Source organism: Aeromonas taiwanensis (assembly GCF_000820165.1).
Lineage (GTDB): Bacteria > Pseudomonadota > Gammaproteobacteria > Enterobacterales > Aeromonadaceae > Aeromonas > Aeromonas taiwanensis.
On record NZ_CDDD01000058.1, the window covers coordinates 1 to 55,798 of the forward strand.

Below are 55,798 nucleotides of genomic sequence, written 5' to 3' on the forward strand. Positions count from 1 at the left end.
TCGCCTTCCAGCGCTTTCAGCGCGGAACCACGAACCACCGGCAGGTCATCACCCGGGAAGTCGTACTCGGACAGCAGTTCGCGAACTTCCATCTCGACCAGTTCCAGCAGCTCTTCGTCATCGACCATGTCGCATTTGTTCATGAACACGATGATGTACGGAACGCCTACCTGACGACCCAGCAGGATGTGCTCACGAGTCTGCGGCATCGGGCCGTCAGTCGCTGCTACTACCAGGATTGCGCCGTCCATCTGGGCAGCACCGGTGATCATGTTTTTAACGTAGTCGGCGTGACCCGGGCAATCTACGTGAGCGTAGTGACGGGTAGCGGTGTCGTATTCTACGTGGGAGGTGTTGATGGTGATACCACGCTCACGCTCTTCCGGTGCCTTGTCGATCTGGTCGAAGGCGAAAGCTTTACCACCGAAGTGCTTGGCCAGCACGTTGGTGATGGCGGCGGTCAGGGTGGTTTTACCGTGGTCAACGTGGCCGATGGTACCCACGTTAACGTGCGGTTTATTACGCTCAAATTTTTCTTTAGACATGATCGTCCCTCTAAACTAACGCTGAGTACGCGGTGGCAAGCTAACCACAGAACAGTTTATATGATGGATTTGAATCAGGGGGAGTAGAGAGGCGGTGCTGACAGGCTGGTTCGATTGCCGAACTCACCCTAGGGTGTGGCTTTCAGAATTACCTGAGCCATATCAGCATCTTGGAGCGGGCAGCGGGAATCGAACCCGCATCATCAGCTTGGAAGGCTGAGGTAATAGCCATTATACGATGCCCGCATTTCTCTAACCCAAAGAACTCAAACCGCAGAGAAATATGGTGGAGGGAGAAGGATTCGAACCTTCGAAGGCAGAGCCGTCAGATTTACAGTCTGATCCCTTTGGCCGCTCGGGAACCCCTCCAGTTGCACAAATGCCACAACGGTAATTCTGCTTGCACCCGTTGTTTTTGTCGCTTTTGCTGGGCAAATAGGCGACAGACATCCAAGCGTCGCGCATTTTATGGTAAGGATTTTGGGGATGCAACCATTGCGCCTTGCAAAATGTGCATTTATGCCGGGAACTATGCAAAAAAACGCTCCTTCTCGGTCACGGCCAGACAGGTCCCTTGTCGCTCCCGACCCCTTGGTGTATGGTCGCCCTGCCCAAGAAACAGTGATGACACCATGACGACAGAGCATAACCCCTATTTGCAATTCACCCGCGAACAATGGGCGTTATTGCGCGATGCGGTCCCCCTGACCCTGACCGAGCACGATCTGCAGACCCTGCGCGGGATCAACGAGAAGGTGTCATTGCAGGAGGTGGAAGAGATTTATCTGCCCCTCTCCCGCCTGCTCAATCTCTACGTCAAGGCCAAGCAGCGCCGCAGCCGGGTGCTGGAACAGTTTCTGGGCCAGTCCCGCGGCAAGGGCACCTACATCATCAGCATCGCCGGCAGCGTGGCGGGCGGCAAAAGCACCACGGCGCGGATCCTGCAGGCTCTGCTGGAACGTTGGCCGGAACACCCCAAGGTCGAACTCATCACCACGGATGGCTTTCTCTATTCCAAGAAGGAGCTGGAGGCCCGCGGCCTGATGCGTCGAAAGGGCTTCCCGGAATCCTATGACATCCGTCATCTGGTGGAGTTTGTGGCCAATGTCCGGGCCGGCCACGAGAGGGTCGAGGCCCCCGTCTACTCCCACCTCATCTACGACATCCTGCCCGACGAGAAGAAGGTGGTGGAGCAGCCGGACATCCTGATCCTGGAAGGGCTCAACGTGCTGCAAAGCGGCATGGATTATCCCCAGGATCCCCATCGCGTCTTTGTGTCGGATTTTGTCGACTTCTCCATCTACGTGGATGCCGAGGCAGACCTGCTCAAGAGCTGGTACATAGAGCGCTTCCTCAAGTTTCGCAGCGGCGCCTTCTCCGATCCCAACTCTTATTTCCATCATTATGCCCAGCTCAGCGATGGCGAGGCGGTGGCCGTCGCCTCCGGGATCTGGCAAGAGATCAACTACGTCAATCTGGTCGAAAACATACTGCCAACCCGGGAGCGTGCAAACCTGATCCTGACCAAGGGCAACCAGCACGCCATCGAGCAGATCAAGCTGCGCAAGTAGCCGCAACGCTCGATACAAAAGAAGAGGGGGCCCGCAGGCCCCCTCTTCATGTCCGCAATCCCGAGCGGACAATGCGCGCTCAGTCGCCCCGGCGCAGGGAGATCTCCCCCCCCAGGTAGTACTTGATCCCCTCCTCCGTCTCCAGACGCAGGGCGCCGCGATCGTCGATCCCCCGGGCCGTTCCGCGAATAACCTGATCCCCCATCAGCAGCTTCACCGGCTGACCGGCAAAGTGATCGAGCCGGTTCCACGCCTCGACAAAACTCGTCAGCCCCGTCTGTTCGAAGGTCTGCATGGCCTGCTGCAGATGCAGCAGCACGGAGGCGGCCAGCTGGTTGCGATCCACCAATTCGGGCTGGATGTGGCGAAGCTCGGACCAGGCCTGGTCGATCTTCTCCCCCTGCTGTCGTGGCATGGCCAGGTTCAGGCCGACCCCTATCACCAGATGGCAGCTGGCCCCGGCACTGCCGCTCATCTCCACCAGGATGCCAGCCAGCTTGCGGCCCTGATAGTAGAGATCGTTGGGCCACTTCAGCTCCACTCCGGGGTAGCCGAGGGATTCCAGCGCCTCCACCACGGCGACCCCGACCGCCAGGCTCAGTCCCATGGCGGCCGCCATGCCCTGTTCCAGCCGCCAGTACATGCTCAGGATCAGCTGGCAACCGAAGGGGGAGACCCAGGGCTTGCCACGGCGCCCCCGTCCGGCGGTCTGGCATTCTGCCAGACAGCTCTCGCCGGTGCTCAGCTGGTTGACACGCTCCAGCAGATACTGGTTCGTGGAGTCGATCACCGGGAAGCAATGCACCGGTGCCATGGGAGCCTGCGCCCGCAACTGAGCCTCGTCGTAGAGCGCCATGGGCACCGCCAGACGATAGCCCTTGCCGGTCAGGCTGAACAGATCCAGGCCCAGATCCTTGAGCGCGGCCATGTGCTTGCTCACCGCCGCCCGGCTGATGCCGAGCTGCTCGCCCAGCTGTTCGCCGGAGTGAAACTGGCCGTCGCTCAGCAGGCCGATCAGGGTCTGTCTGATGGGTGTCAGGGTCATGAGAGCACCTCGTCCAGCCAGGTCTCGCCTTGTGTTCCCATGAAGCGCACCTCGTGTTCCAGCGCCACGCCGAACTTCTGTTCCACGGTGTCGCGGACATGGGCCGCCAGGGCGATCAGTTCCATGGCGCTGGCACCACCGAGGTTAACCAGCACCAGTGCCTGCTCCTGATGGACGGCGGCGCGGCCGATGGCAAAGCCCTTGAGCCCGCACTGATCGATGAGCCACCCCGCCGCCAGCTTGGCCAGCCCTTCACCCGCCGGATAGAGCGGCATCTGGGGGTATTTCAGCTTGAGGGACTCCGCCAGTGCGGCGGGCACCACGGGGTTCTTGAAGAAGCTGCCCGCGTTGCCGAGTATCGCCGGGTCTGGCAGCTTGGCCATGCGGGTGGCGCAGACGGTATCAAAGATGGCTTGCGCCGTCGGAGCCTCACCCAGTGCGGCCAGGGGACCATAACCGGCAACCGGTTGCCAGGCCTTGGGCAGGCGCAACCCGACCGCAGTGATGAAGTGGGAGTCCTGATAGTCGTGCTTGAAGATGCTGTCACGGTAGCCGAACTGGCAGTCGGCTGCGGCGATGCGCTCCAGCTCGCCGCTTTGCCAGTTGAATGCCTCCACGTAGGCGCAGACGCTGGCCAGCTCGACCCCGTAGGCCCCGATGTTCTGCACCGGGGCGGCACCGACGGTGCCGGGGATCAGCGCCAGGTTCTCCAATCCGTGCCATCCCTGCCGCAGGGCATGGCACACCAGCTCGTGCCAGTTCTCGCCCGCCGCCACATGCAGGAGCCAGTGCTCACCTTCGTCATGAGCCGCGATCCCCTTCATGCCGTTGTGCACCACCAGGCCGGCAAAGTCATCACAAAACAGGATGTTGCTCCCCCCTCCCAGCACCAGGCGCGGCAAGGCGCTCAGCTCGGCGCTGGCTCGCAGCTGCACGAGGTCATCGAGCTGGGTCACCTCTGCCAGCCAGAGGCAGTGAGCCTCGAGGCCCAGGGTGTTGAGGGTCGACAGGGGGGCATGGGGGGTGAGTTTCATCTGTGTGTCCCGACAAGATCAGGGGCGCAGTTTACCCCAGATCCTGCAGGACGAAAAATCCGGGTGCGGATCGGACTCAGACTTCTCGGACTCAATCCGCTGGAGTAGAGTAACTTCTTCGACCCCCTGAGGAGGCATGAATGAACAACCAATTCGCCGTCATCGGTCTCGGCCTGTTTGGCAGTGCGCTGTGTGAAGAGCTGCAGCGGCAGGATGCCGAAGTGCTGGCCATCGACATCGATGAGAGCAAGACCCGCCAGATCGCCACCCTGTGCAACCATGTCATCGTCGCCGATGCCACCGACGAGGCCACGGTCGCCGAACTCGGGCTGGCCAGCTTCGACATCGTCTTCGTCGCCATCGGCGACAACCTCGAGACCAGCATCCTCACCACCCTCGTGCTCAAAGAGGCCGGCGTGAAGAAGGTATGGGTCAAGGCGCGCGACAAGTTTCACGCCAAGATCCTGCAGAAGGTGGGTGCCGACAAGGTGATCAACCCCGAGTGGGACATGGGGCGCCGGGTAGCCCAGAGCATGCTGGACAACCGCCTGTTCGACTATCTGGAGCTGGGCCACGACATGGTGCTGACCGAGTTCGTGATCGGTCTGCAACAGAACGCCCGCACTCTGGCCGATATGCACCTGCTGCAGCAGAGCGACTTCCAGCTGCTGGCCATCAAACGCGGTGAGGTGTTGCACAACGTGCTGACCGGCAAGATGGAGCTGCAGCTCGGTGACATCCTGATCCTGGCCGGCAACAAGCACGCCATCGATCACTGGCTCGACACCCTATGATCAACTGGCGCAGCAACTACACCTTCACCCTCTATCGGGAGGACAACTCCCGCTGGAGTGAAGCCAGGCTGATCCTCGGCAGCTTCCTCATCATTCTGCTGGTCGGCACCCTGTTTCTGGTTCAACCCTCCAGCCACAAGGGCGAGGTCACCTTCATCAACGCCCTGTTTACCGCCACCTCGGCCATCAGCGTGACCGGTCTCGGGGTGGTGGATACAGGTACGGCCTTCACGCTGCAGGGACAGATCATCCTGCTCATCCTGATGGAGATAGGCGGGCTGGGCCAGATGACCATGACCCTGCTGCTCATCGCCATGTTCAGCAAACGGGTCGGCCTGCGCCAGCAGGTACTGGCCAAGGAGGCGCTGGGGCAGGAAGGATCGGTCAACATCGTCCAGCTGGTGAAGCGCATCGTCCTGTTTGCCCTGATTGCCCAGCTGATCGGCACCGCCATCATGGCCATTCGCTGGGTACCCGAAATGGGGTGGTCCCACGGCCTCTACGTCAGCTTTTTCCATGCGGTATCCGCCTTCAACAACGCCGGTTTCTCGCTGTTTGCCAACAATCTCATGGACTATAGAGATGACCCCATCATCAGCCTGACCATTCCGGCCCTGCTCATCCTCGGCGGCGTCGGCTTCACCGTCATCGTCGATCTGGTGCGTCACCGTCGCTGGCGCAAGCTGAAACTGCACAGCAAGCTGATGCTGGTGATGACCCCTGCACTGCTGCTGCTGGGCACCCTGATGTTCTGGCTGCTGGAGCACAACAATCCCGGCACCTTTGGCAACGCCGACCTGGGCGGTCAACTACTGGCCGCCTTCTTCCAGTCTGCGACCGCCCGTACCGCAGGATTCAATACCATAGACATCGGCCAGATGGTGCCGGCCTCACTGCTGTTCATGATGATGCTGATGTTCATCGGGGCCGGAGCGACATCGACGGGGGGCGGTATCAAGGTGACGACCTTCGCCGTGGTGCTGCTGGCGACCCGGGCCTTCCTGACCAAACGGCCCCATGTTACCGCCTATGGCCGCACCCTCTCCCCCCAGATAGTGACCCGCTCCCTGGCCATCATCATCGTCAGCACCATGGTGCTGATGCTGGCGATGTTCCTGCTGATGCTCACCGAGTCACACTCTTTCGACAAGATCATGTTCGAGACCGTCTCGGCCTTTGCCACCGTCGGCCTCTCGACCGGCATCACTGCCTCCCTGAGCGAACCGGGCAAGCTGATCCTGGTGCTGGTGATGATCTGCGGCCGTCTCGGCCCGCTGACCCTGGCCATCATGCTCTCCAGACCGAGCGAAACCCGGATCCGCTATCCGGAAGAGAGCGTCTACACGGGGTGAGCCCTTGCATGCAAGCGAATGAAGAGAGGGGCCCCTGGCCCCTCTCTTGCGTTCAACGCTTGTCAGCTCAAGCGGCCTTGCTCCCGCTCGAGCGCTTGCCCGTGCTCTTGCGGCCGCCCCCACCTGCGCTGGCGGGGGCCGCGCTCTTGCGTCGGGTGAAGCGTCGCTTGGCCGCCCCCGGCGCCGTCTTTGGCAGGGCATTGAAGCTGGCGCCGGAATCCTGCCTAGCCCCCTCCACCAGCCCGTGCAGCTGTTCGGTCAGGGGCCCCATGAATTGCTGGTAGCTGCCGTGGCGCTCGGCGATCTGGCCGAGGCTCTGCTCCCACAGCGCCGTCATGTCCGGCGTAGTGGCGCTGGCAGGCAACGCCTGAACCAGGGCTCGTCCGGTGGGGGTCGCCTTGATGCTCTTGCCCTGACGCACCAGGAAGCGACGCTTGAACAGCAGATCGATGATCCCGGCCCGGGTCGCCTCGGTGCCGAGGCCGTCGGTCTCCCGCAGGGTCTTGCGGATCTCGGGATCCTGCACGTAGCGGGCGATGCCGGTCATGGCCGCCAGCAAGGTGGCGTCGGTGAATGGCTTGGGCGGCTGGGTCATCTTCTCCAGCAACTCCCCCCGCTCGCAAAGCAGTTGCTCCCCCTTCTTCAGGGCGGGCAGAGTGCCGGCTTTCTCTTCATCGTCATCTTCCTCCACCCCGAGCAAGGCCTTCCAGCCCGCCTTGAGGATGCGGCGCGCCTTGGCCTGGAACAGGCCGCCGGCAAGGCGCAGCAGCACCTTGCTGTCGTTGTACTCGAACGGCGGATAGAACTGCAGCAGGTACTGGCGGGCGATGAGGCCATAGAGTTTGGCCTCGTCGGCCCCCAGGCTCCCCTCATTGCCGCGCTTCTCGGTGGGGATGATGGCGTGGTGGGCATCCACCTTGCCGTCGTTCCACGCCTTGCTGCGGATCCTGCCGTCCGCCTCGTTCACCGCCCTGGCCAGCGCCGGGGCCGTGGCGGCGATCGCCTCCCGCACCTGGGGTGCCCGGTTGAAGTGTTCGCTCGGCAGATGGCGACTGTCCGATCTGGGATAGGTGATGAGCTTGTGGCGCTCGTAGAGGCTCTGGCAGACATCCAGCACCCGCTTGGCATCCATGCCGAAACGCTTGGCCGCATCGATCTGCAGGCTGGAGAGGTTGTAGGGCAGCGGCGCCGCCTGCTTGCGGGCCTGCTCCTCCACCTCCTCTACCTGCGCGGACTGCCCCTGGATGCGCTCCACCACCTTGGCGGCCAGCGCCCGGTTGAGCACCCGCCCCTCCTCGTCCTGCCACGGCAAGCAAGCCTCGGAGGGCAGCCACTTAGCGCTGAAACGCTCGTTGTTGTCTGTCACCAAGTGGGCCAGCACCTCGTAGAAGGGCTTGGGGACGAAGGCCTCAATCTCGAGATCCCGTCGCACCACCAGCCCGAGCAAAGGGGTCTGCACCCGACCGACCGAGAGCAGCTCGCTGCAGCCCCCCTTGCGGCCCAGCAGGGTGTAGGCGCGGGTCATGTTGATGCCATAGAGCCAGTCGGCCCGGCTGCGGGCCAGGGCCGATACCGCCAGGGGCACGAACTCCTTGTTGTCCCTGAGCTTGTCGAGGGCACGGCGCACCGCCGGCGGGTTGAGGTCGCTGATGAGGCAGCGCTGCACCGGTTTGGTTTTGGGGTAGCCGAGGAAGTCGATCACCTCGTCCACCAGCAGCTGCCCCTCCCTGTCCGGGTCACCGGCGTTGACCACGCAGTCGGCCTGCTTGATGAGACGCTTGATGACGGCGAGCTGGGTCCTGGTCTTGGGCTTGGCCACCAGCTGCCACTGGCTCGGCACTATGGGGAGGTGATCCATCCGCCACTGTTTGAAGGCGGCGTCATAGGCATCTGGCTCTGCCTGCTCCAGCAGGTGGCCGATGCACCAGGTCACCACATCCCCCTGGGCCGTCTCGATGAACCCCTCCCCCTTCTTGTGGGGCTTGGGCAAGACGTCGGCGATGGCGCGGCCAAGGCTGGGTTTCTCGGCGATAAAGAGTCGCATGACAGACACACCTGAATACTGTATATGCGAACAGTATACATCTCTCGCCATACAAAGCCCAGGTCCGGGCTGACCAGCCGAACCTGCAGGCGGAGGATCCATCCTTTGCGGCGTCCCTCCCCTTGCGCAGGCAAAGATCGGCTTATATACGGAAAACTATAGAAATATAAAACTTTCGAACAAAAAAAGGTTTTCACTCGAAATTAAAGTCATGACCAAGGTCAACCCCGCGAATCCCAATACTACTACTATATTGGTATTACCCGATTCGAAGGACACTGTCGCCATGCTTGGAAAAATGCTGAGAAAGACTTGGTTCTGGCTCCTGCTGCTCGGAGCCCTGCTGGGGGTTGCCGCGCTGGGGGTCACCGTCACCGTGCTGCACAAGACCAGCTCCACCGAGTTCTGCGTCTCCTGCCACACCATGCAGACCCCGCTCGCCGAGTATCAGGGCAGCGTCCACTTCCAGAACGCGAAGGGCATCCGTGCGGAGTGCGCCGATTGCCACATCCCCAATGATCCCGCCTCCTACCTCTGGACCAAGATCCGCGCCGTGAAGGACATCTATCACGAGGCGATCGGCACCCTCGACACCCCTGAAAAATACGAGGCCCACAAGCTGCGCATGGCGCAGTCGGTGTGGGATCAGCTCAAGGCCAACGACTCCGCCACCTGTCGCAGCTGTCACAGCTACGCCGCCATGGACATCCTGGCCCAGCGCCCCAACGCCCGCACCGAGCACCCGGTCGCCATCAAGGAAGGCCAGACCTGTATCGACTGCCACCGCGGCGTCGCCCATATCATGCCCGACATGAGCGAGCTGGCCGCCGCCGGTGCCAGCGAACTGGCCGCTGCTGCCGCCCAGACGCCCGCCTCGGTCACCACCCGCTACGCCATCGCCACCACCCCGCTCTATCTGGATGCCAAGGCCACCACGGATGAAGGCACCCTGATGCCCTCCACCCAGGTTGCCATCCTGGCCAGCGACAACGGCCGCGCCCAGGTGCGCATCGACGGCTGGCAGCAGGATGGCGTGAGCGAGGTGTTCTACGCCGCCCCCGGCAAACGGATCCTGAGTGTGCTGGTCGGCGAGACCGCCAGAAAGGCCCTCGTGACCGGCCAGAGCGAGACCGACAGCGCCACCAACCTCACCTGGCATCAGGTCAGCCTGACCGCCTGGGTCGACCAGCGCCAGCTCATCGGCGACCAGGGCAAGCTGTGGCAATACGCCTCCACCCTGATGTCCAACAACTGCACCGGCTGCCACGGTCTCACCGCGCTCGACCACTTCAATGCCAACCAGTGGATCGGCGTCATCAAGGGGATGGAGTCCCGTACCTCCCTCACCCCGGAGCAGGCTCGCATGCTCACCCAATACGTGCAGAAACACGCCAGTGACATGAGCACTGCGCACTAAGGCCGGAACAGAGGATTTCCCCATGACTTTTTTCAATGACCAACAGACCACCCTCTCCCGCCGCAGCCTGCTCAAGGGCCTGGGGGCCTGCGCCGCCCTGCCCCTGCTCGGCACCCTGTTCCCGAAACACGCCCTGGCCCAGGCCATCAGCACGGCCCTCGAACAGTTCCCCACCCTGGTGCCCGCCCAGAAGGGCATACTGACCGGTGCCCACTGGGGAGCGTTCGAGGCCATCGTCGCCGATGGTCGCATGGTGCGCGTCCAGCCGGTGGCGGACGATCCGGCGCCGAACGATCTCATCGACATGGCGCCGTTCCAGGTGCACGCCAAAAATCGCATCAAGTTTCCCATGGTGCGCAAGAGCTGGCTGGAACACGGCCCGGGCGCCAAGCCCGAGCTGCGCGGTGCCGACCAGTGGGTACGGGTGAGCTGGGACAAGGCCATCGAACTGGTGGCTGGCGAGATCCAGCGGGTCCAGTCTGATTTCGGCCCCCAGGCCATCCACGCCGGATCCTACGGCTGGAAGAGCGTCGGCATGTTCCACAACAGCCGCACCCTGCTGCACCGCCTGATGAACCTGGCCGGCGGTTTCACAGGCTATGCGGGTGACTACTCCACCGGCGCCGCCCAGGTGATCATGTCCCACGTGATGGGCTCCATCGAGGTGTACGAGCAGCAGACCGCCTGGCCCAACGTGGTGGAGCACGCCGAACTGGTGGTGCTCTGGGGGGTCAACGCCCAGGTCACCCTGAAGAACAGCTGGAACATGCCGGATCACGAGGGACAGGCGGGCTTCAAGGCGCTGAAAGAGAAAGGCACCCGGGTCATCAGCATCGATCCCGTCTACAACGAGACCGCCAAGCAGGCCAATGCCGAGTGGATTGCCCCGAATGCCTACACAGACGTGGCCATGATGCTGGGGGTGGCCCACACCCTGTATAGCGAGAAAAAGCACGATCAGGCTTTCCTCGACCGCTACACCACGGGGTTCGACACCTTCCTCGCCTACCTGCTCGGCAAGGACGACGGCGAGCCCAAGAGCGCCGAGTGGGCGGCCGCCATCTGCGGCGTCGAGGCCAAGGTGATCCGCCAGCTCGCCCTCGACATGGCCTCCAGGCGCACCATGATCATGGCTGGCTGGGGCATGCAGCGGCAGCACCACGGCGAGCAACCGAACTGGATGCTGATCACCCTGGCCGCCATGCTGGGCCAGATCGGCCTGCCTGGCGGGGGCTACGGCTTCAGCTATCACTACTCCTCCGGTGGCAGCCCCACCGCCAAGGGGGGCATACTGGCCGGTATCTCCGCCGGCAACGCGCCGAAGAACAGCCCGGCCCCCATCCCGGTGGCTCGCATCGCCGACTGCCTGGCCAACCCGGGCAAGACCATCGACTTCAACGGCCGCAAGGTGACCTACCCGGACGTCAAGCTGGTGTACGTGGCGGGCGGCAACCCCTTCCACCACCACCAGGACACCAACAACCTGCTGCAGGCCTGGCGCAGGCCGCAGACCGTGATCGTCCACGAGCCCTACTGGACCGCCACCGCCAAGCACGCCGACATCGTGCTGCCGGTGACCACCAGCTACGAGCGCAACGATCTGGAGATGGGGGGCGACTACTCCCAGCGCTATGTGTTTCCGATGCACCAGTGCGTACCGCCCCAGTTTGAAGCCCGCAACGACTTCGACATCTTCAGCGCCGTGGCCGCCAAGCTGGGGCTGCAGGAGCAGTACACCGAGGGCAAGGACGAGATGCTGTGGCTCAAGCAGATGTACGACGGCATGGCCGCCCAGGCACGCGGTGCCCGGGTCGCGCTGCCGCCGTTCAGCATGTTCTGGGAGTCCAACAACTATGTGCGCTTCCCCATCCCGGAAGCGAACCGCCAGTGGATCCGCCACGCCGATTTTCGCGAGAACCCGCTGCTCAATCCACTCGGCACGCCGTCCGGCAAGATAGAGATCTTCTCCAAGACGGTGGCGAGCATGGGCTATGCCGATTGCGCCGGCCACCCCAGGTGGTATGAGCCCAGGGAGTGGAGCAAGAGCGATGTCGCGGCCACCTACCCCCTGTCCCTCAACACCTCCCACCCGACCCAGCGGCTGCACTCCCAGCTCGACAACACCCCGCTGCGGGACAAGTTCGCGGTGGCCGATCGGGAGGCCATCCTGATCCACCCGGCCGATGCCAAGGCGCGCGGCATCCAGGGTGGCGATCTGGTGCGCGCCTTCAACGAGCGCGGCCAGATCCTGGTGGGGGCCCTGATCTCCGAGGATATCCGCCCCGGGGTGGTGCGGATCTGCGAGGGGGCCTGGTTCGACCCGGCCAAGCCGGGGGAAGCGGGGAGCCTGTGCAAGAACGGCAACGTCAACTGCCTCACCTTCGACGAGGGCTCCTCTAGCCTGGCCCAGGGCAACTGCGGCCACATGGCCCAGCTGCAGATCGAGAAGTACAGCGGCCCCGTACCGGCCAACACCGCCCACGAGGTGCCAGCCAACGCCTGACGTTGGCTGGCAGGCCAGCAAAAACGGCGCCATCAAGGCGCCGTTTGCTTATTCAAATGACCTAGAAGGGCCTTAGAAGTCCCCTTCGACCCTGTGCTCTTCCGCACACTCGACCCAGGTTGTGGCCAGAGCGCAGACGAGGCGACTCAGAAGTCACCCTCAACCATGTACTCTTCCGCACACTCCACCAGCTGGGGCCAGAGATCTTCCGGCACCCAGGCCTCTGGGTCATCTTCGTCCCCGTCATACTGGGTCCAGAAGAAGGCCCGCAACCCGCTCGCGAAGTCGTCGCTGATCTCCGCCAGCTCGGAGAGCGGCCCCAGCCAGGCGATGCGACGCAGGCCGGAGGCGAGGTCGTTGATGGCGTCCATCAGGCTGCGGTCGTCCAGGCTCTGCTCCACCAGCAGGGTGAAGCGCTCGCGGGCGCTTTCGGTCTGGTCTTCGTCCAGCTCGCCCACATCGGCCAGCAGATCGACGAAATCCTCCAGCAGGAACTGGATCAGGGCGTCCCTGTCCTCGAACCACTGGATCTGGGCTCCCTTGGTCCCCAGCACGGAGGCATCGAACGAATCGTCGAGATGACACAGTGCCCACGGATCGTCACTCATTGCTACCCTTCCTCAACCTTGAAACAAAGTGCCTTATCTTATGCCGGGCGCCCCCCCCTTGCCAGCGCGGGCGAGACAGGGCGCCAGCGGTGCCTAGCTCTCGATCCTGGCCACCTTGGGCAGGGAGAGCGAAGCGGCCAGACCGCCGAGCTCCGCCCGCCCCATGATGAGGCTGCCGCGATAGGCTTCCGCCAGATCGGAGACGATGTTGAGGCCAAGGCCCGAGCCCGGCACCTTCTCGTCGAGGCGCACCCCCCGTAGCACCGCCTTGGCGATCTGATCCTCGCTCATGCCGGGACCGTCATCCTCGATGCGCAGGGTGATCCAGCCCCCCAGCTCGGCGCTGGAGATACGCAGCCGGCCGGCGGACCACTTGAAGGCGTTCTCCAGCAGGTTGCCCACCATCTCGTCGAAGTCCTGCTCCTCCACCCCGACCGCCAGATTGGCCGGCACCTGCAGATCCACCTCCCTGCCCGGATAGAGGCGGGAGAAGGCGCGGCAGATGTACTCCACCCTGGCCCGCACCGGGGTCGAGACGCCGAGGATCTTGGCGGCACCGGTCACCCTCGCCTTGCCGAGGTGATAGTCGATGTGGCGCTGGATCTGGTCGAGCTGCTCGCCGATGGCGGCCTGATCTTCAGGCGGCAGCTGGGCCACCTGATTGCGCATGATGCTGAGCGGCGTCTTGAGTGCATGGGCCAGGTTGCCGGTGTGGGAGCGGGCCCGCTGCAGCAGCTCGCCGTAGTGGTGCAGCAACCGGTTGATGTCCTCCACCAGCGGCTGGATCTCCAGCGGGTAGCGCAGCCTGAACCCCTCCTGATGACCCTGATGCACGCGACTCAGCTCGCGGCGAAGCAGGTGGAGCGGGCGCAGGCCGTAGACGATCTGGAACATGAAGCCGAGCACCAGACCGGTTGCCGCGAAGCCGAGGCCGAGGAACAGGCTGATCCTCGTCTTCTTCAGGGTCTGGGTCAAAGCGCTGCTGTCCTTGGCCATCACCAGAGTGAAGACCCTATCAGAGCCCGGCAGCAGCACGGTGCGGGTCATGATCAGCAGGGGCTCCTTGTTGGGCCCCTTGCCGACGAAGAGATCCGGATCGCCAAAGGCCGACTTCAGGCCATGGGCGCTCAGGTGAGCATCCCACAGGGAACGGGAGCGGCTTACCACCGTCTCTCCCAGCTCCAGCTGCCAGTAGTAGCCGGAATAGGGTTGACGATAACGGGGGTCGGCCATGGGTTCGGTCACGACAGGCATGCCATCCGGCTGGATCTCGAGGCGGGAGAGCAGATCGTAGAGCTGCAGGCGAAGGCCGTCAGCCTCCGCCTCCTGCCAGTAGTTGCGCATCATGGTCTGCAGGCTGAAACCGGTAGCGAACAGGAAGAGGCCGCACCAGACCAGGGCGATGGCTACCAGCCGTCCCCGCAGGGTTCGCACCAGCCTCATTCAGCCCACCATGACGTCTCGTACCTCAGCGTCATTCGTTGATCCGGTAACCGAGCCCGCGCACCGTCTCGATCAGATCGGCATGGGTCTTCTTGCGGATCCGGCCGATGAACACCTCCACCGTGTTGGAGTCGCGATCGAAATCCTGGGCATAGATGTGGTCGATGAGCTCGCTGCGGGACACCACCTTGCCCCTGTGCTGCATCAGGTAACCCAGCACCCGGAATTCGTGCGCGGTGAGCTTGATGGGGGTACCTTCGTACCAGACCTGGGAGGCCGCCATGTCGAGACGCACCCCGCCGATCTCGAGGATGGAGCTGGCGTTGCCCGCCGCCCGGCGCACCAGGGCCTGCACCCGGGCCACCAGCTCGGCGACCTGGAACGGCTTGGTGAGGTAGTCGTCGGCACCGGCGTTCAATCCCTCGATCTTCTCATGCAGCTGGCCGCGGGCGGTCAGCACCAGCACAGGGGTATCTATCCCCTTGCTGCGCCACTCCTTCAGCACGCTCAGGCCGTCGCGCCCCGGCAGGCCGAGGTCCAGGATGATGGCGTCATAGGGTTCGGTCTCGCCGAGAAAGCCCGCCTCGTTGCCGTCGTGGCAGAGGTCAGTCACGAAACCGGACAGGCGCAGCTGTTCAGCCAGCTGGTTCGCCAGGATCTTTTCATCTTCAACTATCAGAATTCGCATAAATGGATATCCAAAGCAGAATTGCGCCTCTCTCGGCAGCGGTTGGAGGCGAGGCACCAGGGTGGGCAGCAGGGATCACTCCTCGTCCGGAGGCGGGCGCGGCTCGAACAGGCGCTCCAGATGGTGTCCCTTGAGCCACACCATCTCCAGGTTGTCGGCCCGATATCCCACCTTGATGACGCTGTTTTCCTCGTCGATGAGCCTGAGCTCATACAGCCAGACCCCGTCTTCCTCCCCCAGATCGACGCGCAGCACGCGCACCGGCAGGCGGGACGCCACCTCCATCAGCTCATGAAAAGGCCGTATCCGCCCCTCGCTCACTGCCTGTTGCAGCAAGGCCTCGTTCGGCTGGGCCGCCTGCACCAGCATCGGCAGCAGCAATCCAAGCAGGGGCAGCGCGCTATTCATGGGTGATTCATCTCTCAAAACCTAACATAATGCCGTTTATAGTGTGCCTGCCATGAATCCGGAATGAATATGATCCCACGCAGTATCCTGCTGATCTTGTGTCTCTTTTCCACCGTTGGCTGGGCGGCCCAGAGCCGTCTCGACATGGCCGGACTGGTCAAGCTGTTGCTGGCTCAAGGGTATCACGACATTCGGGAAGTGGAGCTGGAAGACGACAAATTCGAGGTGGACACCCTGAATGCCGACAACCAGCGGGTTCAGCTGGAGGTCGACGCCTACAGCGGGGAGATCACCAAAAAAGAGGCCAGATAGGCCTCTTCTGCTATGGGCGCGACGGCTGCTACACGGCGCCCTGCGTCCCCTTCAGTGACTGGCGCTGGCGCCAGGGGCGCAGCAGCTTGTCCCGGCGCGGCCACAGCAGGGCACAGGCCAGCAGCAGATAGATGAGGGGCTCCTGCCAGCCGCTCTTGACCGACCACCAGTAGTGCACCGGCACCAACAGGGCCACCGCGTAGATCCAGTTGTGCAGTCTCTGCCAGGCCGGCCCCATGGCCCGCAACAGGGCCGGGAGCGAGGTGATGCTCAGGGCCAGCAATAGCAGCAGCGCCACCATCCCCACCACGATATAGCTGCGCTTTACCAGTTCCCCCCCGATGAGCCCCCAGTCGAACTGCAGATCCAGCCCCAGCCAGACCATAAAGTGCAGGCCGGCCCAGACTGCGCACCAGAGCCCGAGGGGGCGGCGCAGCTTGACGAGTTGGCCCTGTCGCCAGCGCTTGGCGAGCGGCGACACCAGCAGGGTCAGCAGCAGCAGGTGCAGGGCGCCCTTGCCGAGGTAGTGGGTCAGCCCCTGTACCGGATCCCCCCCCAGCAGACCCGCCGGCACCGCATAGCCGAGCCAGAGCAAAAAGCCCAGCGAGGCCAGATGTACCAGGGCCCGCAGCAGGGTGATGTGGCGCGCCGTCAGTCGCAATGTCATGTCAGCTCCTCCCGCCTCAATACCATCTGCGCAGATCCATCCCCTGATAGAGAGAGGCCACCTCGTCGCCGTAGCCATTGAACATCAGGGTCGGCTGACGCTTGGCCCCGAAGATGCCCCCCTCGCCGATGAAGCGCTCGCTGGCCTGGCTCCAGCGCGGGTGATCCACCTCGGGGTTCACGTTGGCATAGAAGCCATATTCGTTCGGTGCCAGCAGGTTCCAGGTGGTGGGGGGCATCTCCTCCACCAGGCGGATGGAGACGATGCTCTTGATGCTCTTGAAGCCGTACTTCCAGGGCACCACCAACCGGATGGGCGCCCCGTTCTGCGCCGGCAGCGCCTTGCCGTAGAGCCCCATCGCGAGGAAGGAGAGGGGGTGCATGGCCTCGTCGAGGCGCAGACCCTCCACATAGGGATAATCGATGCCGCCGCCGAGGGAGCGGGAGGCCTGCCCAGGCAGCTGCTCGGGATCATAGAGGGTCTCGAAGGCCACGAACTTGGCGCGACTGGTGGGCCCGGCCCGGCGAATAAGATCCGCCAGCGGTATGCCGCTCCAGGGCAGCACCATGGACCAGGCCTCCACGCAGCGCAACCGGTAGATCCGCTCCTCCAGCGTGGTCTTGTTGATGAGATCCCACACATCCAGGGTAAAGGGCTTGGCCACCTCCCCTCCCACCTTCAGAGTCCAGGGCTCGGGCTTGAGGTAGTGGGCGTTGCGAGCGGGATCCCCCTTGTCGGTGCCGAGCTCATAGAAGTTGTTGTGGGTGGTGGCCTTCTCCTCCGGGGTGAGGATCAGCCCCTCTGGCCGGGCGGCGGCGCGGATGTCGAGCGGCCTGGCCGGGGTGGCGGGCACGTTCGGTTTAGAGCCGAAGAGATCCAGCAGACTTGCCTTGACCGGGAAGGCCAGAGTTGCGACGGCACCCAATCCCAGTCCCTTGAGGATGAGGCGACGATCCTGATAGACGGCTTCCGGCGTGACATCCTGTTCGGTGGGGTGATGAGAAGTACGGCGCTTGATCAACATGAAAAACTCCCGGGACGATGAGGCTGACAACCATAAGACCCGCCCCGGCCGAGTTTTATTTCACACAACATTACATGAGTTGATAAAGGGGCAGTGCCTTGGCCATGGTACCGGCCAGGAAGAGCACTACGAACACCAGCAGAGGAACGATCACGTTTGGCACCATCAGACTCACTCCATGAGCAGGACAGGGCCTCTAACTATGGTTCAAGGATTGCGGCGTCTCCAATGAATTTTTTTCGCGAGCGCAAGCGTATTCCCGGGTTGAAAAGAGTGACCTGGATCACACACAATTCCGCCCCCGCTTGCCGCCTCTCTGCCGCAGAGTAGGCTGCCTCCTTTTCCGGATTCAACCACTGAGAGTCACGCCATGAGCCCATTGATCGCCATCGCCATCACGACCGGGATCCTCTCCGCCGTCTGGGGCGGACTGGCCGCCGCCCTCGGCCTCATCACCTGGGTCGGTTTCCTCGGCTGCACCAGCTACTTCGCCTCGAGCGGCGGTTACAAGGCGCTGCTGCAGACCCTGCTGTGCAACGCCACCGGCATGCTGTGGGCACTCTTGCTGATCCACGGGGAGTCCTGGTGGGGCGCAGGCATGGCCGGCTATCTGATGACGGGGGTGGTCGCGACCCTGATGTGCGTGCAGGCGAAACAGCAGTGGCTCTCCTACATTCCCGGCACCTTCGCCGGTTGCTGCGCCACCTTCGGGGCGGCCGGCGAGTGGCGCCTCATTCTGCCTTCCCTGGTGATCGGTGCCCTGTTCGGCTACCTGATGAAGGCAAGCGGCCTCTGGCTCTCCCATAAAACCCAGAAGGCCCAGCCCGAGGTCGGCGTCACCGACCCGGCCTGAGCCTGCCAAGGTGACCGGTTCGGTCTGAAACAAGAGGGGCGGTCCGTCATCGACGGGCCGCCCCTCTGTCATTTATCCCTTCGACTTGAAGTTTGCTGCCTCGATACCATGTCGATTCAATAGCTTGTAGAAGTCGGTGCGGTTTCTTCCCGCCATGTTGGCCGCCAGAGTCACGTTCCCCTCCGTGGTGCGCAGCAGACGGATCAGATACTCCTTCTCGAATTCGGCCCGCGCCTCGTTGAACGAGGGAATGCCGCCACCGCCGCCACTCAGAGCGGATTCCACCATGGCAGCCCCGATCACCGGGCTGCAGCAGAGACTGGCGAGCTGTTCCACCACCCCGTAGAGCTGGCGTACGTTGCCGGGCCAGGCCGCTGCCGCCAGCATGGCCAGCGCTTCCGGCGAGAAGCCGAGGGCGGCGCAGTTGTCGTGGCGACTGCGATAGTCGTCCAGCGCCTGGCGCGCCAGCAGCGGGATGTCCTCGCTGCGGGCACTGAGAGGAGGCAGGGTGATGTTGGCCACGTTGAGGCGGTAGAAGAGATCCTCCCGAAAGCGTCCCTCCTCCATGGCGGCGACCAGATCCTGATGACTGGAGCTGATGACCCGCACCTCGGGTGTGCCCTGGCCATATTCCGACAACACCTGCAGCAACTTGGCCTGCAGCGACTCCGACAGATCCCCGATTTCGTCGAGGAAGAGGGTGCCGCCCCTGGCCTCGGCAAACAGGCCGGACTGGCCGTCCTCACCGAACAGTTGCAGGTCCAGCGCTCCCCAGGGCAGGGCGGCGCAGTTGATGGTATGGAGCGGCTTGTCGCGGCGGTGGCTGGCCTGATGCAGCGCCTGGGTCATGACCCCCTTGCCGGCGCCGGAAGGCCCCAGGATCAGAACGGGCACGTCCATGGTGGCGATGCTGCTCGCCTGGATAAGCAGCTGCTCCATCTGCGGGTTACGGGTCTGGATGAGGGACTGCCACTCGTGCTGTTGCTTCGGTCGGGTCAGGCTCAGGGCGTGCTCTATAGTGACCAGCAACTCATCCTTGTCGATGGGCTTGGTGAGGAAGCTGAACACCCCGGAGCGGGTCGCCTGGATGGCGTCGGGAATGGTGCCGTGGGCGGTCATGATGATGACCGGCATGCCGAGCCACTGGGACTGGATCCGCTCGAAGAGCGCCAGTCCGTCCATGCCCCCCATCCGCAGATCGCTCAGCACCAGGTCGGCCCGCTGCTGCCGCAGCCTGTCCAGGGCCCCTTCGGCACTGTCTGCGGTATCCACCTCATAGCCCTGGCTGCGCAGGCGCATGCTCATCAGCTTGAGCAGACTGGCATCGTCGTCCACCAGCAGAATGCGGCTCATGCTCTCACTCCTTCTGCGTGAAGAGCCGGGGGGATGATCCCGGCACAGGACCGGCGTGTCATGGCTGGCCCCCTCCATTGAGCTTACGCTCGTTGAGCTGCTCGTCGATGGCGGAAAGCTGTTCTATCTGGCGGCGCAGACGCTGCACCTCCTGGCTCTGGTCATCGCGACGACTGTCGCGCACCAGCAGCTCCTCGCCGAGGGCTATCCAGCTGCGCAGGAAGGCCTGGGCATCCAGGCCGAGTTCGGGCAGGAGGGACTTGAGCTTGTCGAGTCCGGCCCGGCGGCTGGCCACCGACTCGGACGGATGGGTGTTGACCATGGCCAGGCTGACCCGGCTCTCGAGATCGGTGGCACCGGTCAGGCGCTGGCGCTCCTGCATCCGCTGCTGGGGATGACTGGCCAGCAGCCAGTCCGAGTACTGCAGGCGTACCTGCATCTCCTTGTTGGCAAACTCCATCCGCCTGGCGACCGCCTCCTGGGAGGGCTCGGTGAGGCTGCGGGATGGGAGCAGGGAGCAGCCCGCGAGCAGGCTCATCATCAACACGGGAACAACAAATCGTTTCATCTTGAATGTCACTTAGGATCCAAGGGGGAAAACAGGCATCCGCCCGTTCGTCTCAATAGTCAGTTGCAATGGGCTGCCCCGGTATGAAGGGCTGTCGTCGGCACGGCTGATCCCGTCATGCCGCACCTTGTTTCAAATCCAGTCGGAAGCAGACATCTGCCTGCTCATCCTCGATCAGCCTGAGCTCGCCACCCAGACTCATCGCCGACTCACGGGCGATGGAGAGGCCCATCCCGGACCCCTTCAACAATCCCTGCCGTACTATGCTGCCCTGCTCAAAAGGCTCGAAGATCCGCTCCCGCTCATCCAGCGGGATGACGGGCCCCTCGTTGGCCACCTCCAGCCAGCCCCCATTGTCGCTCTGGCCGGCCCGGATCCAGATCTGCCCCCCCTTGGCGCCGTAGCTGACCGCGTTGGAGAACAGGTTGTCGAGGATGAGCCGCAGGCGATAGGGCTCGGCCTGCAGACTGATGGGGTCGGGCGGCAAGTGTACACTGATTTGCTTGGATTCCAGCGCCAGCCGGTACTCTTCGGACAGATCGGACAGCAGAGGGGCCAGAGGCACCGCTGTCAGGCTGAACACCTCCTGCTGGCTCAGGCGATTGAAGTCGAGCAGGCGTTCGATCAGGGTCTGCAGCCGGCGGCTGTTCTCCTCCAGCATCTGGCAGATCTCCTGCTGATCCCCGTTGAGGGGCCCCACCAGCTGTTCGGAGAGCAGATCCGCTCCCTCCCGCAACACTGCGAGGGGGGTCTTCAACTCATGGGAGACGTGGCGCAGGAACTGGTACTTCTGCTGTTCCAGCTCCTTGAGCTTGTCGTGCAGCCAGCTAATCCGCTCCCCCAGCAGCACCAGTTCGGCCGGGCCGTCCACCGGCCGTGGATCCGGCTCGACCCCGGCCCCCAGACTCAGGATCCGCGACTCAATCTGACGTACGGGGTGGATGATGAGGTAGGTAAAGAGCAGCACCAGCAGCAGGCTGAGCCCCACCACGAAGCCGCTGACCCACCAGATCTCCTGCTTCAGCTCCGCGATGGCGGCCCGCATGCGGGAGACATGATCGTCAACCTGGCTTCGGGTGACGACCTCCAGCTGCTGGTTGAGCTCATTGAAACTGGTGAAGTTTGGGCTGGTCGCCTCCTGCCTGGCCTTGCCGAGATCCTGCAGGCCATCGAGCCAGGTGAGCGCGGCCTCGAGCTCGCCGTAGACCTCGGCATCCGGGATGGATTGCTGATGGATGCCGAGCAGCTCCCGATAGCGGGCCAGCTGCTGCTGATAGTTCGCCAGAATGCGCTCGTCTCCGAGCACGGCGTAGCGACGCAGGGTGCGCTCCAGGTCGATGGCCTGGGTGGTGAGCAGGGTCGCCCGGCGGGTATCCCGCACCGCGCGTTCCATCTCGTCGCTGGTCAACTGGCCCAGGTGGGAGAGCGCCTGGCTGTCGTGCCAGATCATGCCCCCCAGCGGCATCAGCACCAGCACGAAGCCCATCAATACCACCTGGAGCAGGGAGCGGGGGCGAACCTTGGTCATCTTCTGCTGTCTCGCGTCATCATGGGGGGCCAGCATATCCGCACTGCCCCAAAAAGCAAAACCGGCTTGGCAGCCGGTTTGATTGCTCTCAGGGTGGGGTCACGCCAGACCGACGGACGCCACACAGATGACCATTATCACGGTCAGGGCTCCCGCTGCGGCCAACAGTGCCCATTTCATCTCCACGCTCATGCAAACCTCCTTTCTGCCAATCAGAGTTGGATCACAACAGATAATGACATGTTAATTCATAGTAAATCCGATATCCGTGAGCCGCGTATATATTTCAGACGAGACCAACCCAAGGAAGGGCAAGCATGTTTTACCTCTGTAGCATTGGATCCAACCTCGACCCGGCCCAGCACGTGAGCCAGGCCGTGGGACAATTGCTGGCACGCTTCGGGCGCCTGCGCCTGAGCTCGGTGATCCAGACCAAGCCGGTGGGCATGCAGTCGCGCCACGACTTTCTCAACTGCCTGTTCGTCGTACAGAGCGAACTCTCCGCCACCCAGCTCAAGGCCGAGTTTGTCACCATGGAGCTGACCCATGGCCGGGATCGCAACCACCCCCTGTGCAAGGTGGCGGACAGGCCGCTCGACATCGACATCCTCACCTGCGACGAGCGGGACGACTTCGCCAGCGCCAGGGTGGATGCCTACCTGGGCGACCTGCTGGCCGAAATGTATCGGGGAGGGCACATCGATGCCGGCAAGGTGACGCTGAGCCTGCCTGGCAGCAAGGTGTTCGCGAAACAGGTCTTCGGCCACGCCCCCGTCGAGCTCAGCCAGCCCGAGACGCCCCCGCTCCCCGGCAATACCCAGCCGGAACTCCCCGCCAGGCAGACGACCATTCGGCACCACTGACAGTGCCATGCACTGAGGCGCCCGCAGGCGCCTCAGTCTTTTCCGGGGGCATGCCGTCTAGATGACGGCCAGGGACCGCCCCCCATCCACCCGGATGCTGGCCCCGGTCATGTAGTCATTGCTTATCAGCAGTTGCACCGCCTGCCAGATGGGCTCGAGCCCCCCTTCCCGCGCCAGCGGCGTCTTGGCCAGCACCTGTTCACGCCACTCATCACCGTGTTCGTCGAGAAACAGGATGGGCCCCGGCTCTATGGTGTTGACCCGCACCGCGGGCGCCAGCTCGCGGGCAAAGCTCATGGCGAGCGAATGGGCCCCCGCCTTGGTCGACACATAGGCGGCAAACCGGGGGGCCGGTGCGTGGATGTAGATGTCGGTGACGTGGATGATGCCGGCGTTGGCGTTTTGGGCCAGCCGGGGGGCCAGCGCCCGATTCAGCTGGAAGGGAGCCGCCATGTGCACCCGGTAGAACTGCTCGAACTGGGCCAGCTGGGCCGACTGCTCGTCCGCCTGCGGCTCGAAGGCCGAGGCATTGTGGATGACCAACGTCAGATCCTGATGGGGCGCCAGCGCCGCAATCAGCCCGTCCACCTCCCCTTCCCTGGCGAAGTCCGCCTTGACCAGCTCCACCCCCAGGGCCCGCAGATGGGCCAGCTCGGGGCGCTCGCTGCGATAGCTGCCCGTCACTTGCCAGCCCGCCGCGACCAGCTGTTCGCACAGGTAAAACCCCAGTCGACGGCCACACCCTGTCACCAATGCCCGCATACCCTCTCCTTGTAGTTGTGACCCCTCCCGATCCCGTGCCGGAACCGCGAAGGGGCCGCTCATTGAATTGCCTATCAATCTCTGCGGCCAAACCCATTGGCCCCTCGCCGGGCTGGCCGGGCATAGTGGCCCCATCGACCCCTTATGGAGCCCCATCATGCTACAAGTTCGCGATCACATGCAGCGTCTCAGCCACAGCCTCAGCCCGGAGCTCGGCCTGGCCGAGGCGCTGGACCGGCTCCATCAGGCCGACCTCGGCGGCCTGCCGGTACTGGACGACCGGCGGCACCTCATCGGATTCCTCTCCGAGCAGGACTGCATCCCCAGCCTGCTCACCGACAGCTATCACTGCGACACCCGCACCCGGGTCGAGGATCTGATGAGCCGGGCACCGCTGTTCGTTGCCCCGGACGACAGCATCCTGGATCTGGCCCGCCAGATGACCGGCGCCAAACCCAAGGTCTATCCGGTTCTGGAAGGGGGCAAGGTGATCGGTATCATCAACCGCCGGCAGGTGATGCGAGCCCTCAACACCCAGATGAAGCAGTGTCAGGCGACCTAGCCGGGAGGGCGGTCCGCCCTCATCATCGGACGGGCAGGCGTCACACCTTGCCCACCCTCCCCTCGACATCGCGACCGCCACGGTGTCAGACTCAGACCGAGACGATAGAGCCTGGGACCTACCCTGTCGAGGGCATCTCGTGCATTCCCATTTCAGGGTTTGCCATTCGGGGTCGTCTCTACTTAGATATCTGACGGTCACCACATCCCGTGCGCGTGACCTTCCGCGTGCTCAGGAGATGTGACTTGCGAAGCTTGCTCGTGCTCTGCCTGCTGTTGCCCTGCTGGCTGTCGGCCAGGGAGCTGGTCATTGGCGGTATCCTCGAACCGCCCCTGAAGTGGCTCGATGCGCGCGGCCAGCCCAGAGGCCTGGATGTGGATCTGGTCAGCACCATTTTTGGCACCCTCCATGTCCCCATCAAGATAGAGCTGGTCGACTCTGGGGCCAGGCTCACCCGCAATGCCGAGAACGGCCTCTATGACCTGTTGCTGACCCACTCCTACAAGCCGGAACGGGAACGCTACCTGCTCTACCCCCAGCAGGCCCACATCCGCCATAGCTGGCACTTCTTCGTGCGCAAGGACTCCGCGGGGCAGATCCACTACGACCTTCTGGCGGATCTCAAGCCCTGGCGCATCGGCGTCACCCGGGATTTCTCCTACACTCCGGAGCTCATGGCGGCCATGGTCGACCCTGCCTATCACTTCCAGGAGATCCCAATCAACCAGTTGCAGTTGCGCAAACTGATCGCCGGACGCATCGACGTCGTCCCCATGTCCCTGGTCACCGCCTTCGACCAGATCAGAGAGGAGGGGCTGGCGGGCAAGGTCGATTACCTGCCAAAACCCCTCAAGACCAGCCCCTACTTCAATGTCTGGACCCGTGCCAGGGCCGATGCCGACACCCCGGCCCTGATGGCGGCCTACGATGCCGAGCTGCTGCACATGAAGCAGGACGGCCGCCTCAAGGCCATCTACGACAAGTACGGCATTCCCTACCTCGAGCCCTGATCCGGCCCACACGACACGTCTCAGGGCTTCACGTCCCGCAGGATCGGGTTTTGCAGCGAGGTCAGTGTTTTGCGCGGGAGAGGGATCTCGCGACGCTCCTCCATACTCTGAGCCCCGGATGCCCTCCCGAGCACACCTCAGGGCTTCACGTCCCGCAGGATCGGGTTTTGCAGCGAGATCAGCGTCTCGGTGGACTGGATCTCGTCGATGGTCTGGATCTTGTGGATCAGCACCGTCTGCAACTCGTCGATGGAGCGGGTCATCACCTTCATGAAGATGCTGTAGTGGCCCGTGGTGTAGTAGGCCTCAACCACCTCCTCCAGCGCCTGCAGCTTGGCCAGGGCCGAGGGGTAGTCCTTGGCGCTCTTGAGATTGATGCCGATGAAGCAGCAGACGTCATAGCCGAGCTTCTTGGGGTTCACCTGCACCCGGGTACCCTCGATGATTCCCGCCTGCTTCATCTTTTCCACTCGCACGTGAATGGTCCCCGGGCTGACCGCCAGCTGCTTGGCCAACTCAGCATAGGGGATCCGCGCATTGTCCATCAGGGCGGTCAGGATGGCCTGATCGAGATTATCGATCCGATAATTTTCTGACACTTTTTTGCACTCCCTTTGATGATATCTCATTAATAAGGCGGTTATTTTGAAGAAAAAAATACATAAAGCCTATTTCTATTATCGAATATTGAATTTAGTTGGCAATCCGTTGAAGAATCATCGCATTCAACGGGTTCAAGACAGGTAATTCAGCATGAAACAGCACTACATTCGCAGCCAACAGCAGATCAGCTTCGTCAAAGAGATGTTCTCCCGCCAACTCGCATTGCAGCTCGGCCTGATGGAGGTACAAGCCCCCATTCTGAGTCGCGTCGGTGACGGCACCCAGGACAACCTCTCCGGCTGTGAGCATGCGGTGCAGGTCAAGGTGAAAACCCTGCCTGAACACAGCTACGAGGTCGTGCACTCCCTGGCCAAGTGGAAGCGCCAGACCCTGGGCCGCTTCGGCTTCGGCCCGGGCGAGGGCATCTACACCCACATGAAGGCGCTGCGTCCGGACGAAGACAGACTCAGCCCCATCCACTCCGTCTACGTGGATCAGTGGGACTGGGAGAAGGTGATGCCGAGCGAGCGCCGGGATCTGGCCTACCTGCAGGACACCGTGCGCGGCATCTGGACCGCCATCAAGGCCACCGAGCGCGCCGTCTGTGCCGAGCACGACCTGACCCCCTTCCTGCCGAGCGACATCCAGTTCCTGCACAGCGAAGAGCTGCTGACCCGCTACCCGGATCTCGACGCCAAGGGGCGTGAGCGCGCCATCGCCAAGGAGCTGGGGGCCGTCTTCCTCATCGGCATCGGCGGGGCCTTGTCCCACGGTGAGCGCCACGACGTGCGCGCTCCGGACTATGACGACTGGAGCAGCCACAGCGAGCTGGGTCTGGCGGGTCTGAACGGCGACATCCTGGTGTGGAACCCGGTGCTGGAAGACAGCTTCGAGATCTCCTCCATGGGGATCCGCGTCGACGCCGAGGCGCTGCGCCGCCAGCTCGCCATCACCGGTGACGAGGATCGCCTGCAGTACGACTGGCACCAGGATCTGCTGGCGGAGCGCATGCCCCAGACTATCGGCGGCGGCATCGGCCAATCCCGTCTGGCCATGCTGTTGCTGCAGAAGGAACATATCGGCCAGGTCCAGGTCGGTGTCTGGCCGGCCGAAATGAAAGCCGCCGTTCAGGGCATGCTGTAACGAATGGAGTGCGTCCGGCCGGGTGAGGCGGACGCCGCAAGAGTGTGGCGGTGCGGACTGAACGAGCGCAGTCCGGACAGGCTGTAAGCAGGGCACCATCCTCGATGGTCCTCCGCGCAACCGGGGCTTGCCCCTGCGACCCGCTCAACCCACGCCAGGTCGCATCGAATACATTCCTCCCGGCAATCCTCGGATTGCCGTTTTTTTATTTCCGCTTCATGGATATGACAACGCCAGCCCGAGGGCTGGCGTTGTAAACACGGACAAAGGAAAGGTTACTGGTTCATGGTCAGGCCGTTGCTGTCTGCCCCGAGCACCAGCTTCTTGCCCGGAAGGATGCGACCGGAGAGCAGCGCCTGGGCCAGCGGGTTCTCCACCTTGTGCTGGATAGCCCGCTTGAGGGGACGGGCCCCGTAGACGGGATCGAACCCGGCGTGGACCAGCTTGGTCAGCAGCTCCTCGGTCACCTCCACCTCGAAGCCCTGGGCCTCCAGGCGGCCCATCAGGCTCTTGAGCTGGATGCGGGCGATGGACTTGATGTGATCCTCGCCGAGGGGGTGGAACACCACTGTCTCGTCGATCCGGTTGATGAACTCGGGACGGAAGCTGCGAGTCAGCACCTCCATCAGCATGGCCTTCATCTCGTCGTAATCCTTCGCGCTGTGGTGCTCCTGGATGAGATCCGACCCCAGGTTGGAGGTCATGATCACCACGCTATTGCGGAAGTCCACGGTGCGGCCCTGGCCGTCGGTCAGGCGGCCGTCATCCAGCACCTGCAGCAGGATGTTGAACACATCCGGGTGAGCCTTCTCCACCTCGTCCAGCAGGATCACCGAGTAGGGGCGACGGCGCACCGCCTCGGTGAGATAGCCCCCCTCCTCGTACCCCACGTATCCGGGAGGCGCCCCCACCAGACGGGCCACGCTGTGTTTCTCCATGAACTCGGACATGTCGATCCGCACCATGGCGTCCTGGGTATCGAACAGGAACTCGGCCAGCGCCTTGCACAGCTCGGTCTTGCCCACCCCGGTGGGACCGAGGAAGAGGAAGGAGCCGATGGGACGGTTCGGGTCCGAGAGGCCTGCGCGAGAGCGGCGGATGGCGTTGGAGACGGCGTCCACCGCCTCCTCCTGACCGATCACCCGGCTGTGCAGCTGATCTTCCATCCGCAGCAGCTTCTCGCGCTCCCCTTCCAGCATGCGGGCGACCGGAATGCCGGTCCAGCGCGCCAGCACGTCTGCGATCTCCACGTCGGTGACCCGGTTGCGCAGCAGGCTGGTCTCCTGCATCTCAGCCTGGGTGGCGAGATCGAGCTGTTTCTCAAGCTCCGGGATGCGGCCATACTGCAGCTCGGACATGCGGCCGAGATCCCCTGCGCGGCGTGCCACGTCCAGATCCTGACGGGCCTGCTCCAGCGCCGCCTTGATGTGCTGGGTGCCGGCGAGGGCGGCCTTCTCGGCCTTCCACACCTCTTCCAGCTCGTTGTACTCCCGCTCCTTCTCGCCCAGCTCGTGGTTGAGCAGGTCGAGGCGCTTGCGGCTGGCGTCGTCATCCTCTTTCATCAGCGCCTGCTGCTCGAGTTTCAGCTGGATGATGCGCCGCTCGAGGCGATCAAGAGACTCGGGCTTGGAGTCGATCTGCAGCCGGATGCTGGCCGCCGCCTCGTCGATGAGGTCGATGGCCTTGTCCGGCAGCTGGCGATCCGCGATGTAGCGGTGGGACAGCTGGGCTGCCGCAACGATGGCAGGGTCGGTGATCTGCACGTGGTGGTGCAGCTCGTAACGCTCTTTCAGGCCGCGCAGGATGGCGATGGTGTCTTCCACGCTCGGCTCTTCCACCAGCACCTTCTGGAAGCGGCGCTCCAGGGCGGCGTCCTTCTCGATGAACTGGCGGTACTCGTCCAGGGTGGTGGCCCCGACGCAGTGCAACTCGCCGCGAGCCAACGCGGGCTTGAGCATGTTGCCCGCGTCCATGGCCCCCTCGCCCTTGCCGGCGCCGACCATGGTGTGCAGCTCGTCGATGAAGAGGATGACGTTGCCCTCCTCCTTGGCGAGATCGTTCAGCACGGCCTTGAGGCGCTCCTCGAACTCACCGCGGTACTTGGCACCGGCCACCAGGGCCCCCATGTCCAGGGACAGGACCCGCTTGTTCTTGAGCCCTTCCGGCACCTCGCCGTTGACGATGCGCTGGGCCAGCCCCTCGACGATGGCTGTCTTGCCGACGCCGGGGGCGCCGATCAGCACGGGGTTGTTCTTGGTGCGGCGCTGCAGCACCTGGATGGTGCGGCGAATTTCGTCATCGCGGCCGATCACCGGGTCGAGCTTGCCGATCTCGGCCCGCTCGGTGAGGTCGATGGTGTACTTCTCCAGCGCCTGGCGGTTCTCCTCGGCGTTGGCGTCGTCTACCTTCTTGCCACCGCGCACCTTGTCGATGGCGGCTTCCAGTTTCTCCTTGGTCAGCCCCTGGGCACGCAGCAGCTCGCCCAGGGTCCCCTTCTCGTCCAGGGCCGCCAGCACGAAGAGTTCGGACGAGATGAACTGATCCTTGCGCTGCTGGGCCAGCTTGTCACAGACGTTGAGCAACCGGCCGAGACCGTTGGAGAGCTGGACGTCCCCCTCCACGCCGCTGACGCGTGGCAGGCGGTCGAGCTCCTCGCCAAGGCGAGAGCGCAGGGCATTGATGTCCATCCCGGTCAGGGTCAGCAATGGACGAATGGAGCCGCCATCCTGGTTGATCAGGGCAGACATCAGGTGGACGGGTTCGATGAATTGATGGTCACGGCCCAGTGCCAGAGACTGGGCATCGGAAATAGCAATCTGGAATTTGCTGGTCAGGCGATCGAGGCGCATTGCACTCCCCCTTCAAACAGACGCCGCTTGCGCGGCAACGACATAACTTTCTGAGATGAAAGATGAGGCCCGTACGGACTATTTCAAGGGGCTGATATGGTTATTTTTTCTTCAACACAAGAGCTAAAGACATCAGGCCCCTCGTGAGGAGGGGCCTGAGAGGCTCACTCGGCAAGCCAGACGATCGAGGCCATGCGGCCGGTCTGGCCATCGCGGCGATAGGAGTAGAAGCGCTCGCTGTCGCTGAAGGTGCAGCACTCGCCGCCATAGATGGCGGTGACGCCGGCGCGGGCGAGGCGCAGCCGGGCCAGCCGGTAGATGTCCGCCAGCCACTTGCCCTCGTTGGGGGATGGCACGAAGGCCGCCACCGCCTCGGCCTGCTCCGCCAGAAAGGCGTCGCGCACCTCGCCACCCACCTCGAACGCCGTGGGGCCGATGGCGGGGCCGAGCCAGGCCAGGATCTCGGCCGGCTCGCAGCCCATGGCATCGATGCTCTTTTCCAGCACACCGGCATGCAGCCCGCGCCAGCCGGCGTGGGCGGCGGCCACCCGGGTACCAGCACGATCGCAGAACAGCACCGGCAGGCAATCGGCGGTCATCACGATACAGGCCAGCCCCGCCTCATGGGCGCAGGCGGCATCCGCATCCGGCGCACGCTCATACCGGTCGCTGACCGGATGCACGGCGATGCCATGCACCTGGTTGAGCCAGTTGAGGGGGCCAGGGATGGCGGCTTCCTGCTGCAGCCGGGCCCGGTTGGCCTCGACACGCGCGGGTTCGTCCCCCACGTGGGCCCCCAGATTGAGGCCGGCGAAGACCCCCTCGCTCACGCCCCCGTCCCGGGTGGTCGACAGGGCCCTGACATTGCCCGGTGCGGGCCAGTCGGGTTGGATCCAGTTCATCTGCGACTCCTTCACTTCACGAATATGAAAACGGGGCTCCTAGAGAAGGAGCCCCGCTTGATGCGTCATCCAGACCCGCTTACGGCAGGAATCGACGCAGGTCCGACGAAATCAGTTCCAGACCAGATCGTCCGGATTGGCCAGGGTGATGATTGTACGCAGCACTCTCATCGGTACCGACATGGCATCAGCTCCAGACTAAATCGTCCGGATTGGCCAGGGTGTCGGCCCGCAGCACTTCCATCAGCTCCACCATGTCCTGGGGCGTGGGGGAGTGCCACTCCATCACTTCACCCGTGATGGGGTGGGCCAGCTTCAGCATGGTCGCGTGCAGCGCCTGGCGGTGGAAGTTGCGCAGGGCCTGAGTCAGCTCCGGGGTGGCATTGCGCAGCAGGCGCAGGCGGCCACCGTAGGCCGGATCCCCCACCAGGGGATGCTTGATGTGAGCCATGTGCACGCGGATCTGGTGGGTACGACCGGTTTCCAGACGCAACCGCAGACGGGTGTGACCACGGAACTTCTCGTGCACCCGGTAGTGGGTGACGGACTCGCGGCCATTGGGCACCACAGCCATGTGGGTACGCTGGGTCGGGTGGCGGCCGATGGGGGCATCGACGGTGCCGCCGGCAGTCATGTGACCGATGGCGATGGCTTCGTACTCACGGGTGATCTGGCGCGCCTGCAGCGCCTCCACCAGATGGGTCTGGGCCGGAATGGTCTTGGCGACCACCATCAGGCCGGTGGTGTCTTTATCCAGACGGTGCACGATGCCGGCACGGGGCACCTCGGCGATGCCGGGGTAGCGGTGCAGCAGGGCGTTGAGCACGGTGCCGTCCGGGGTGCCGGCGCCCGGGTGAACCACCAGGCCGGCCGGCTTGTCGATCACCAGGATGTGTTCATCTTCATAGACGATGTTCAGCTCGATGTTCTGGGCATCCCAACGGGTATCGTCTTCCAGTTCGACATTCACATGTACCTGCTGCCCGGCCACCACTTTCTCGCGCGGGGTATTGGCAACCTGACCGTCCAGGGTCACTCTGTCCTGTAAAATCCACTCCTTGATGCGGGTCCGGGAGTAGTCGGGAAACAATTCGGCCAGGGCCTGGTCGAGTCGCTGCCCGAATTGGTGATCCTGAAATTCGCCTGTCAGTTCAATATGCTGGCTCATGTATGGTCTCTTGAGCGGGGGTATCAATTCGAAATAATCCGGGTATTCTAGCTTTTCTTTTAGCCAAGCATAACGGATACTTTGCCAATTTCGTGGAAATGGACCGGATGTTGTTGATGGGAAAGAAGTCTCACCTGCTGATGTCGCTCGCCTTGGTTGCCACCCTGATCACAGGCTGTTCCAGCACCAAACCCAAGGTTCCCGATGAACCGCCGGAAGTTCTGTACCAGAAGGCCCGCCTCAAACTGGATACCGGTAACTACCTGAACGCCATCGAATTGCTGGAGGCGCTGGACTCCCGTTATCCGTTTGGTGCCTATTCCAGCCAGGTGCAGCTCGATCTCATCTATGCCTACTACAAGCAGGACGACACCGCCCAGGCGATCGCCAACATCGACCGCTTCATCCGTCTGAACCCGGCGCACAAGAACATCGATTACGTCTTCTATATGCGCGGTCTGACCAACATGGCGGCGGACTACAACTTCTTCCAGGACTTCCTGGGCATCGATCGGGATGACAAGGACCCCTCCTACGCCCGTCAGGCCTTCCAGGACTTCAAGACCCTGCTGCAGAACTATCCCAACAGCCAATACGCCGCCGATGCCCGTGCCCGCATGATCGGTCTGAAGAACCGTCTGGCTCGCTACGATCTGAACGTGGCCGAGTATTACGTCAAGCGTGATGCCCTGATCGCCGCCGCCAACCGTGCCAAGCTGGTCGTCGAGACCTACCCCGACACCGCCGAGACCGAGAAGGCGCTGGAGATCATGGTCAACGCCTATGACACGCTGAAGATGCCGACCCTGGCCCGCCACGCTCGCGAAGTGCTGGCCAAGAACTACCCGGACAATCGCCTCGGCCGCGGCTGAATAGCGGATGGACAATGAAAAACCGGTGCCAATGGCTCCGGTTTTTTTATGCCCGACGGTGGCACCCCGAGGTTATTGGTGCTTCCCCTGCTGCTTGGCCCGCATGATGTTGATGATCTCGATGTCGGTGTCCAGCATCCCCTGTTTGGAGAGACGCCCCAGGTTCGCGATGGTCTGATCCACGTCGTCCGAGACGATCCCCTCGCTCTGGGGCACCCGCAGGTTGTTGATGGCCATGAGGGAGGATTTCACCGCCGCCGAGGTGGAGGTAGAGACCTTCATGGAGCAGGCACTCCCCGCCCCGTCGCAGATAATGCCCGAGACGTCACCAATCATGTTGTTGATGCAGTGGCTGATCTGCTCGAACTGACCGCCCAGCAGCCAGGTGATGGCGGCGCCCGATCCCATGGCGGCGGTGCTGGCGGCGCACAGGGCAGAGAGCTTGTTCTGGTAGGCCTTGATGTAGATGGCCACCAGGTGGCTCATCACCAGGGCCCGGGCCAGCTGCTCGTCATCGGCCTTGAGGAAGCGGGCGGCGGCGACCACCGGCATGGTGGCAGCAATGCCCTGATTGCCCGACCCCGAGTTGGACATGGCGGGCAGCATGGCGCCGTCCATCCGCGCATCGGAGGCGGCGGAGGAGAGACGCATGGCCAGGGTCATCAGATCGTCCGAGAGCAGCTTGCGCTCCACCTGTTCGGTCAGGATCTTGCCGATGCGCAGGCCATAGCCCTGCAGCCCTTCATCCGCCAGGGCCTGGTTCATGGTGGCCGCCTCGCGGATGAAGTCGATCTCGGCGAGCGGCGCCTGCAACGCGAAGTCGACGATCTCCCGCAGGGACATGGCGGGCTTGGCGGACTTCGCGGGCTGGATCTGCACGCCCGGGGCGCTGTCCTGGGCCATCAACACCTCGCCATCCTTCTCCATCAGCACGATGCGGGTGTGATCCGTGCAGATCACCACCCGGGCACTGTGGCCCTCCACCTCGGCCAGCACCTCGGCATAGAGCACATCAGGCACGTCCTTCACGTCCACCGTGATGGTCGGCAGCAGTGCCCTGGCCGCCTCGACCTGCTCGGCGGTGAGTCCCTTGAGCACCTCCAGCCCGGCATCCGGGTTGCCCCCGGTGATGCCGACGGCCGCCGCTACCGGCAGACCTATCATGCCGGTGCCGGGCACCCCGACCCCCATGCCGTTCTTGAACAGGTTGCCGCTGACCCAGACGCTGGTGCGGGTCGGCGCCTGTCCCAGCAGCTTGCGGCAGTTGGCCGCCGCGAGGGCGACCGACATGGGTTCGGTACAGCCCAGGGCCGGCACCACTTCACGCTTGAGCAGGGTAATAAAGTCGGTCCATTGTGCTTTCATCTGTGGTTTCTCTGGTTCACTGTGCCGCGGGCATCTCTTCACGGTGTCGGGTCAGGCCTCGGGGTAGCCCGCCGGGCACCCGGTTCATGCAACTTGATTTGGTTCTAACGGGGTGGGCATCAACTAAAATTGAACCTCCCCGCCTTTTGCCGCCATTATGCCTTCCCTCTGGGGCAAGGTCACCGGATTGCTGAGCCGCGCCGACGCGCGCGCCTCGTCATGTCAACCGAACCTCTTTGTCATCAATGCCTTGGCTCCGGTAAAAGCAGGCAATAAAAAAAGGAGGCCGAAGCCTCCTCTTTGTTTCATCCCAGCGACGCTTAGAGCGCCTTCAGGATGGCCTCGACGCTGGCCTTGGCATCGCCAAACAGCATCTGGGTGTTGTCCTTGAAGAACAGCGGGTTCTGCACACCGGCGTAACCAGTGTTCATGGAGCGCTTGAAGCCGATGACGTTCTGCGCCTTCCACACTTCCAGCACCGGCATGCCGGCAATGGGGCTGCCCGGATCTTCCATGGCGGCCGGGTTCACGGTGTCGTTCGCACCGATCACCAGCACCACGTCGGTGTCGCCGAAGTCCTCGTTGATCTCGTCCATTTCCAGCACGATATCGTAGGGAACCTTGGCTTCCGCCAGCAGCACGTTCATGTGGCCAGGCAGACGACCGGCAACCGGGTGAATACCGAAGCGCACCTTGACGCCGCGGTCACGCAGCTTCTGGGTGATCTCGGCCACCGGGTACTGAGCCTGCGCCACCGCCATGCCATAGCCCGGGGTGATGATGACGGAGTGAGCGTTCTTCAGCATGTCCGCCACGTCTTCGGCGTTGGTCTCGCGGTATTCGCCCAGCTCCTGCTCGGCGGTGGAGGCCACGCCGTCGGAGCCGAAGCCACCGGCGATCACGGAGATGAAGGAGCGGTTCATCGCCTTGCACATGATGTAAGACAGGATGGCACCGGAGGAACCCACCAGGGCACCGGTGACGATCAGCAGGTCGTTGGAGAGCATGAAGCCCGCCGCCGCCGCCGCCCAACCGGAGTAGGAGTTCAGCATGGAGACCACGACCGGCATGTCGGCGCCGCCGATGGAGGCCACCAGGTGCCAGCCGAAGGCGAAGGCGATCAGGGTCATCACCAGCAGGGCGAAGGTGGAGCCACCCGCGTTGACGAAGTGGATCATCAGCGCCAGGGACACGACCACGGCCAGCAGGTTCAGCTTGTGGCGGTGCGGCAGCATCAGCGGCTTGGAGGAGATGAGGCCACGCAGCTTGCCGAACGCCACCACGGAACCGGTGAAGGTCACGGCACCGATGAAGACGCCCAGGAACACTTCCACCAGGTGGATGTTCAGCATGGCGCCGGAGAGGTGCTCGACCTGGGCGACGCTGGCCGCCTGCTCGAACGCCGCCCGGGCGGCTGCCAGGGTCGCATCCAGGTTGGAACCGACGGAGACGACGACTTCAGCCGGCGCAGACGGGTGCAGATCGATGAAGCTGTTGAAGCCCACCAGCACCGCCGCCATGCCCACGAAGCTGTGCAGCACGGCCACCAGCTCGGGCATCTCGGTCATCTCGACCTTGAGCGCCAGACGCACGCCGATGGCGCCGCCGATGACCATGGCCAGGATGATCCAGTGCACACCACTGGTTTCCGGGTTGAAGACGGTGGCGAGCAGGGCGATGGCCATACCCGCGATACCGAACAGGTTGCCATGCTTGGCCGTTTCTTGCTTCGACAGTCCCGCGAGACTGAGGATGAAGAGCACGGCGGCAACGATATAGGATGCTGTTACCAGTCCTTGAGACACGTTAAACCCCCTTAATCCTTACGGAACATCTTCAGCATGCGCTGGGTGACGGTGAAGCCACCGAAGATGTTGATACTGGCAATCAGCACGGCCACGAAGGCCAGAACGGTGACCAGGGTCGACCCTTGCCCAATCTGCAGCAGGGCACCGACCACGATAATGCCGGAGATGGCATTGGTGACCGACATCAGCGGCGTGTGCAGGGCGTGAGAGACATTCCACACCACGTAGTAACCGACCACACAGGCCAGGATGAAGACGGTGAAGTGGGACAGGAAGGCGGCAGGCGCCACGGCAGCAACCCAACCGAAGGCGGCGATACCGAGGGCACCGAACACGAACTTCTTGTTGGAGGGCTTGGCCTCTTCCTTCTTGGCGGCCACTTTGGCGGCAGCCGGTTTCTGCGGCGCGGCAGAGACGGAGATCGCGGGGGGCGGGAAGGTCACTTCACCGGCCTGGACCACGGTCATGTTGCGCTGCACCACGTCTTCGAAGTCGATGGCGACGTTGCCGTCCTTCTCCTTGCACATCAGCTTCATCAGGTTGACCAGGTTGGTCCCGTAGAGCTGGGAGGATTGGGCAGGCAGACGACCCGGCAGATCGGTGTAGCCGATCACCTTGACGCCGCTGTCGGTGACATGCAGTTCACCCGGCACAGTGTATTCGCAGTTGCCGCCGGCCTGGGCCGCCATGTCCACGATGACGGAGCCCGGCTTCATGCTGTCCACCATCTCTTTGGTGATCAGCTTCGGAGCCGGCTTGCCCGGGATCAGGGCGGTGGTGATGATGATGTCCACTTCCTTCGCCTGCTGGGCGAACAGTTCCATCTCGGCCTTGATGAACTCTTCGCTCATCACCTTGGCGTAACCGTCGGAGGAAGATCCATCCTCGCCACCGAAGTCCAGCTTGAGGAATTCCCCACCCATGGACTCGATCTGCTCGGCCACTTCCAGACGGGTGTCGAACGCACGCACGATGGCACCGAGGGAACCGGCAGTCCCGATGGCGGCCAGACCGGCCACGCCGGCACCGATGACCAGCACCTTGGCGGGCGGTACTTTACCGGCGGCGGTGATCTGCCCGGTGAAGAAGCGACCGAACTGGTGCGCGGCTTCGACCACGGCGCGATAGCCACCGATGTTGGCCATGGAAGAGAGGGCATCGAGGGACTGGGCACGGGAGATCCGCGGTACCATGTCCATCGCCATCACATTGATGTTGCGCTCGGAAAGCTTCTTGACCAGCTCGGGGTTCTGGGCAGGCCAGATGAAGCTCACCAGGGTGGCACCATCCTTAATTTGTGCGATTTCGGCCTCGGTCGGCGCGTTGACCTTGAAGATAAGGTCGGCTTGCCAGACGTTCGGTACCACGCTGGCACCGGCAGCCTCGAAGGCGGCATCGTCGAAGCTGGCTCGCAGGCCGGCACCGGCCTCGATGGCAACCTCGAAGCCGAGCTTTTTCAGCTGCTCGACGGTAGCCGGGGTCGCTGCGACCCGGGTTTCACCGGCGAGACTCTCTCTCGGTATTCCAATCTGCATGACTATTCCCTGATGGTTAATAAACAATCATTGCCCAGTCTCTCATGTCTGAGGGGACAAGGCATGATCAAAGTGCAGGTCACGGGCCCTTTGTTATGAAAATCAGCAGGCTTCACCTCGACCTCCTGTCACGGTCAGGCCCCCGCTTTTCAGGCGCGAGGGTGATTAGTATCAAATTTTGGAGTTTTATTACAACCACGGCCCCGAGCGAGCGGGTACAGAATTCAGCCCATCCCGGCCCATGATTAAAAAAAACAAACCAAATTAGGGGCTTATATCAGCAAAAAGCGCCAAAAAAAGTGATCCAACCAGTCAAAAAAAATGTTTTGTCCCACCTCTACCTTAGCGTTTTTTGTTCTTATGAAATCTGCCCCTGGCTCACCAGATGAAACGAAATCGGAAAAAATAACCATTTTGTAACGATCAGGGGGCCGATCCCCCGCCATCTGGCAGGTGTCGGCCCCCTCGTTCAACCCCGGCCAGAACCGGGGTCCATTGCTCGCCTCTTACCAGGCCGCCTCATAAATATGCCGGCTCTGTGCCAGGTCGATGTCGCCGTGCTCACCCAGGCTGGTCATGCCGTGCTCCTCGAGCTTGGCCAGCAGGGTGTCGATGCCGGCGTCCGCCATGCCGTAGTCACGCAGCCGGGTCTTGACCCCCATGCGCTCGAAGAAGTCGCGGGTGGCGGCGATGGCCCCGTCGATACGCTCCTCCTCGCTACCGCTGCGCAGATCCCAGACCCGCTCGGCGTATTGCAGCAGCTTGGCATGCTTCTGTTCACGCTTGGCCTCAAGCAGGGCGGGCAGTACCACCGCCAGGGTCTGGGCGTGGTCCAGGCCGTGCAGGGCGGTGATCTCGTGGCCCAGCATGTGGGTGGCCCAGTCCTGGGGCACGCCGGCCCCGATCAGGCCGTTCAACGCCAGCGTGGCGCTCCACATGATGTTGGCGCGCACGTCGTAGTTCTCCGGCTCCACCAGCGCCTTGGGACCCTCTTCGGCCAGAGTCAGCAGCAGACCCTCGGCGAAGCGATCCTGCACCTTGGCGTTCACCGGGTAGGTGAGGTACTGCTCCAGGGTGTGGATGAAGGCATCCACCACGCCGTTCGCCACCTGGCGCGCCGGCAGGGTGTAGGTGAGCACGGGATCCAGCACGGCGAAGCGCGGCATCACGAAGGGGGAGAAGAAGTGCTGCTTGTCACCCGTGCTCTTGCGGGTGATGACCGCCCCCATGTTCATCTCGGAGCCGGTGGCCGGCAGGGTCAATACTGTACCGAGCGGGATGGCGGAACCCACCTCGCCCCCGACAGTCTCGAGGATGTGCCAGGGATCCCGGGCCGGATCGTAGTGGGCCGCCGCCGCGATGAACTTGGTGCCGTCCAGCACGGAGCCGCCGCCGACCGCCAGCAGGAAGTCGACCTTCTCGGCACGGGCCAGCTCGACGGCCCCCATCAGGGTCTCGTAGGCGGGGTTGGGCTCGATGCCGCCGAACTCGAACAAGGTCATGCCGGCCAGCTCGCTGCGGATCTGGGCCAGCAGGCCGCTGCGCACCACGCTGCCGCCGCCATAGGTGATGAGCACGCGGGCATCGCCGGGGATCTGGTCACGGAGCTGGGCTACCTGGCCCTTGCCGAACAGCACCTTGGTCGGGGTGTGCAGGATGAAGTTGTTCATGGGATCTCCTCGGGTAGGAATGGTCGCTATGGGATGAGTTGCATTTTTCTCCTGCCGAGGCTTACCATCAAGGGAACATTCTGCCAATTTTTTGCCTATTCCTACTAAGCCTGGAAAAATGAGCACAATTCAGCCCCCTGCGACGACACACCAGTCCACCCTGGCCGCCCGGCTCGCCGCCCTGGCGCCACGCCAGGGCATCACGCTGGCCCCGGTGCCCGGTGTGCATCTCATCTACACCACGGAGCACCACGACCGCATCCCGGTGCTCTACCGCCCGCGCATGATCATCATCCTGCAGGGGCACAAGGTGGGTTACCTCTCGGACTTCACCTTCCGCTACGACCCCGATCACTACCTGATGATGACCCTGCCGCTGCCCTGCGAGTGCGAGTGCTTCGCCTCCCCCGAGGCCCCCTTGGTCGGCCTGTCGCTGGAGATCGACGTGGCGGCCCTGCAGGCCCTGCTGCTGGAGATGGGGGATGCGGCCCCCGCCCCGGCCGAGCCGGGCCGCGGCGTGGTGTCGGTCCCCCTCTCCGAGCTCATGCTGTGCGCCGTGGAGCGCCTCATCGACGTGATGGACAAGCCCCTGCACGCCCGGGTGCTGGGTCCCCAGATAGTGCGCGAGATCCTGTTCCACGCCCTGCACGACGGCGGCGGGCCTGCCCTGCTCGCCATGGCCAGCCGCCACAGCCAGGTGAGCCAGATAGCACGGGTGCTGCGTATCATGGAGCAGCGCTTTACCGAGAACCTGACGGTGGAGGAGCTGGCGGGGGAGGCCAACATGAGCGTGTCGGCCTTCCACCACCACTTCAAGTCGGCCACCGCCACCTCGCCCCTGCAGTACATCAAGACCCTGCGCCTGCACCGGGCGCGCATGATGATGCTGCACGACGGCCTCAAGGCCGGGGTGGCGGCCGGGCGGGTCGGCTACGAGAGCGGCTCCCAGTTCAGTCGCGAGTACAAGCGCTTCTTCGGCAACACTCCGAGCGAGCACGCGGCGCGTTTTCGCGAGGGACAACTTCGTATCGTGGAGGGATAGATGCGAGCATTGGTTTTGGGGATGCTGGCCCTGCTGGTCAGCGCCTGCACCGGCATTCCGCAGGGGCACCAGGTGGTCAGGCCGTTTTACCTCGACCGCTACCTCGGCACCTGGTACGAGATAGCCCGCCTCGACCACGGCTTCGAGCGCGGCCTGAACCGGGTCACCGCCACCTACAGCCTGCGGGATGACGGCGGGGTCAGGGTGATCAACCGGGGTCAGGAGCCCGACGGCAGCTGGCGCGAGGCCGAGGGGCGCGCCTACTTCCTGGGGGCAAAGGACGAGGGGCGCCTCAAGGTAAGCTTCTTCGGCCCCTTCTACGGCAGCTACAACGTCCTCGCCACCGACTACGAGCTCACCCTGGTGAGCAGCTACAACCTGCAGTACCTCTGGATCCTGTCGCGCACCCCAGAGCCCCCCGAAGCCGGAGTCCAGGCCCTGATCGCCCGGGCCCGCGCTCTGGGGTTCAATACCGACGCGTTGATCCGGGTCAGTCAGCGCTAGGGGCCCGCCACGGGTTCGCGACGGGCGATCCCGGCACCCCTTCACCGCGGGCTCTCAGATCGAGCCCGCAGCATGACACAAGGCGACCCGAGGTTGCCTTGTGTCGCTGTCCTGCCGGCTCGTCTCTGGAGCCGGAAGCGCTCAATCTCCCGCTCCAGCCGCTCGGTCAGCGGCCTGAGATCGGCGGTGGCGTCGTGAACCCGGCACAACATAACCCGCAGTAAAACGTCACCTGACCGGCAGCCTCTACTGAGTTTTGGATTTATCGCGGCGTATTCACGAAGAGATCGGCTCAGAAGGGAGCCCCGCCAGCTCGGTCAGCAGCAGATCGAGCAGGGCGGGAGGCCGCTCCCGATGCCAGGCCAGCGCCGTGGTCACCACCTGCACCTCCCCCGCCAGCGGCAGGATGACCACGTTGGCGGGGGCGCTCTTGTGCAGCGTCTCCGGCACCAGCGCCACCCCCTGGCCACAGCCGACGAAGGCCACCTGGGAGGCCACGGTGCGCGCCTCGTGCAGCACCCTGGGAGCAAACCCGGCCCCGTGACAGCAGGCCATCAGGGTGTCGAAGTAGGTCGGATTGAGGGCGCGGGGGAACAGCACGAAGGGGGTTTCCGCCAGGGCGGCCAGGGGCACGACCGACTCACACGCCAGCGGATGGGTGGCCGGCAGCGCCACGGCCAGCCGATCCTGCTTGAGGGGGTGCACCCGGATGCTCCCCTCCTGCTGCTCGGCCAGCCGCACCAGCGCCAGATCCAGCTCGCCGCTCTCCAGCGCCGGAATGGCGTCGGCACTGTCTATCTCCCGCACCGAGACGGTGACCCCGGGGTGGCTTAGCTTGAGGCGCTCGATCACCCTGGGCAGCTCGTCCAGCATGGCGGAGGTGATGGCCCCTATGGTCAGCACCCCCACCTGGCCCGCCGCCGCCTCCCGCACCGTCAGCTCCAGGTGCTCCAGGTGATCCGCCAGCCGCCGCACCGCCGGCAGGATCGCCTGCCCCGCCGGCGTCAGCTGCACTCCCTTGGGGGTGCGATCGAACAGCTTCACCCTCAGGGCGTGCTCCAGCACCTTGATCTGCTCGGTCAGGGGCGGCTGGGTCATGCCGAGGCGGCGGGCGGCCCGCCCGAAGTGTCGCTCCTCGGCCACCGCCAGGAACAGCCATAGGTGCCTGACGAGTCGGAAATTGATCATGTTCCATAGCCTCTACGAATCGTCTCGTTACTTTCTTTGGATTTTACGTATAGGGCAGCGCGCCGAACAATACGCCGTCCCCGTCAACTCTACTGGAGTCCCCGTGCACCTCTACCTGATGTTTCTCGCCCTGGCGGCCCTGACCATACTGAGCCCGGGCCCCAGCACCCTCAAGTCCCTCACCAACGCCCTCAACCACGGGCCGGGCCCGGCTCTGGTGGGCATGGCCGGCCTCACCTTCGGCGTGCTCGCGGTCGCCACCCTGTCGGCAACCAGCCTGGGGGTGCTCATCGCCGCCTCTCCCACCACCTTCGAGCTGGTGCGCTATGGGGGCAGCCTCTATCTCCTCTGGCTCGGCATCAAGCTGTGGCGCTCCGTCCCCGCCCTGCCGGGAGACGCGCCCCCGGCGGCGCACCGCCACCTCTTTCTGGAAGGGGTCATGCTGCAATTCTCGAACCCCAACGCGCTGATCTTCTTTCTCTCCATACTGCCTCAGTTCATCGATCCGCAGCGCGCCTACCTGCCGCAGTTTCTGCTACTGGTCTCCAGCTTCTGCCTGCTCATGATGATGGTGCACGGCGGTTACATCCTCTCGGCCCGCAAGGCGCGGCGCTGGCTGCAAGGAGGGGGTGGGCGCCTGTTCAACCGCATCAGCGCCCTCGCCTTTCTGCTGCTCGCCATCCTGCTGCTGCGGAGCTAGACCGTTCGCGCCATGGTCCCGGGAGCCGGCCTAGCTCCCGGGATAAAACGCCGCCTAGCGGTCGAGGCGGCGCTCACTCTCCTCGAAGAATTCGGCCAGCGCCCACCACATCAGCACGGGGTTGGAGTACATGGGGAAGTGGCCGCACTGGGGGATGGAGGTCAGACGAGCGCCCTCCCGCGCCAGCGTATCGAGGTAGGAGAGGTGGGCATTCTGCTCGCCATACATGAAGTGAACCGGGCAGGGCAGCCCCAGGAACTTGTCGAGCAGCGCTCCCTCGTCCGAGCAGGCCACCATGGAGCGAAAGATGGGGCGCACCGCCCCGGCGCGCACCTTGTGGCGCAGGGAGGCCGCATAGAGGGTGCTCGCCAGATCGCGCCCGTGGCGGGTCCGCTCGATAAAGGCGGCAAAGAAGACCTCGTCCTCCTGCGCCAGGTGCTCGTGCACCTGACGGCTCAGGAAGCAATCCTCCGGCGCCAGGTTGCCCTCTATGCTGGTGAAGCTCAACACCCGCTCCGGCCTCAGGTGCGCCAGCAGCAGGGCCGTCAGCCCGCCCATGGAGTGCCCCACCAGGTGGTATTGCCCCCAGCCCCGGCTGTCGATCATCGCCGCCGCCGTCGCCACCAGCAGGGGCAGGTCGATGCGCGCCGGATTATCTATGGTCGTGGCGCCGCAGCCGGGGGCATCCCAGGCCAGGAAGGGGCGGTCATCGAAGTCCGGGTGATGGACCACATCGGCGTAATCCTCCTTGGTGGAGCCAAAGCCGTGCAGGAAGACGACAGGGGCTCGCCGACCGTCGCGGCCGATGGCGGAAATGTCGAGCCGGACCTCCCCCAGGTGCAGGGGCTGGGTCCATTCGGTAAAGCGGGGGGACATGGGATCTCCTTGATACGGGTCTGCCACCATGGGCTAGCCCCCGATTATCACCAGACAGGGTGACAGGGAGAATTTTGTTCCGGGTATCGACCCCATTCGCTCAGGCTATGAAGATGACGAAGTTCATTCGAATTGCCGGATCATCGCCGGATGAAGACCCGCCATGGAGAGCAAGTAGAGAAGAGAACGCCAGGCAAGATGCCATCACCGTGAGCGACATACTGACGCCTAGTCAGGACAGGGGGCGAGCAGCAGGAGGTGGCGACGCAAGAGGGTACACGGGAGTATATCGGGAGAGCAGAAATGCGAAAGGCCAGCTCAATGAGCTGGCCTCTCTGAAAAATGGCAGGGGCGGCAGGACTCGAACCCGCAACCATCGGTTTTGGAGACCGCTGTTCTACCAATTGGAACTACGCCCCTGCAACAAACGAGGCGAATTATACAAAGCCGGGATCAAAGGTAAAGGCTTTTTTTCTCACTTTTGATGCGATCGAACAAATGACGAGCAAATCGTCGCACTTCCAGCAAGAAACAGGGATAAGCCGCTGTATTTGCAGCCTCAACAGGGTAGGAATGGGACACAAATGGGGGTAGGGTGAACTCAGGTAGAGGGAGGCCGCCCATGCTCAATTACCGATTGCTGCAACAACTTGCTCCGCTCAACTTCAGGGACGAGCGCCAAACCGAGTCCCTGACCGACTATCTCGCCCGGGTCTCGCCCCTGGTCCCCTTCATCCCCGAGAACGTGCTCACCCAGTGGATTTACCGCCATTGGCGCGGTTTTGAATCCAACTGGAGCTTTATCGACCTCGCCAACCACTGCTTCGAGTGTGAAAGCTGGTCCACCGCCCGCATTGTGGGCGAGATAGACTCCCGCCATATAGAGGTGATCGACCGCTGGGGGGAGATGCTGCGCCACAACCGTTACGTGCGCCGCTCCTGGCTCGGGGAGAAGATGTTGAGCGAAGGGAGCTGGCCAGAACCGGTCATAGTGCTGGCATCGACGGCGGGGGACAGCTACCCGAACGGGCAACCCCTGCCCCACCCCTATTGCCTGCTGGAGGGGCACCACAGGCTCGGCTATCTGCGCGCCATGGCGCAGGATGGCGAGCCACTGCAGGCGCAGCATCAGGTGTGGGTTTGCCGACCAGTTCGCAACACTTAAACGTTTTTCAGCGCAAATCTTGCCTTTGAAATAAATTTTTGACAATTCAAAATGCGACTCTATAATCTGTCCGGTTTGAAAAAAGGTCGGGACAGAACGATGCCGTTTTTGATGAAAAAAGCAGCCTTGCAGACGGGTGGAGCGCACCAAAGCGGCCCCGTTGTTTCCGGTTCCCGACCCACAGATCCCCAATTGTTTTTAAAAAAAGCCCCTGTTTCAGGGGCTTTTTTTTGTGCCGGAAAAACCTTCATTGATGTCAAAGGGAATGCAGACGATGACCAATCCACTCTATAACAAACACGTCATCTCCATCTCGGACCTGACCCGGTCTGACATGGAACTGGTGGTCGCCACCGCTCAGCGGTTGAAGGCCGAACCCGACACCCGCCTGCTGAAAGACAAGCTGGTCGCCAGCTGCTTCTTCGAGGCCTCCACCCGTACCCGCCTCTCCTTCGAGACCGCTGTCCAGCGTCTCGGTGGCAACATCATCGGCTTCGCCGACGGCGGCAACACCAGCGCCAAGAAGGGCGAGACCCTGGCCGACTCCATCAAGATCATCGGCTCCTACTCCGATGCGGTGGTGATGCGTCACCCGAAAGAGGGAGCCGCCCGCCTCGCCTCCGAGTTCTCCCGGGTGCCCGTCATCAACGGCGGTGACGGTTCCAACCAGCATCCGACCCAGACCCTGCTCGACCTCTTCTCCATCCACGAGACACAAGGGCGCCTGGACGGCCTGAACGTCGCCTTCGTCGGCGACCTGAAATATGGCCGCACCGTCCACTCCCTGGCCCAGGCCCTGAGCCTGTTCAACTGCCGCTTCTTCTTCATCTCCCCGGAGGCGCTGGCCATGCCGGACTACCTGTGCGAGGAGCTGGAAGAGAAGGGCATCCAGTTCAGCGTGCACGAGACCATGGAAGAGGTAATGCCGGAGCTCGACATCCTCTACATGACCCGCGTCCAGAAAGAGCGTTTCGACGAGACCGAGTACAAGCACATGGCCGCCAAGTTCGTGCTGGAACTGGCCACCCTGGAAGGGGCCAAGCCCACCATGAAGATCCTGCATCCCCTGCCCCGGGTCGACGAGATCGACGTGGCCGTCGACAAGACCCCTCACGCCTACTACTTCCAGCAGGCAGAGAACGGGGTCTATGCGCGCCAGGCTCTGCTGGCACTGGTACTGAACGAAACCGTATAAGGGAAAGGGGAACATCATGTCCGAGAAGAACCAACTGCAAGTCGAAGCCATCCGTCACGGCTCCGTCATCGACCACGTCCCCGCCGGCCAGGGCATCAAGATCCTCAAGCTGTTCCAGCTGATCGAGACCCAGGAGCGGATCACCGTCGGCTTCAACCTCAAATCCGGCGCCCTGGGCAAGAAGGATCTCATCAAGATAGAGAACACCCGCCTGACCGAACAGCAGGCCAACCAGCTGGCCCTGTTCGCCCCCAAGGCCACCGTCAACATCATCGAAGACTTCGTGGTGGTGAAGAAGCACCAGCTGGCACTGCCGGAGTTCATCGCCGGGGTGTTCCACTGCCCCAACTCCAACTGCATCTCCCACAACGAGCCGGTGGACAGCTACTTCCGCGTGCGCGAGGTGAAGGGCGCGGTGCGCATGAAGTGCAAATACTGCGAGAAGTCCTTCACCCAGGACATCGTCAGCGAGCGCTACTGATACCCCGTCAAAAATATCCATGTGGGCCCCTCCGGGCCCATTTTTGACTCCTGTCACATCACTTTTTCCCCCTTTGGTTATAATTTGCCATCTCATAACGGCTAGGCATCGCTCATCCCCTGCGGGAAGGCTCGTCATCAGTGTTTTTTGCTATGAAAAACAGGAATGACAGACTGGGCGAGATAGCCATCGCTCATCGTCAAAGGAAGTCGCCATGGTCAAGACCCTCAGCCGCCCCCTGGATCAAGAGTCCGACCAGGCTCAGCTCGATGCCTGCCGCCAGATCATCGGCCAGCACTGCTACAGCACCCAGGAGGAGATCCGCCGCGAGCTCTCCGTGCGCGGTTTCGCCGACATCAGCCAGTCCACCATCTCCCGCCTGCTGCGTCGCCTCGGTGTCGCCAAGGCCCAGAATGCCAACGGCAAGAAGGTCTACACGCTAGTGGAGGAGCAGCTGGAGCCCGCCGGCAGCACCCGCTCCGTGCACGACATGGTGCGCGCCGTGGTGCACAACCAGCAGATGGTGCTGGTGCACACCACGCCGGGCGCAGCCACCGTGGTCGCCCGCCTGCTGGACCGCCACGCCGACCCGGAGATCCTGGGGGCCGTGGCCGGCAACGACGTGGTGCTGATCGCCCCGCGCCACATCAGCCGCACCCGCCAGGCCCATGCCGCCGTGGTGCGCACCCTGGAGCGGGCGCGCTAGGCCCCTCCCCCGCATGCAGCAAGGCGACCCCAGGGGTCGCCTTTTTTGTTGTCCGCCCGACGGGGAGCCAGGTCATGGGAAGGGGCTGGCTCCCCAGCCTTGCCAGCCATAAAAAACGGGAGCCTGGGGCTCCCGTTGTTGCGTCAACGTCTCTCATCAGGCCAGCATGGCACCCAGGCTCAGGCAGACCACGATCAGCACGGTCAGGATACCGAGCAGCGGGGCCACCCACTTCAGGTAGCGCACATAGGGCACCTTGGCGATGGCCAGGCCCCCCATGACCACGGCGGAGGTCGGGGTCACCAGGTTCACCAGGCCGGAGGCGGACTGGTAGGCGGTGACCACCAGCTCGCGACCCACGTTGGCGAAGTCGGCGAGCGGCGCCATGATCGGCATGGTCAGCACGGCCAGGCCAGAGGAGGACGGCACCAGGAAGGAGAGCACCACTTCCAGCGCGAACATCACGTTGATGAACACCACGGTGGAGAGGCCGGTCACTATGCCTTCCGCACTGTGCAAGATGGTGTGGGTGATCATACCGTTGTCCATCACCACCACGATACCGCGGGCGATACCGATGATGAGGGCCACACCAAGCAGGTCACGGGCACCGTCGATGAAGTTGGAGGTCAACTCCTCCTCGCTCATGCGGGAGATGAGGCCGACGATGATGGCGGAGGCCAGGAAGACGCCGGAGATCTGCGCCATCCACCAGCCCAGCACGGCCACCCCGTAGATCATCACGGCGAAGGCGGCGACGAAGATGCCCAGCACTATCTTGCGGGTGGTGGTGAACTCCAGCATCTGGTCACTCTTGTTGCCGAGGAAGTGGGCGCGGTTCTCTTCCCACTTGTCGGCCACCAGGGACTTGCTCGGATCGTTGCGCACCATCTTGGCGTAACGCATCACGTAGGCGACACAGAGGATCCAGCCGGCCACCAGCATGGCCACCCGCAGCCAGATGCCGTCGGTGAAGGAGATGCCGGCGGCATTGGCGGCGATCACGGTGGCGAACGGGTTGATGGTGGAGCCCAGGGTCCCGATGCCGGCCCCCAGCAGCACGGTGGCGGCGGCGACGACCGGGTCGAAGCGGGCGGCCATCATCACCGGTACCAGCAGGGTGTAGAACGGCAGGGACTCTTCGGCCATGCCGTAGATGGTGCCTCCTGCGGCGAACAGCGCCATCAGGATGGGGATCATCCACTCCTCGCGGCCGCGCAGGCGGTCGGTGACGCGCTCGATGCCGGCGTCGATGGCCCCCGTCTTGGTCACGATGCCGAGGAAGCCACCGATGATCAGGATGAAGAGGGAGACGTCGATGGCGCCTGCCTCATAGGTGTCGTGGTTGTAGAGGCCGTCGATGGGTGCCAGCAGCACGTCGACGATGCCCTGGGGATTGGCATCCACCAGCTTGTAGGTACCGGCCACCGGCACTTCCTTGCCGAGGGCTTCGTTCATGGTCATCTCGTATTTGCCGGCGGGCACTATCCAGCTCAGGGCGGCCACCAGGGCGATCAGCACAAACAAAATCGTGTAGGCTGACGGGAACTTGAATTTGGTCATGGTCCAGCTTCCTTCTGTGGGTGTGGTATCCATGCAGGCTGCGGGTCGTAGGGTTAGAGGTGTTGTTCCGCTGTCACATGGTCGAAAAGCCGGGGGTCACCCCCCGGCACCACTACTGCGACCTTAGTCGCCCAGCGTAGCAACCATCACTGCCTTGATGGTGTGCATCCGGTTTTCGGCCTCGTCGAACACGATGGAGTGGTCGGATTCGAACACGTCCTCGGTTACTTCCAGGCCTTTCATGCCGTATTTGTCGGCCACTTCCTTGCCCATGGTGGTCTCGTCGTTGTGGAAGGCAGGCAGGCAGTGCATGAACTTCACATCCGGGTTCTTGGTGGCGTTGATGACATCCATGTTGACCTGATACGGGGTCATCAGTTTCACGCGCTGATCCCAGGCCTCTTTCGCTTCCCCCATGGAGACCCAGACGTCGGTGTAGAGGAAGTCGGCACCCAGCACGCCCTCTTTCACGTCTTCGGTCAGGTGGATACGCGCACCTGTCTCTTCGGCGATCTGGCGGCACTGGGCAACCAGCTCCTCTTCCGGCCAGAAGGCCTTCGGCGCGACCAGGCGGATGTCCATGCCCATCTTGGCGGCGCCGACCATCAGGGAGTTGCCCATGTTGTTGCGGGCGTCACCCAGGTAGGCGAACTTGATCTGATCCAGGCGCTTGCCCTTGCCGTGCTCCAGCATGGTCATGAAGTCGGCCAGGATCTGGGTCGGGTGGAATTCGTTGGTCAGGCCGTTCCAGACCGGCACGCCGGCGTAGGCGCCCAGCTCTTCCACGATCTCCTGGCCGTAGCCACGGTATTCGATGCCGTCATACATGCGGCCCAGTACGCGGGCGGTGTCCTTCATGGACTCCTTGTGACCGATCTGGGAACCGCTCGGGCCGAGGTAGGAGACCTGGGCGCCCTGGTCGAAGGCCGCCACTTCAAAGGCACAACGGGTGCGGGTGGAGGTCTTCTCGAAGATCAGGGCGATGTTTTTGCCGACCAGGTGCTTGCGCTCATAGCCACCGTATTTGGCCTTCTTCAGGTCGATGGCCAGATCGATCATGTATTGGATTTCGCGCGGGGTGAAGTCCAGCAGTTTCAGGAAGTTACGGTTACGCAGATTAAAAGCCATGATGAGTTCTCTCTATATTTGTTCAGACCAATTGGGGCAGTAGTGTTGACTACGCAAAACTTGTTCGGTTACTCAGGCATTCACTGTGTTGGTGGCAACGATATTGGTGCCGGCTTCGCCTCTGAGGATGGCCAGACCATCTTCCAGGGAACCGATCCCCACCATGCCGCCGGTGGCTTTCACAAATTCACAGGAGGCTTCGACCTTGGGCCCCATGGAGCCTGCGTCGAACTTGACCCCGGCCAGCTCGTCCGGGCTGGTGACCCGCAGCGGGCGCTGGGTCGGCTTGCCCCAGTCCAGGTAGACAGCATCCGCGTCGGTCAGGATCAGCAGGGCGTCGGCCTTGATCTGCTTGGCCAGATAGGCGGCAGACATGTCCTTGTCGATGACGGCTTCGATGCCGGTCAGGCTCTGACCATCCCAGGTCACCGGGATGCCGCCACCACCGGTGCAGATGATGAGGTGGCCCTGGGCGATCAGCGTCTCGATGGCGTCACCTTCCACGATGCGCTGGGGCAGCGGGGACGGCACCACGCGGCGGAAGAACCTGCCGTCGGCCTTGACCGACCACTGCTTCTCGGCGGCCAGGGCGCGGGCCTCCACTTCTTCATAAACCGGGCCGATAAACTTGGTCGGGTTGGCGAACGCCGGATCCTGCGGGTCTACCTGCACCTGGGTCAGCAGGGCGGTGACGTTGCGGCTCGGCATCAGGTTCTTCAGCTCCTGGATCAGCATGTAGCCGATCATGCCCTGAGACTCGGCACCCAGCACATCCAGCGGATAGGGGGATACCTTGGTGTAGGCACTGTTCTGCAGGGCCAGCAGACCGACTTGCGGGCCGTTGCCATGCACCAGCACCACGTTGTAATCCTCGGCGATGCGGGCGATGGTCTTGGCGGCGGTGGCGATGTTCTTGCGCTGAATGTCCGCTTCAAGCGGCTCGCCACGACGGAGCAGGGCATTGCCCCCCAGGGCGACGACGACAGTTGGTTTTTTCATGATGTTACTCTCGAGTCTTGGTCTGTGTGGCGCCAGCCTCTGCCGGCGCCACGCCGTCTTGTCAGATGCCGTCGCGTTCCATCGGGCAGCTCATGCAGCGGGCGCCGCCGCGGCCACGTCCCAGCTCTTCGCCCGGGATGGGCAGCACAGTGATGCCAGCCTTGTCGTACTTCTCGTTGGTGTAGGTATTGCGCTCGTAACCCACCACCACGCCGGGACGCACGGTCAGCACGTTGTTGGCGTCGTTCCACTGCTCGCGCTCGGCCTCGAAGCTGTCACCGCCGGTAGTGATGAGCTTGAGCTGATCCACGCCCAGGGCCTTCTCGATGGCAGTCACGAAGTAACCCTCTTCCTTGATGTTCATGCCGGTGGCGCCGCCTGGGGTCAGGCTCCAGCAGTTCACATCCTTGCGGATGACTTCCGGATAGACGGAGAAGGTGTCGATATCCATGTGGGTCATGACGGTATCCAGGTGCATGCAGCTGCGGTGTTTCGGCAGTTCCATGGCGATGACCTGTTTGGCCTGGCCGTGCTTGAACAGGCTGCGGGCCAGATGCTCGACCCCTTGCGGCGTGGTGCGCTCGGACATGCCGATGAGCACGGCGCCGCGGCCGATGACCAGGACGTCACCCCCTTCGATGGTGGAGTTGTCGTAGTCGCGGTCTTCGTCACCGAAGTACTTGATGAAGTCCTGACCGGCAAACTGCGGGTGCCAGCGGTAGATGGCCTTCACATGGTTGGTCTCGCGACGACGGGCGGCCTTGGCCATGGGGTTGATGGAGACGCCGCCATAGACCCAGCAGGAGGTGTCGCGGGTGAAGAGGTGGTTGGGCAGCGGCTCGATGATGAAATCGGTCGGGGCGTGCATGCCGACCACCATGTTGACGCCGCTGTAGGGCATCTCGGAGTAGGTCAGGCCGCCGGAGAGAATGCGGGCCAGCTCGCGATGGGGCATGTCCGCCAGGAAGCAGCGCACGTCGTTGGCCAGCGCGGTGCCGAGACGATAGTCGGAGACCTGGTGTTGCAGCAGCCAGGCTTTGGCTTCCGGCACATCCAGAGTTTCCGCCAGCAGATTGGTCAGCAGGAAGACTTCGACATTCTGATCGCGCAGTACCTGAGCGAATTTGTCGTGCTCCTGACCGGCGCGTTCCACAGACAGAACGTCATCGAACAGCAGATCCTGGCAGTTGGAAGGAGTCAGACGCTTCAGACTGAGGTTGGGGCGGTGCAACATGACGCGGCGCAACTGGCCAACTTCAGAACCTACATAAAATTTGCTCATGATTATATTCCGTCTAGCAGTGGTCCCTGCGAGTGATTGAATAGATTCCTTCTATTCTGGCTCGTGGCTAAGGCGGGATATTCTTTATGTAGGGTATTCAGCTTGTGTTCTATCCTGCCCTTGCCTTTCGATGCAGAGATTAGGACTGGCAGCCACACCAAACTTGGACATTGATCACATTCAACCGAGACTGCATAAATTCAGGAGTTAATTTATGACGGAGTGTACATAAACGATATTTGCCATTGAGCAAACACGGCATAAACAAGCAAAAATCCCCATAAAAATCCCAACAAGATAGCGTTTTCATTCATTTCAGTTATCCATAAAGAGATATTCACCATTTTAAAAAATCTTTATAATCAATCAGATAAAAAAGATTTTTTTAGTATTTGAATTTTTTATATCCATCCATGAATTTATCGTCATTCATCCCCCTGAGAGTCACCACATAAATAGTCACTTTCTCCATTTCGGTTGAATAATCCGTTTTTTGTTCCAGATCATGGCATCTGTGCCAGGTCGCGCGGCAACGCTCCCGCCCTCCCGTCATACCCCCATCTCGCTTATATGAATATGCATTTTGGGCGTTTCCTGACGGCGTTTCTCTCACGAGCTTCATTACAGGCGGGATTTAAAGTTTTTTCATTAGTTGAATTTTTTGCATCGCCTTGCACCAGTCCATGGTTCGCCTTAACTCAGAAAGTGATCGGGATCACACCAAATTCCCTTACCAAGGAGATAACCATGAAGATCAAACCACTGTTCCTGTTCGTCGCCCTGGTCCTTCCCCTGGCCCCGGCCCTGGTCCACGCCCAGGGTGCCCCCGCCATGCCGCTGGTGGTATGCCATGTTGACCAGGCCCCCCAGATGCTGATCCCCGCCTACCTCTGCCAATGGTATGGTGGCAGCCAGCACCACTGATCCGCTCGCCCAGGGGGAGATGCCCTCCTCTTGGGTGGTTGCCCGACTCCGACACCCTCCACTCGGCGCCTCCCCACTCAGCTGGTCCCCAGCCGCTCGCACCACAGCCCTGCCAGCTGCCGTATTCGCTACCACATTACCCGCTCATTGGCGGGATCGGCACCCGGTCATCCCATTTCCCTTAGATGCTCCGGGATGTGCTCATCTGCGATCGACACCTCTCTTCACGTCATTTCTGAACCCCAGTTAAATGGCTTGTAAGACATTCGCCATAGGGTGCGTAAGCAAACAGCCCACAAAGCTCTCGCCATAGTCGGAAGATAAGCGCGAAAAACCCGCAAATAAAATCTTCAAGATGATGATTAATAACAAAATAATCGTTATTTCATTTCGCAAGAAACGAGTTTCGCAAAAACGTTTTTCAACATGCTGTTGTCGCCCTGCGGGAAATCCTTATAGTTACTCCTGCACGGACGCAATGAAGTTGGTCAGGATGACTGGCTGCCAGGGTTGGGCAAATGGACTCACCACAGGATGTGGTAAAGGACACCTCCCAGGACGGAGAAAGTGCGGCGGGAATGGATGACTCGTCAGGTCATGATGGCTAAAGGACACCCCAAAGGATTGGGAAGGGGAAACCTAAAGGAAGAGGTATAGTCAGGGATTGCAGGGAGCAACTTCGTTCAAGGATATGAGCGATAAGACTATCGGGGGCGACGCAAGTCGCCCCCATCTTTTTTGGCCGTTTTTTGCCTCGGCCAACGTCTCTCACTCCAGCCGGAAGTGCCCCACAATCTCCCGCAACCTGTCATAGGTGTGCTGCATGGCGTTCGAGCTGTGCACCGTCCGCTCCCCATTGCCCTTGAGCTGGGTAATCACCTCGGCAATGGCGCTCATGTTGCGGTTGATCTCCTCGGCAACGGCGCTCTGTTGCTCCGCCGCAGTGGCGATATGGCTGATGAGATCGTTGATCTCCACCACCTCCCCCGCCATCAAATCCAGCGACGCATTCACCTTACCGGTGTTTTCTGCCGCATCCTGACAACTCTGACGGGTGTTGCCCATGGCCACCACCACTGTCTGGGCGCCCCGTTGCAGCCGGGTCAGCATGGTCTGGATCTCGGCGGTACTCTGCTGGGTGCGGCCCGCCAGGGAGCGCACCTCATCGGCCACCACGGCGAATCCACGCCCCTGCTCACCGGCCCGGGCGGCCTCGATGGCGGCGTTGAGAGCCAGCAGGTTGGTCTGCTCGGCGATACTGCCGATGACCCCGAGTATGGAGCCAATCTGCTGCACATCCTGCTGCATGGCCTCGATGGAGTGGGCCGTGGTCTCCACCTCGGTCACCAGGGCGGTCACGCTGGCCATGGCCTGATCCACGACCTGGCGTGACTGGCTTGCCAGCTGCTGACTCTGGCCGGTCAGCTGGGCCGTGCTGGCCGCACTCTCCGACACCGAGACGGCGGTGCGGCTCATCTCGTTGATCGCGGTGACGACCTGCTCCGTTTCCCGCACATGCTCGGCCAGCAGCCCCTGGGCCGCCCCCGTCTCCCGCGCGAGATCCGAAATCCCGTCGTTGAGCTGGCCGCTGGCGTGCCGTACCTCCCCCATCATCTCCTGCAGCCGCTCGATAAAGCGGTTGATGCCCGCCGAGATCTGGCCGAGGTCATCCTTGCTGGTCACTGCGAGCCGGCGAGTCAGGTCACCATTGCCCTGGGACAGCTCCTGCACCAGATCGCGCAGGGAGAGAATCGGGCGATAGGCCAGGTTGAGCGCCACCATGGAGATTGCCAGCACCAGGGCTGCGACCCCGAGCAGGGCCAGGGTGATCTTGCCGTTGAGGGCCTGGGTCATGGCCCGGATATGGTCGAGATCCACGTACCCGGTCAGGGTCCACTGACTGCCCCGGATGTCGAGCTTGTTGGGGCGGCTCTCGACCTCTCCACCGGGCTTGCTGCTGTAGAGCACCTGGCCCTGGCTGTCGGTGAGGGAGAAGTAACGCCCCTCTCCGCTCACCTTCGCTAGCAGCGTTTTGAACTCGCTCATGTCGAGGTAATAGAGGTAGGCGGAGTCGGCCCCTCGCGGCACCAGAATGGAGATGACCGGCTTGTCGTCCAGCTGCTCCAGCGCGCTCACGGTGATCTGGTTGTTGGCAGCGGGGATCTGCTTGCGCAGGGCATCGACCCTGGCCTTGTCGTCGATGACGCCATTCGCGTCGAACGCCATGTCGCCAATCACCTTGACGATGTTGTGAAAGCCGGTCTCCTGCAGCGCCTTCTTGACGCTGGTGACCCCGAGGTTGAGGTTGGCGGCCAACAGTACTTTCTGATTGATGTCGTCCGCCAGTTTCTCCCTGACCAGGGTGATCTGTTCGTTGATGTTCTGGGTCGCCTGGGTGCGGATGTAGCTGCTGATGAAGTGGTTGACGCTGAACCAGGCGGTGCCGATGGTAGCCAGGATGGCGAGCAGCAGGAGGACGTTGATCTTGACTTTGAATGGCATGGGATGGGTCCCTCCAAATGAAGAGGGCTGGAATTGCTCCAGCCCTCTCTGCCAATGCTTACTTCTTCTTGGCGTACTTCATGGAGTCCAGCGCGACCGCCAGGATGATGATGCCGCCCTTGATGATGAACTGCCAGTACGGGCTGACCCCGATGTAGGTCAGACCGTAGTTGATCAGTGTGAAGATGAGTACCCCGGTGATGACACCGGCCACCGTCCCCACACCACCGGCAAATGACACCCCGCCCACCACGCAGGCCGCGATGGCGTCGAGCTCATACATGAAGCCCAGGTTGTTGGTGGCACTGCCGATACGGCCCGCTTCCAGCATGCCGCCGAAGGCATAGAAGACGCCGGCCAGGGCATAGATGATCACCAGGTTGACGGCGACGTTGACACCGGACACCTTGGCCGCTTCCGGGTTGCCACCGATGGCGAAGATGTTCTTGCCGAAACGGGTCTTGTTCCACAGCACCCAGACGAAGACGCTGGCGATGGCCGCATAGAAGGTCAGATACGACAGCTTGAATCCGCCTATCCGGATGAACCCCTGTGCGAAGCTGGAGAAGCGGGGATCGAAGCCGGCCACCGGAGAAGCCCCCACGGAGTCGAAATACAGCGAGTTGATGCCGTAGACGATGATCATGGTGCCCAGCGTGGTGATGAAGGGCGTC

General features: G+C 62.7%; 52 protein-coding genes and 3 tRNA genes (1 of these 55 cut by a window edge). 21 read left to right on the forward strand and 34 right to left on the reverse strand.

Annotated elements, in window-relative coordinates; translation table 11 throughout:
* The 3 genes from BN1136_RS10285 to BN1136_RS10295 form a co-directional block, all read right to left on the reverse strand.
* Window positions 1-545 (reverse strand): GTP-binding protein (locus tag BN1136_RS10285; RefSeq protein WP_043808498.1); only part of this gene is annotated, 545 nt, incomplete at its 3' end.
* Between the two features lie 171 nt (window positions 546-716).
* Window positions 717-791 (reverse strand) — tRNA-Gly (locus BN1136_RS10290).
* 38 nt (window positions 792-829) lie between these two features.
* Window positions 830-914 (reverse strand) — tRNA-Tyr (locus BN1136_RS10295).
* Window positions 915-1,177: 263 nt separating this feature from the next.
* Here BN1136_RS10295 and coaA point away from each other — a divergent pair.
* Window positions 1,178-2,116 carry a type I pantothenate kinase gene (gene coaA / locus BN1136_RS10300; protein ID WP_043762495.1) on the forward strand — a complete coding sequence of 313 codons (939 nt, stop codon included), beginning with the start codon at window positions 1,178-1,180 and terminating at the stop codon, window positions 2,114-2,116.
* A gap of 79 nt (window positions 2,117-2,195) precedes the next feature.
* On the opposite strand, the gene birA is transcribed toward coaA, so the two are convergent.
* Together birA and murB are read right to left on the reverse strand one after the other, a co-directional pair.
* Complete coding sequence (gene birA, locus BN1136_RS10305; RefSeq protein ID WP_043762493.1) at window positions 2,196-3,161, reverse strand: bifunctional biotin--[acetyl-CoA-carboxylase] ligase/biotin operon repressor BirA; 966 nt, start codon at window positions 3,159-3,161, stop codon at window positions 2,196-2,198.
* Window positions 3,158-4,195, reverse strand: a complete 1,038-nt coding sequence (gene murB, locus BN1136_RS10310; protein ID WP_043762491.1) for a UDP-N-acetylmuramate dehydrogenase — start codon at window positions 4,193-4,195, stop codon at window positions 3,158-3,160. Before murB ends, birA begins: the two co-directional genes overlap by 4 nt.
* 140 nt (window positions 4,196-4,335) lie before the next feature.
* Between murB and BN1136_RS10315 the strand changes: the two genes are divergently transcribed.
* Window positions 4,336-4,989 carry a potassium channel family protein gene (locus tag BN1136_RS10315; RefSeq protein WP_043762489.1) on the forward strand — a complete coding sequence of 218 codons (654 nt, stop codon included), beginning with the start codon at window positions 4,336-4,338 and terminating at the stop codon, window positions 4,987-4,989.
* The gene (locus BN1136_RS10320; RefSeq protein ID WP_043762487.1) at window positions 4,986-6,341 is read left to right on the forward strand and encodes a TrkH family potassium uptake protein; all 1,356 of its coding nucleotides are present in this window, start codon (window positions 4,986-4,988) and stop codon (window positions 6,339-6,341) included. The genes BN1136_RS10315 and BN1136_RS10320 overlap by 4 nt, the downstream gene beginning before the upstream one ends.
* A gap of 67 nt (window positions 6,342-6,408) precedes the next feature.
* Here the strand turns inward: BN1136_RS10320 and BN1136_RS10325 are convergent, their stop codons facing one another.
* Window positions 6,409-8,385, reverse strand: a complete 1,977-nt coding sequence (locus BN1136_RS10325; protein ID WP_043762485.1) for a DNA topoisomerase III — start codon at window positions 8,383-8,385, stop codon at window positions 6,409-6,411.
* A gap of 286 nt (window positions 8,386-8,671) precedes the next feature.
* On the opposite strand from BN1136_RS10325, the gene BN1136_RS10330 reads away from it, so the two are divergent.
* Window positions 8,672-9,802 carry a NapC/NirT family cytochrome c gene (locus tag BN1136_RS10330; RefSeq protein WP_043762484.1) on the forward strand — a complete coding sequence of 377 codons (1,131 nt, stop codon included), beginning with the start codon at window positions 8,672-8,674 and terminating at the stop codon, window positions 9,800-9,802.
* A 22-nt stretch (window positions 9,803-9,824) separates the two neighbouring features.
* A complete protein-coding gene (torA, locus tag BN1136_RS10335; protein WP_043808463.1) occupies window positions 9,825-12,305 on the forward strand; it encodes a trimethylamine-N-oxide reductase TorA in 2,481 nt (826 codons plus the stop codon).
* A 146-nt stretch (window positions 12,306-12,451) separates the two neighbouring features.
* On the opposite strand, the gene BN1136_RS10340 is transcribed toward torA, so the two are convergent.
* The 4 genes from BN1136_RS10340 to BN1136_RS10355 all read right to left on the reverse strand — a co-directional run bounded on the left by BN1136_RS10340 (window position 12,452) and on the right by BN1136_RS10355 (window position 15,452).
* Window positions 12,452-12,913, reverse strand: coding sequence for a hypothetical protein (locus tag BN1136_RS10340; protein WP_043763982.1), 462 nt, complete (start codon window positions 12,911-12,913; stop codon window positions 12,452-12,454).
* Between the two features lie 93 nt (window positions 12,914-13,006).
* Window positions 13,007-14,356, reverse strand: a complete 1,350-nt coding sequence (locus BN1136_RS10345; RefSeq protein WP_043763984.1) for a sensor histidine kinase — start codon at window positions 14,354-14,356, stop codon at window positions 13,007-13,009.
* Between the two features lie 31 nt (window positions 14,357-14,387).
* The gene (locus BN1136_RS10350) at window positions 14,388-15,044 is read right to left on the reverse strand and encodes an AHA_4052 family stress response regulator transcription factor (protein ID WP_043763985.1); all 657 of its coding nucleotides are present in this window, start codon (window positions 15,042-15,044) and stop codon (window positions 14,388-14,390) included.
* A gap of 75 nt (window positions 15,045-15,119) precedes the next feature.
* The gene (locus tag BN1136_RS10355) at window positions 15,120-15,452 is read right to left on the reverse strand and encodes a PepSY domain-containing protein (protein ID WP_043763986.1); all 333 of its coding nucleotides are present in this window, start codon (window positions 15,450-15,452) and stop codon (window positions 15,120-15,122) included.
* Between the two features lie 63 nt (window positions 15,453-15,515).
* Between BN1136_RS10355 and BN1136_RS10360 the strand changes: the two genes are divergently transcribed.
* Window positions 15,516-15,764 (forward strand): PepSY domain-containing protein, encoded by a 249-nt coding sequence (locus BN1136_RS10360; protein ID WP_043763988.1) that lies wholly within the window; start codon window positions 15,516-15,518, stop codon window positions 15,762-15,764.
* Window positions 15,765-15,792: 28 nt separating this feature from the next.
* On the opposite strand, the gene BN1136_RS10365 is transcribed toward BN1136_RS10360, so the two are convergent.
* Together BN1136_RS10365 and msrP are read right to left on the reverse strand one after the other, a co-directional pair.
* On the reverse strand, window positions 15,793-16,431 hold the full coding sequence (locus BN1136_RS10365; RefSeq protein WP_043763989.1) for a protein-methionine-sulfoxide reductase heme-binding subunit MsrQ: 639 nt from the start codon (window positions 16,429-16,431) through the stop codon (window positions 15,793-15,795).
* 16 nt (window positions 16,432-16,447) lie between these two features.
* A complete protein-coding gene (msrP, locus tag BN1136_RS10370) occupies window positions 16,448-17,455 on the reverse strand; it encodes a protein-methionine-sulfoxide reductase catalytic subunit MsrP (RefSeq protein ID WP_043763990.1) in 1,008 nt (335 codons plus the stop codon).
* A 370-nt stretch (window positions 17,456-17,825) separates the two neighbouring features.
* Between msrP and BN1136_RS10375 the strand changes: the two genes are divergently transcribed.
* A complete protein-coding gene (locus BN1136_RS10375; protein WP_043763991.1) occupies window positions 17,826-18,308 on the forward strand; it encodes a DUF1097 domain-containing protein in 483 nt (160 codons plus the stop codon).
* Window positions 18,309-18,380: 72 nt separating this feature from the next.
* On the opposite strand, the gene BN1136_RS10380 is transcribed toward BN1136_RS10375, so the two are convergent.
* From BN1136_RS10380 to cydH, 4 genes are all read right to left on the reverse strand, one after another.
* Complete coding sequence (locus BN1136_RS10380; RefSeq protein ID WP_043763992.1) at window positions 18,381-19,661, reverse strand: sigma 54-interacting transcriptional regulator; 1,281 nt, start codon at window positions 19,659-19,661, stop codon at window positions 18,381-18,383.
* A gap of 58 nt (window positions 19,662-19,719) precedes the next feature.
* On the reverse strand, window positions 19,720-20,229 hold the full coding sequence (locus tag BN1136_RS10385) for a hypothetical protein (RefSeq protein ID WP_043763994.1): 510 nt from the start codon (window positions 20,227-20,229) through the stop codon (window positions 19,720-19,722).
* Window positions 20,230-20,344: 115 nt separating this feature from the next.
* Window positions 20,345-21,757: a sensor histidine kinase gene (locus BN1136_RS10390; RefSeq protein WP_043763995.1), complete on the reverse strand. Its 1,413-nt coding sequence runs from the start codon at window positions 21,755-21,757 to the stop codon at window positions 20,345-20,347.
* A gap of 99 nt (window positions 21,758-21,856) precedes the next feature.
* Window positions 21,857-21,949 carry a cytochrome bd-I oxidase subunit CydH gene (gene cydH / locus BN1136_RS20215; protein ID WP_134694296.1) on the reverse strand — a complete coding sequence of 31 codons (93 nt, stop codon included), beginning with the start codon at window positions 21,947-21,949 and terminating at the stop codon, window positions 21,857-21,859.
* A gap of 125 nt (window positions 21,950-22,074) precedes the next feature.
* On the opposite strand from cydH, the gene folK reads away from it, so the two are divergent.
* Window positions 22,075-22,620: a 2-amino-4-hydroxy-6-hydroxymethyldihydropteridine diphosphokinase gene (folK, locus tag BN1136_RS10395; protein ID WP_043763996.1), complete on the forward strand. Its 546-nt coding sequence runs from the start codon at window positions 22,075-22,077 to the stop codon at window positions 22,618-22,620.
* Window positions 22,621-22,677: 57 nt separating this feature from the next.
* On the opposite strand, the gene BN1136_RS10400 is transcribed toward folK, so the two are convergent.
* Window positions 22,678-23,382, reverse strand: coding sequence for an SDR family oxidoreductase (locus BN1136_RS10400; protein ID WP_043763997.1), 705 nt, complete (start codon window positions 23,380-23,382; stop codon window positions 22,678-22,680).
* A 157-nt stretch (window positions 23,383-23,539) separates the two neighbouring features.
* On the opposite strand from BN1136_RS10400, the gene BN1136_RS10405 reads away from it, so the two are divergent.
* Window positions 23,540-23,944: a CBS domain-containing protein gene (locus tag BN1136_RS10405; protein WP_043763998.1), complete on the forward strand. Its 405-nt coding sequence runs from the start codon at window positions 23,540-23,542 to the stop codon at window positions 23,942-23,944.
* Between the two features lie 245 nt (window positions 23,945-24,189).
* Window positions 24,190-24,954: a substrate-binding periplasmic protein gene (locus BN1136_RS10410; RefSeq protein ID WP_043763999.1), complete on the forward strand. Its 765-nt coding sequence runs from the start codon at window positions 24,190-24,192 to the stop codon at window positions 24,952-24,954.
* A gap of 137 nt (window positions 24,955-25,091) precedes the next feature.
* Here BN1136_RS10410 and asnC read toward each other — a convergent pair whose 3' ends face one another.
* A complete protein-coding gene (asnC, locus tag BN1136_RS10415; protein WP_043764000.1) occupies window positions 25,092-25,553 on the reverse strand; it encodes a transcriptional regulator AsnC in 462 nt (153 codons plus the stop codon).
* A gap of 154 nt (window positions 25,554-25,707) precedes the next feature.
* On the opposite strand from asnC, the gene asnA reads away from it, so the two are divergent.
* Window positions 25,708-26,700, forward strand: a complete 993-nt coding sequence (gene asnA, locus BN1136_RS10420; RefSeq protein ID WP_043764001.1) for an aspartate--ammonia ligase — start codon at window positions 25,708-25,710, stop codon at window positions 26,698-26,700.
* A 275-nt stretch (window positions 26,701-26,975) separates the two neighbouring features.
* Here asnA and clpB read toward each other — a convergent pair whose 3' ends face one another.
* From clpB to rluD, 3 genes are all read right to left on the reverse strand, one after another.
* The gene (gene clpB, locus BN1136_RS10425) at window positions 26,976-29,549 is read right to left on the reverse strand and encodes an ATP-dependent chaperone ClpB (RefSeq protein WP_043764002.1); all 2,574 of its coding nucleotides are present in this window, start codon (window positions 29,547-29,549) and stop codon (window positions 26,976-26,978) included.
* Between the two features lie 164 nt (window positions 29,550-29,713).
* A complete protein-coding gene (gene pgeF / locus BN1136_RS10430) occupies window positions 29,714-30,451 on the reverse strand; it encodes a peptidoglycan editing factor PgeF (protein WP_043764003.1) in 738 nt (245 codons plus the stop codon).
* A gap of 187 nt (window positions 30,452-30,638) precedes the next feature.
* Window positions 30,639-31,619, reverse strand: coding sequence for a 23S rRNA pseudouridine(1911/1915/1917) synthase RluD (gene rluD / locus BN1136_RS10435; RefSeq protein WP_043764004.1), 981 nt, complete (start codon window positions 31,617-31,619; stop codon window positions 30,639-30,641).
* A 116-nt stretch (window positions 31,620-31,735) separates the two neighbouring features.
* Between rluD and BN1136_RS10440 the strand changes: the two genes are divergently transcribed.
* Entirely contained in the window at window positions 31,736-32,491 is a 756-nt protein-coding gene (locus BN1136_RS10440) for an outer membrane protein assembly factor BamD (protein WP_043764005.1), read from the forward strand.
* 72 nt (window positions 32,492-32,563) lie between these two features.
* On the opposite strand, the gene BN1136_RS10445 is transcribed toward BN1136_RS10440, so the two are convergent.
* The 4 genes from BN1136_RS10445 to yqhD all read right to left on the reverse strand — a co-directional run bounded on the left by BN1136_RS10445 (window position 32,564) and on the right by yqhD (window position 38,869).
* A complete protein-coding gene (locus tag BN1136_RS10445) occupies window positions 32,564-33,856 on the reverse strand; it encodes an L-cysteine desulfidase family protein (RefSeq protein ID WP_043764006.1) in 1,293 nt (430 codons plus the stop codon).
* A 320-nt stretch (window positions 33,857-34,176) separates the two neighbouring features.
* On the reverse strand, window positions 34,177-35,661 hold the full coding sequence (gene pntB / locus BN1136_RS10450) for a Re/Si-specific NAD(P)(+) transhydrogenase subunit beta (protein ID WP_043764007.1): 1,485 nt from the start codon (window positions 35,659-35,661) through the stop codon (window positions 34,177-34,179).
* A gap of 11 nt (window positions 35,662-35,672) precedes the next feature.
* Entirely contained in the window at window positions 35,673-37,199 is a 1,527-nt protein-coding gene (locus BN1136_RS10455; RefSeq protein ID WP_043764008.1) for a Re/Si-specific NAD(P)(+) transhydrogenase subunit alpha, read from the reverse strand.
* A gap of 506 nt (window positions 37,200-37,705) precedes the next feature.
* Complete coding sequence (yqhD, locus tag BN1136_RS10460) at window positions 37,706-38,869, reverse strand: alcohol dehydrogenase (protein ID WP_043764009.1); 1,164 nt, start codon at window positions 38,867-38,869, stop codon at window positions 37,706-37,708.
* 118 nt (window positions 38,870-38,987) lie between these two features.
* On the opposite strand from yqhD, the gene BN1136_RS10465 reads away from it, so the two are divergent.
* Complete coding sequence (locus BN1136_RS10465) at window positions 38,988-39,911, forward strand: AraC family transcriptional regulator (protein ID WP_043764010.1); 924 nt, start codon at window positions 38,988-38,990, stop codon at window positions 39,909-39,911.
* On the forward strand, window positions 39,912-40,415 hold the full coding sequence (locus BN1136_RS10470) for a lipocalin family protein (protein ID WP_043764011.1): 504 nt from the start codon (window positions 39,912-39,914) through the stop codon (window positions 40,413-40,415). It abuts the gene before it with no gap.
* Between the two features lie 276 nt (window positions 40,416-40,691).
* On the opposite strand, the gene BN1136_RS10475 is transcribed toward BN1136_RS10470, so the two are convergent.
* Entirely contained in the window at window positions 40,692-41,603 is a 912-nt protein-coding gene (locus BN1136_RS10475) for a LysR substrate-binding domain-containing protein (RefSeq protein ID WP_043764012.1), read from the reverse strand.
* Between the two features lie 103 nt (window positions 41,604-41,706).
* On the opposite strand from BN1136_RS10475, the gene BN1136_RS10480 reads away from it, so the two are divergent.
* Entirely contained in the window at window positions 41,707-42,303 is a 597-nt protein-coding gene (locus tag BN1136_RS10480) for a LysE family translocator (protein WP_052365704.1), read from the forward strand.
* Between the two features lie 54 nt (window positions 42,304-42,357).
* Here BN1136_RS10480 and BN1136_RS10485 read toward each other — a convergent pair whose 3' ends face one another.
* Together BN1136_RS10485 and BN1136_RS10490 are read right to left on the reverse strand one after the other, a co-directional pair.
* Window positions 42,358-43,179 carry an alpha/beta hydrolase gene (locus tag BN1136_RS10485; protein WP_043764013.1) on the reverse strand — a complete coding sequence of 274 codons (822 nt, stop codon included), beginning with the start codon at window positions 43,177-43,179 and terminating at the stop codon, window positions 42,358-42,360.
* A 343-nt stretch (window positions 43,180-43,522) separates the two neighbouring features.
* Window positions 43,523-43,599, reverse strand: a tRNA-Trp gene (locus tag BN1136_RS10490).
* A 202-nt stretch (window positions 43,600-43,801) separates the two neighbouring features.
* On the opposite strand from BN1136_RS10490, the gene BN1136_RS10495 reads away from it, so the two are divergent.
* The 5 genes from BN1136_RS10495 to BN1136_RS10510 all read left to right on the forward strand — a co-directional run bounded on the left by BN1136_RS10495 (window position 43,802) and on the right by BN1136_RS10510 (window position 46,726).
* A complete protein-coding gene (locus tag BN1136_RS10495; protein WP_043764014.1) occupies window positions 43,802-44,344 on the forward strand; it encodes a hypothetical protein in 543 nt (180 codons plus the stop codon).
* 99 nt (window positions 44,345-44,443) lie between these two features.
* A complete protein-coding gene (locus BN1136_RS20405; protein WP_167576489.1) occupies window positions 44,444-44,638 on the forward strand; it encodes a hypothetical protein in 195 nt (64 codons plus the stop codon).
* Window positions 44,619-45,539 carry an aspartate carbamoyltransferase gene (gene pyrB / locus BN1136_RS10500; protein ID WP_043764030.1) on the forward strand — a complete coding sequence of 307 codons (921 nt, stop codon included), beginning with the start codon at window positions 44,619-44,621 and terminating at the stop codon, window positions 45,537-45,539. The genes BN1136_RS20405 and pyrB overlap by 20 nt, the downstream gene beginning before the upstream one ends.
* A gap of 16 nt (window positions 45,540-45,555) precedes the next feature.
* Window positions 45,556-46,020: an aspartate carbamoyltransferase regulatory subunit gene (gene pyrI / locus BN1136_RS10505; RefSeq protein ID WP_043764016.1), complete on the forward strand. Its 465-nt coding sequence runs from the start codon at window positions 45,556-45,558 to the stop codon at window positions 46,018-46,020.
* A 214-nt stretch (window positions 46,021-46,234) separates the two neighbouring features.
* Window positions 46,235-46,726, forward strand: coding sequence for an arginine repressor (locus BN1136_RS10510; protein ID WP_043764017.1), 492 nt, complete (start codon window positions 46,235-46,237; stop codon window positions 46,724-46,726).
* Window positions 46,727-46,882: 156 nt separating this feature from the next.
* Here BN1136_RS10510 and BN1136_RS10515 read toward each other — a convergent pair whose 3' ends face one another.
* The 4 genes from BN1136_RS10515 to arcA all read right to left on the reverse strand — a co-directional run bounded on the left by BN1136_RS10515 (window position 46,883) and on the right by arcA (window position 51,698).
* Complete coding sequence (locus tag BN1136_RS10515) at window positions 46,883-48,289, reverse strand: YfcC family protein (RefSeq protein ID WP_043764018.1); 1,407 nt, start codon at window positions 48,287-48,289, stop codon at window positions 46,883-46,885.
* A 123-nt stretch (window positions 48,290-48,412) separates the two neighbouring features.
* Window positions 48,413-49,417: an ornithine carbamoyltransferase gene (gene argF, locus BN1136_RS10520; protein ID WP_043764019.1), complete on the reverse strand. Its 1,005-nt coding sequence runs from the start codon at window positions 49,415-49,417 to the stop codon at window positions 48,413-48,415.
* A 72-nt stretch (window positions 49,418-49,489) separates the two neighbouring features.
* Complete coding sequence (gene arcC / locus BN1136_RS10525) at window positions 49,490-50,416, reverse strand: carbamate kinase (protein WP_043764020.1); 927 nt, start codon at window positions 50,414-50,416, stop codon at window positions 49,490-49,492.
* 61 nt (window positions 50,417-50,477) lie between these two features.
* Window positions 50,478-51,698, reverse strand: a complete 1,221-nt coding sequence (gene arcA, locus BN1136_RS10530; RefSeq protein WP_043764021.1) for an arginine deiminase — start codon at window positions 51,696-51,698, stop codon at window positions 50,478-50,480.
* 747 nt (window positions 51,699-52,445) lie between these two features.
* Here arcA and BN1136_RS20220 point away from each other — a divergent pair.
* Window positions 52,446-52,622, forward strand: coding sequence for a hypothetical protein (locus BN1136_RS20220; RefSeq protein WP_134694276.1), 177 nt, complete (start codon window positions 52,446-52,448; stop codon window positions 52,620-52,622).
* Between the two features lie 768 nt (window positions 52,623-53,390).
* Here BN1136_RS20220 and BN1136_RS10535 read toward each other — a convergent pair.
* Both BN1136_RS10535 and mglC read right to left on the reverse strand, forming a co-directional pair.
* Window positions 53,391-55,124 (reverse strand): methyl-accepting chemotaxis protein, encoded by a 1,734-nt coding sequence (locus BN1136_RS10535; RefSeq protein ID WP_043764023.1) that lies wholly within the window; start codon window positions 55,122-55,124, stop codon window positions 53,391-53,393.
* Between the two features lie 58 nt (window positions 55,125-55,182).
* A protein-coding gene (mglC, locus tag BN1136_RS10540; protein WP_043764024.1) for a galactose/methyl galactoside ABC transporter permease MglC crosses the window boundary here: on the reverse strand, window positions 55,183-55,798 show its 3' portion. Its footprint extends 395 nt past the window's final position; 616 of the gene's 1,011 nt are visible here — the last part of the coding sequence; the start codon falls outside the window, past its right edge; it ends in the stop codon at window positions 55,183-55,185.

Excerpts from the sequence above, each read along its gene's own strand:
- coaA (WP_043762495.1), top strand. The coding sequence starts at position 1,178 with ATGACGACAGAGCATAACCCCTATTTGCAATTCACCCGCGAACAATGG.
- birA (WP_043762493.1), bottom strand. The coding sequence starts at position 3,161 with ATGACCCTGACACCCATCAGACAGACCCTGATCGGCCTGCTGAGCGAC.
- murB (WP_043762491.1), bottom strand. The coding sequence starts at position 4,195 with ATGAAACTCACCCCCCATGCCCCCCTGTCGACCCTCAACACCCTGGGC.
- BN1136_RS10315 (WP_043762489.1), top strand. The coding sequence starts at position 4,336 with ATGAACAACCAATTCGCCGTCATCGGTCTCGGCCTGTTTGGCAGTGCG.
- BN1136_RS10320 (WP_043762487.1), top strand. The coding sequence starts at position 4,986 with ATGATCAACTGGCGCAGCAACTACACCTTCACCCTCTATCGGGAGGAC.
- BN1136_RS10325 (WP_043762485.1), bottom strand. The coding sequence starts at position 8,385 with ATGCGACTCTTTATCGCCGAGAAACCCAGCCTTGGCCGCGCCATCGCC.
- BN1136_RS10330 (WP_043762484.1), top strand. The coding sequence starts at position 8,672 with ATGCTTGGAAAAATGCTGAGAAAGACTTGGTTCTGGCTCCTGCTGCTC.
- torA (WP_043808463.1), top strand. The coding sequence starts at position 9,825 with ATGACTTTTTTCAATGACCAACAGACCACCCTCTCCCGCCGCAGCCTG.
- BN1136_RS10340 (WP_043763982.1), bottom strand. The coding sequence starts at position 12,913 with ATGAGTGACGATCCGTGGGCACTGTGTCATCTCGACGATTCGTTCGAT.
- BN1136_RS10345 (WP_043763984.1), bottom strand. The coding sequence starts at position 14,356 with ATGAGGCTGGTGCGAACCCTGCGGGGACGGCTGGTAGCCATCGCCCTG.
- BN1136_RS10350 (WP_043763985.1), bottom strand. The coding sequence starts at position 15,044 with ATGCGAATTCTGATAGTTGAAGATGAAAAGATCCTGGCGAACCAGCTG.
- BN1136_RS10355 (WP_043763986.1), bottom strand. The coding sequence starts at position 15,452 with ATGAATAGCGCGCTGCCCCTGCTTGGATTGCTGCTGCCGATGCTGGTG.
- BN1136_RS10360 (WP_043763988.1), top strand. The coding sequence starts at position 15,516 with ATGAATATGATCCCACGCAGTATCCTGCTGATCTTGTGTCTCTTTTCC.
- BN1136_RS10365 (WP_043763989.1), bottom strand. The coding sequence starts at position 16,431 with ATGACATTGCGACTGACGGCGCGCCACATCACCCTGCTGCGGGCCCTG.
- msrP (WP_043763990.1), bottom strand. The coding sequence starts at position 17,455 with ATGTTGATCAAGCGCCGTACTTCTCATCACCCCACCGAACAGGATGTC.
- BN1136_RS10375 (WP_043763991.1), top strand. The coding sequence starts at position 17,826 with ATGAGCCCATTGATCGCCATCGCCATCACGACCGGGATCCTCTCCGCC.
- BN1136_RS10380 (WP_043763992.1), bottom strand. The coding sequence starts at position 19,661 with ATGAGCCGCATTCTGCTGGTGGACGACGATGCCAGTCTGCTCAAGCTG.
- BN1136_RS10385 (WP_043763994.1), bottom strand. The coding sequence starts at position 20,229 with ATGAAACGATTTGTTGTTCCCGTGTTGATGATGAGCCTGCTCGCGGGC.
- BN1136_RS10390 (WP_043763995.1), bottom strand. The coding sequence starts at position 21,757 with ATGACCAAGGTTCGCCCCCGCTCCCTGCTCCAGGTGGTATTGATGGGC.
- cydH (WP_134694296.1), bottom strand. The coding sequence starts at position 21,949 with ATGAGCGTGGAGATGAAATGGGCACTGTTGGCCGCAGCGGGAGCCCTG.
- folK (WP_043763996.1), top strand. The coding sequence starts at position 22,075 with ATGTTTTACCTCTGTAGCATTGGATCCAACCTCGACCCGGCCCAGCAC.
- BN1136_RS10400 (WP_043763997.1), bottom strand. The coding sequence starts at position 23,382 with ATGCGGGCATTGGTGACAGGGTGTGGCCGTCGACTGGGGTTTTACCTG.
- BN1136_RS10405 (WP_043763998.1), top strand. The coding sequence starts at position 23,540 with ATGCTACAAGTTCGCGATCACATGCAGCGTCTCAGCCACAGCCTCAGC.
- asnA (WP_043764001.1), top strand. The coding sequence starts at position 25,708 with ATGAAACAGCACTACATTCGCAGCCAACAGCAGATCAGCTTCGTCAAA.
- clpB (WP_043764002.1), bottom strand. The coding sequence starts at position 29,549 with ATGCGCCTCGATCGCCTGACCAGCAAATTCCAGATTGCTATTTCCGAT.
- pgeF (WP_043764003.1), bottom strand. The coding sequence starts at position 30,451 with ATGAACTGGATCCAACCCGACTGGCCCGCACCGGGCAATGTCAGGGCC.
- rluD (WP_043764004.1), bottom strand. The coding sequence starts at position 31,619 with ATGAGCCAGCATATTGAACTGACAGGCGAATTTCAGGATCACCAATTC.
- BN1136_RS10440 (WP_043764005.1), top strand. The coding sequence starts at position 31,736 with ATGGGAAAGAAGTCTCACCTGCTGATGTCGCTCGCCTTGGTTGCCACC.
- BN1136_RS10445 (WP_043764006.1), bottom strand. The coding sequence starts at position 33,856 with ATGAAAGCACAATGGACCGACTTTATTACCCTGCTCAAGCGTGAAGTG.
- BN1136_RS10455 (WP_043764008.1), bottom strand. The coding sequence starts at position 37,199 with ATGCAGATTGGAATACCGAGAGAGAGTCTCGCCGGTGAAACCCGGGTC.
- yqhD (WP_043764009.1), bottom strand. The coding sequence starts at position 38,869 with ATGAACAACTTCATCCTGCACACCCCGACCAAGGTGCTGTTCGGCAAG.
- BN1136_RS10465 (WP_043764010.1), top strand. The coding sequence starts at position 38,988 with ATGAGCACAATTCAGCCCCCTGCGACGACACACCAGTCCACCCTGGCC.
- BN1136_RS10470 (WP_043764011.1), top strand. The coding sequence starts at position 39,912 with ATGCGAGCATTGGTTTTGGGGATGCTGGCCCTGCTGGTCAGCGCCTGC.
- BN1136_RS10475 (WP_043764012.1), bottom strand. The coding sequence starts at position 41,603 with ATGATCAATTTCCGACTCGTCAGGCACCTATGGCTGTTCCTGGCGGTG.
- BN1136_RS10485 (WP_043764013.1), bottom strand. The coding sequence starts at position 43,179 with ATGTCCCCCCGCTTTACCGAATGGACCCAGCCCCTGCACCTGGGGGAG.
- BN1136_RS10495 (WP_043764014.1), top strand. The coding sequence starts at position 43,802 with ATGCTCAATTACCGATTGCTGCAACAACTTGCTCCGCTCAACTTCAGG.
- BN1136_RS20405 (WP_167576489.1), top strand. The coding sequence starts at position 44,444 with ATGCCGTTTTTGATGAAAAAAGCAGCCTTGCAGACGGGTGGAGCGCAC.
- pyrB (WP_043764030.1), top strand. The coding sequence starts at position 44,619 with ATGACCAATCCACTCTATAACAAACACGTCATCTCCATCTCGGACCTG.
- pyrI (WP_043764016.1), top strand. The coding sequence starts at position 45,556 with ATGTCCGAGAAGAACCAACTGCAAGTCGAAGCCATCCGTCACGGCTCC.
- BN1136_RS10510 (WP_043764017.1), top strand. The coding sequence starts at position 46,235 with ATGGTCAAGACCCTCAGCCGCCCCCTGGATCAAGAGTCCGACCAGGCT.
- BN1136_RS10515 (WP_043764018.1), bottom strand. The coding sequence starts at position 48,289 with ATGACCAAATTCAAGTTCCCGTCAGCCTACACGATTTTGTTTGTGCTG.
- argF (WP_043764019.1), bottom strand. The coding sequence starts at position 49,417 with ATGGCTTTTAATCTGCGTAACCGTAACTTCCTGAAACTGCTGGACTTC.
- arcC (WP_043764020.1), bottom strand. The coding sequence starts at position 50,416 with ATGAAAAAACCAACTGTCGTCGTCGCCCTGGGGGGCAATGCCCTGCTC.
- arcA (WP_043764021.1), bottom strand. The coding sequence starts at position 51,698 with ATGAGCAAATTTTATGTAGGTTCTGAAGTTGGCCAGTTGCGCCGCGTC.
- BN1136_RS20220 (WP_134694276.1), top strand. The coding sequence starts at position 52,446 with ATGAAGATCAAACCACTGTTCCTGTTCGTCGCCCTGGTCCTTCCCCTG.
- BN1136_RS10535 (WP_043764023.1), bottom strand. The coding sequence starts at position 55,124 with ATGCCATTCAAAGTCAAGATCAACGTCCTCCTGCTGCTCGCCATCCTG.